This window comes from Halorarius halobius (genome assembly GCF_024298865.1).
GTDB lineage: Archaea > Halobacteriota > Halobacteria > Halobacteriales > Haloarculaceae > Halorarius > Halorarius halobius.
The window spans coordinates 1-57671 of record NZ_CP101162.1 but is presented as its reverse complement, the minus strand read 5'-3'; the positions used below and the strand labels follow the sequence as shown (position 1 = coordinate 57671).

Below are 57671 nucleotides of genomic sequence, written 5' to 3'. Positions count from 1 at the left end.
GAAATACGACCACTGTGTTGCAGTTCTTACAACGCATCGTCAGGGTCGTCGCGCGCGGCCTCGATGACTGTCTCGAACGCGTCTGCCGTCGCCCCTAGCGCACAGAACATAAGGACAGTTGCGTCAGCCGCAACCGTGCGTTCGACGCACTATTACGCGTTACGCATTCTTGAAATAAACAAATGCTCGTGCCACCGACCACTGGAGTGTGATGAAACAACAGTCCATCCTCCGAACAGGCGTCGTACTGGTAACGCCGTTCGGGACCGTGCTCTCGGTGACTCCCGATTTCGATCTGCCGCGTCCCGCCGTGGTTCTCGACGAGAGTGCCAGCTGAAAGCGGTGAGTAGGATGCCTGAAATCGAGATTCAATTCAGAAGCGAGGCGGAGTACCGCCGTCTCCGGTCGATCCGAGACAAGTACGGCGTCCAGTGGCGAGGGATGCTGATCCAGGGCGCCAAGCGTCTCGAGGGGCGAGAACTCAGGTTCGCGCTCACACCAGACGACCCCGAACGTGAACGTCGCCAGTCGGAATCGGACAGTACCGACCCCAGTGAGCAACCCGTTGAGTCACTGACCGACGCCGAGACGCACGAAACACCAGCTCGGTCGGATACGTCGACCACCGATCATCAACTCGATCCGCGCCTATTCGACGCGAACGGCACGCTCCGAACAGTGGAATCCGAGACAAACCGCGGGGACAGCGGCGCTGTCGAATTTGCTGTGGAGAGGGCCGAGCGATGACCTCGACCCGCATCGTCATCAAGGACGACCAGCAGTTCGAGCGGCTTGAGGCCGTTCGGGAACGTCACGGAGTCAACTGGCGCGGGATGCTGATCAAGGGAGCCGAGCAGCTGGAAGCCGGCGGAGTTCTCCCATCCGGAGACGAGTGTCTCGGGGAGGATGGGTAGATGCCCGACCCCGTCCCGGTCGCGAGTAACCTGCTGGAGTCGAAGTTCCTTGGCTTCTCTGTGAAGCGGCTCGCCGAGTCGCTCGCCATCCCACTCGCCCCGTGTGCCGTCCTCTACACCATCGGCTTCCCACTGCTGTTCACCTTCCCGCTATTCGCCCTCGGGATCGGTATCGGCGGGCTGATCTTCCTGAAGACGCCGCCCGGCCAGCGTCCTCTGCGGTATGCGCACGCCGTCTTCCAGTACAAGACCGGGTCGAACGTCTACGTCTGGCGACATCCTGATCCCGAGGACGGAGATCTGGGCGCCGGCGTCACGCAAGACGAGTGGATTACGACGCCCCCGATGAGAACTACCGAGCAGCCAGTAGACCTCGAAGGTGTTGACCTCGCCTACCCCGGTGGCTTCGAACGGACCCGCCCGAACGTCGACGGATCGACGTCGGAGCAGAAACCATGACCTCCATGAACGGGGAGGGGGACGGAGGCTCAACCCTGGATCTCCTCGGCTTCGAAAACGTTCGCGACGGTGGTGTCATCGAGACGCCGACGGCGTACACGATGCTGATCGAAATCGAGCCCCGCGAGTGGCTCACGCTCTCAGAAGAACGCCGGAACAGCCTGTACGTCTCGTACATGACGTTCCTGCGGGGCCTGCAGTTCCCGACGCAGTTCCTGACGCTGACCACTCGCTTCAACGGCGACCAGTATATCGAGAAGTTCGTCGGGGTGGACGCTCCGGGCACACCGACCGGTCAGCCGACGGCGATCGTCGACGATCAAGACGACGCAGAGGAACCGGCCACCGACGGTGGTGCGGCGGTCGGGGCAGACAGCGACCGGGTGACCGATTCACCGCTCCTCGAGTACGGCCGAATCGCCCACGCTGAATGGCTGGATCAGACAATCGCGCTTGCGAACGTTCGCGACCGGCGGTTCTTCGTCGCCGTCGCAGTCAGGAAGGGCGAGGACGATGAGGACGGGCGTTTCGACGCCATCACTGATGCACTTCCCTTTGGTGATCGCACGACGGCTGTCGACGACGAAGAGCCGTATCTCGACGAGGTCTGGGCCCGGGTCCAACGGGTCGCCTCGCAGTTGCCGCGCACGCAGGTCGAGACGACCATCATCGACGACCGCGCCGACGTCCTCGACATTCTCTATCAGGTCTACCGAGGCCAAGAAGCCCCGATTAGATTCGAACACGGCGCCTTCACACGGCCGGATGAGGACACGCTGACTGACCCCGCGACCGGCGAACCGCTCGATCTGGCGACGGCGTTCGAGCAGGCCGACCGGGAGGCTGAACTCGCTGAACCGGAGTCCGATCCCGAGCCTCGCCCCGAGTCGACTGGTGATCTGCCGTACGGCGGGCGCGTTCAGGAGGAGTACATCGACCAGGTCGACAACTCCCGTATCCTCGCCTGGTACGCCCGGACGATCGGCCCAATCGGACGCGGAAAGCACTACCACTCGCCACTGTCGGTGTATGCCGGCGTGACGCTGTTCGCGACAGCGCTCCTGTTCGCGGCCACGGCCCTCAGTGCGTTCCTCGGAAGCGGTCAGGTTGGAGATGTGCCGTACTTGCTCGTGCGAGAGGCGTCGTTCGGGCTCGCAGCCGGAAGCCTTCCGACGTTCCTGCTGAGTCTGGTCATCCTGCTCCCGTCGGGTCAGCGATCGACAGCCATCGGCCTCGCCGGCGTCGGTGTGACGGCCGTCGCTGTGGGGCTGTTCGAGCAGGCGTATCCGACACAGTGGACCAGCACGCCGACCGGGACCACGGCCCTCGTCGTCGAGGTGTACGCCGCGGGGCTGTTTCTGCTGGTCGTCGGCGTCGCACTCGCGCTCCGGGCCCGTCGCAGCGCCCTCAACGTAATCGAGGGTGATGTCGAGCAGCTTGCCGACGCGGTCGTCGACGAGGATCACGGTGGGGCAGATCCACCGGAGGGAACCGATGTTTGAGCGACTTCAGGAGTTGTACCGACAGCCGATCACCCCGACCGCACACGCAGAGACCAAGAGATGATCAAACGAATCACGCAGGCATTCAGTAACGAGACGACGGAGGAGTCGGTCGAGCGCCGCCCGATCGACGAGCTTTCGGGCGACGAAACGCGCCACGCGCTCGACTACCTCGCGCTGCTCGACCGCGAGACCACCACCGAGAACATCGAGTGGGCAGCCTACCAGCTGCAAGCCGAGGACATCGACCTCGCCACCCCGATGGAGACGCTGAAAGAGCGTGGCGAGCTCGACAAGCGGCTCATCGCTCCCCGAGTCGTCCAGGACTACCCGAAGTTCCAGGTCCGTGACGACCGCATCTCGCAGGTTCTCACGGTGACCTCGTTCCCCCGGAAGGTGGGCCTCGGTTGGCTGGTGCCGCTCACCCTAGCGGATGTCGATCTGCGGCTGTCGCTCCACGTCCAGCCGCGGGCCGCAAAAGACGTCCGTCGCCAGCTCCAGAAGCGCTACACGCAGGCCGTCACCTCGCTGTCGGTCAAACAGAAACGCGGCCGTACCGACACCTACCAAGACGAACTCGAACGGCAGGACCTCGAACGGCTCCTGCGGAACACCATCCGCGGGACGACCAAGCTCTACGACGTCGCGATTTACCTCGAACTGGTCGCCGACACGCAGGAGGGTCTCGACGAGATGCTCGACCGGGTGGAGGCCATCCTCGCCGAACAGGACGTCGACCTCAGCCCGGTGAAACACCAGCAACTCGAGGCCATTGGATCGGTCGCGCCGCTCGCGAGCGACACCATCGACAACACGCACCCGATTCAGCTCGAGGCGCTGGGGACGTTCTTCAACCTCGTCGAACCGTCAATCTACGATCCCGAGGGCGTCCTGTTCGGGTTCGACGATACGAAGCGGCCTGTGATCCTCGACCGCTACGCGCTGTCGGGCCACTCGATGGCGATCTCGGGGAAGACGGGGTCGGGAAAAAGCTACTTCCGGAAGCTGGAGATCTACCGACGACTGCTCGCAGACCCGAACGTCCAGTGCATCCTGTTCGACCCGGCGGGTGACGACTACCCGCGGTTCGCACAGTCCCTCGGCGGCGAAGTGATCCGCTTCGGTGGGAACTACACCGTCAATCCGATGGACATCTCGCCGCCGGCAGACGCCGAACAGGAAAACGGCGACGACACGTACGCGCTGACGATTCGGTCGGTCATCGAGATGCTCCACACTCACTTCGACCAGCGTGATGGGATGTCCGCCGGTGAGGAGGGCATTCTCATTCAGGCCGCCCATTACGCCTACATCTCGAAGGGGATCATCCTCGGCGAGTTCGACACCTACGGGCGGGAGTCACCAACGCTCGACGACCTCATCCGCGGTGTCAACGTGATCGCTGCCGGCGGCCTCGAAGCCGCCCACGAGGCGGGCGTCATCGACGGAGTCGAACTCGGACAGTTCCAGTCCTACGGGGTTCCGAACGCCGAAGAGGCGGAGCTCGGCGACGACGCGGGGCCCCTGCACGGAGGCGGTATCTCGATCTCGGATACAATCGTCACGCCGACCGACCATCATCAGGAACTCGCTCGGAGCCTCCAGCCGAAGTTCGAGTCGTTCAAACCGGGAGGTATCAACCACAACCTGAACGGCCAGACGAATCTCGATCTCTCCTCTCGGCTGGTCGTGATGGACATGAGCTCGTTCGCCGACACCGGCGAGATGCCACTCATCCTCCATGCGATGCTCTCGTGGGCCTACCTGGAGGCGAAGCAGTCGCCCTACAAGGTGGACGTCACGTTCGACGAGGCCCACTATCTACTGGGACGACCCGCCGCACGGGACCTGATCAACCTGTACATCCGCCACGCGCGTCACTACGAGGCCGGCCTGACGCTGATGAGTCAGACTGCCCACGAGTTCGTCCGGACGAACGAGCGCCGCGAGGTCTACGAGAACTGTGACGTGAAGTGCCTGTTCTACGCCGAATCGGTCTCGGAGCAGACGGCAGAGTACTACGGCTTCTCGACCGACGAGATTCGATTCATCCAGACGGCAGCCCGCGGACAGGATTCGGACTACTCGGAGTGTTTACTGGCGACCAGCGTCCACGGGCGGCGCCGCCTCGAAATCCGGAGCGGGCCGTTCGAGCATACCGTCCTGGACGACGCGCTCGATCCGTGGGACTGGCTCGCCGGCGTCGAGGGGATCGACCTCGCCGAGGGTGACGGAACACCCAGAGACGCGGCGTTCCACGAGGACCTCGAGATGACCGACCTCCCGCACGTGATGAACCGCGATATGGACCTTCAGATGGCGATGGAGGCCGATCACGAGGATGTCCACGCGGCCGACCTCAACGACGTCGTCGACGCCGACCCGGAGATCGATCCTGACGGGGGGTCGGACGCAGTCACGAACGGCCACACGACGGAGGAACCGTGAAGCAACGGCCGGGCGTCGCGACGGCTCAGTCCCGCCCGGGTAGCGGAACGCTCGCGACCACACTCGAGGGACAGATCGATGGCTGACCTCCTGGACCTCGGCTGGCTGCCCGACGCGATCGTCCGGGCTATCTTCGAGTTCCTCCGCTCGATTCTGGTCAGTGCGATCAACTTCATGTTCAATTTCGGGCTGAAGCCGCTGCTGACCATCGAGCCCTCGATTATGACAAGCGCGCAGGTCACGGGCGCATGGGACGACGTCTTCCGGCTCTCGATCGCGCTGTTGCCCATCCTAATCGCCGGCGGACTGATCGCGATGCCGTTCAGTCAGGACCGCGAGACCTCGCTGTGGAACATGGTTGCCCGCGTGGTCGCAGTAATCTTCTTCATCGCGATCTCCCAGCCGCTGTTCGGGTTCCTCATCGAGGCGTCGAATGCGGTGACCAACGCGCTCGCTCCGCCGACGTTCGTCCTCACGTTCAATGCCGACCTCGGCGGGAGCTGGGGCTCGACACTCGGGCTGGGCGTCGAAGTCATCGCGCTCCTCGTCGCGGTGCCACTGATGTTCATCGCGACGATTATCGCGTCGGTACTGCTGGTCCTCCGGCAGTTCATCGTCGTCACGGTCGCCGTCGGAGCTCCCTTCTTCGCGGTCCTTTGGTACGCGAACTGGGGACCGATGAAATCGATTAGCAACTTCGCTGCGACGTGGCTCCGGATGGGCGTCTACGCCCTGCTTGTCGGTCCGATAATCGCTCTCGTGATGCGCGTATTCAACGTAATTGCGACCGGTGGAATCTCTGCGAGCGGTGACGTCGCTAGCTTCTACGTCTCAGCAGCGCTGGCACTGATCTTCCCAGTCATCCTGTTCGTCGTCATCTGGAAGACGATCGGGTGGGCCGGGCAGCCCCTCGGCGTTGACGCCGCGTTCACGATGACCGTCGCCGCCGCGATCGCCGCCACGGGGGTCGGAGCAGTCGCCGTCGGCGCTGGTGCAGGTTCGGGAGCCGTGAGTAGTGCTTCGAAGTCCAGTTCTGGCGGAACAAGTGGAGGCGGGAGTGGGGGAACGTCAGGCGGATCCTCTGGTAGCACATCTGGCGGCGGCACTGCTGCAGATCCATCTGCGGCTACCGGGAACTCGACTGTTGGCGGGACGATGCGTAGTAGTGTATCGGATGCTCTCGGGACTCGAGAGTCGGCAGTGGAGGACGGTATTGACACTGCACCGGGTATTTTCTCGAAGGACTTGGACTACGCCCGGAACAAGGTGGCTAGCGCGCCGGGAGTCGGAGCAGCACTATCTCATGCTGGGCGGGCTAGTTCTACAGCTAAGAAATTGGGATCCAAAACGAAGAGAGGTAGCGTAGCTGGTGTTCGGCGAGCAATCGGGACAGAAAGCATCGATAGCCATCGGAAAGCGATTAGTCAGAACCTGGACGCTGCGGACGAAGCGGACACGAACCGGGACTTCCTGACCGAGTCATACCAGAACGGGGAATTCGATGTTACCGAGGCCTCCGATCGTGGAATACTATCTGATACCGAAAAACCTGCGGAGGGAACTTCAACTCTATCTCCGGACGCAGAGGGCAAGGTGACCTACGAGACCGCGGGGGGTGAAGAGACGACGATTGATCTCAACGGCAGAGCTCAGGATCTCGGACAACGAGCGGCGACGCTCAGAGAAGATGCATCCAAATCGGCCCGGAGTATCAAGCGGATCAGAGCAGCTCAAACCGTCGCGAAGACCCCCGGACAGGCGGCTATTTCCACCGGCCGTGCTGGCAAGCACGTAGGAAAGACCGGTGTCCAAGCCGGGAAAGCTAGTGGGATCGTCTTCGCTGGAGCGATGACACGGAGTCCCTATGCGGCGTACAATATGGGGCAGCGGGGTGGGAAGCACCTCATCGGACCCGGAGCCAGAGACGAACTCGCCGACTCAGCCGACGAGCCCGATATCGATTGGACGGTCCGACAAGAAGAGGGACCGGGACAGGCTTCGGCTCCGCCGTGGGATGATGACACTGGAGAGGGACAGTCGGAGTCCATGTGAATTCATCCTGTCGATCACCTTTTGTCGAAGTCTGTATCGGCCGTCTGGGGCGAGAAGTTATAGTCGAGTACCGGCATGAAAGAAGCATAGACCACTGTGAACGCGCGTCGATGCCGTTCTCAGTGGCCGTACCGACACGCCGCGGCCCACATGACCCTCGAATCCCAGCGCGCTCCATTCGCGCAGATCGCAACATCCGCCATTCACGGACTGCCTGACACTGGGTATTTGATCCGATGAGTATCCTCAAGACTGTGTTAGCCGTCGTCGCCTTCCTCGGCTTCTTTGCCGTCGTCGAGTACGTGACTTATCGAGTTATGGAGCGAGAACATGAGAAGCGAGGGATTTATCGACTGTTCTTCATGCTCGCTTGGACGATACTGGCGATGGTTCATATGTGGGTGATCACAGCCCTCCTTGATTTTCCACCGTCCGCCGTCGTCGCATTAGGAATTGGAATTCTGATAGTCCACATCGCAGGGGGACTCGGGGTCCCGGTCCTTGATTCAGTCGGCACCATCGGACTCTATCCGTTTGCGTTAGTCTACCAGTTGTTTGTAGTGCTCCTCCTCCTCGCAGAAGGCATGACGATAGTTGCGTCTTCGATTTCACAGCTAAGTTTCCTCACCGTGCTCTTTCCCAGTGACTCACAGGTTCAAGCGGCTCTCGGGCTGGGAATAGCGGCTCTCGCCGTTGCAGTGACGTACTATGATCCACAAGGAGAGAATGGATATTACTACGCCACCGGACGGTATTTCCGTCCCTCTGTGGATAGGGAAAGGATCAGCCAGGCCAGGAGAGCAGATCAGCCCGAAAATAACAGTGCAGAAGATTCAACCGATATAGACGAACTCTCCATTCCCCAGCATAGGACTACAGAGGGGCAACAACGCTCAGAAGCGTCTCGGGCGCGGGTTGAAGTACCCACATCTGAAGAATTCGAATACAACTGGACTCGGTCGAACATCAGCTTTGACGACGTCGCCGGCTACTATGATGTGAAGGAACGACTCGCTGAAGAGGTCCTCCAGCCTGTCCAAGCAGCGGCACGTGGTGACGACCGATACGATCGATTCGGGATCGAACCGTCACGTGGGATTCTCTTCTACGGCCCACCAGGTACCGGCAAGACCCTGTTCGCGAGAGCGCTCGCTGGCGAACTCAATATTCCGTTCCTTGAGCTGGGCCCGGCGGACGTGACCAGCAAGTGGATTAACGAAGGACCTCAGCGAATCCGACAGCTCTTCGAGGAAGCCGAGGCAGTCGGCCCCTGCGTCATCTTCCTCGACGAGGCCGAGCACCTCTTCGGCGGTCGCGACGTCGGCGCTGGTGGGGCACACGCCGAGGACAGAAAGATCACCAGCGAGTTACTCGTTCATCTCACCGCCGACGATCGAACGGCCATCGTCATCGGAGCAACGAATCGACCCGAAGACATCGACCTCGCGATTCTTCGCCCTGGGCGACTCGCGACGCACGTCGAGATCGGACTTCCGGGAGAGGAGAGCCGTCACGCGATATTCCAGTCGAAATTGAGGGGGGTTCCACACGACCTCACCGGGGACCAACTGGCACAGCTCGCGAGCCACACTGCCGGTCTCAGCGGTGCCGACATTGAGGAACTCGTTACAGATGCCAAGCGCCGAGCTGCACGACGGGATGCACAGACAGTCTCCGTCAAGGACTTCCCCACTCCCGAGGAACTCGATACGATGACGAAAGACATCCGCCCCGAATCGACTGCCGACGTCGATCTATCCGACATCGATGGTTCCGCCTCAGAGAATGCGTTCGATGATGACTCTACTGTCGGGTTTCAGTAAGTGTCGGTAGCCGGGGCTCTGAAGCGGTGTGTCTTCGAAGTTACCCCACGGAGTAGAATCATCTGAACAACGTGGGGTAACTCTCCGTGGCATCAACGTCGAATAGATGAATCACTCACCGTTTGGGACGCGGGGCCGACTCGTAGCGCTCGATCTCGGCGGTCTTCTCGACCCGATCGTAGATCTTCCGGAGGGTCTCCTTTGCGCTCCGTAGCTTGTGCTCCTCGAGGAATCGACTCCCCTCCTCGCTGATCCCGTAGAACGTGTACGGCAGATCATTCTGCCGGCGGTTCTCAGGGAGTTCGACTTTCTCGACGATGCCCGCCTCGACGAGGCGCTGTAGATGCGGGCGGATCGTTGTTTGACTACGGCTCGGATTGACGTAGTCCAACTCTTTCAGCGTCGGTAGCCCCGACGGATGCCCGAGGATGTCCTGGACGAGCGAAAATCGCGTCTCCTGGGTGACCACGTTGAGTCGCTCGCGAACAGTGTCGAGATTACCGTTCCGCGAATCTGTTCCATCCATGATAGACGAACTATCCAATTCGGTGGTAAGCGTTTCGTCGAAAACCGAATTACTTGAACTGACTGAGTACCTCTGTATCGAATCTCGATGCTGTAGAAGGTCACTGTCGGTACAGACAGAAGCAAAATTACGATTAACAAAATCGTGATTTAGATAATCGCCAGTATTATTCTCCCGCGCCCAGAAGCGGAGGTATGACACAGCGACGGTTCGTCGACCGAGAGGACGAACTCGAGACACTTCGGACAGCATTCCAGAGCGAGCAAGCCGAACTGCTCGTCATCTACGGACGGCGCCGGCTCGGGAAGAGCGCCCTCGTTCGTGAGGCGACGACCGACCTCGATGATGCCGTCTACTGGCAGGCGACCGAGGAAACCCCCGAGGTACAACTCGCCGATTTCGTAAAGACCGCCAGCGAGACGTTTCCCCTCCTCGAGGACATCCAGCGCGACTGGGAGGCACTCCTGCGTGCGCTGGGACGACAGGACGCGGTCGTCGTCCTCGACGAGTTCCCGTACCTCGTCCAGTCCGACGAGGCACTGCCCTCCAAGATCCAGCGCGTCTGGGACACCCAGCTCGAAGACACCAGCATGACGCTCGTCCTTGTCGGATCCTCGATCAGCGTCATGGAGGAGAAGGTCCTCGGTGGCGGCAGTCCCCTGTACGGGCGACGAACGGGCTCGATCGATCTCCCGCCGCTGTCGATCGAGGATGCGAGACAGTTCTATCCGGGGGACGATCCGGACACGACGATCCAGTCGTGGGGCGTCTTCGGGGGGACGCCGTACTACCTCCGTGCGCTCGATCCGTCTGAGACGCTCGCGAACAACATCCAGGCGCGCATCCTCTCGGAACATGGCGTCCTGCACAACGAGCCGGAGTTCCTGTTGCGGACCGAGTTCGGCATTCGCGAGCCACAGACCTACTACACGATCCTCCGGGCGATCGCTACCGGGAACCGCGAAACCAGCGAGATCGCCAACTTCGCCGGTGTCGACTCGAACAGCCTCGGGTCGTACCTCTCGAAGCTCCGTCGGCTACGGCTCGTCGAGCGGGACATCCCAGTCACGGCGAACCCGAACGCGACGCGCAAGAGTCGGTATCGATTGAAGGAACCGCTCTTCCGATTCTGGTTCCGCTACGTCTATGGACAGACCGGGAAGCTCGTCCAGCTCGGTGACGCGGCCTACGAGGAACTCGTCGAGCCGACGTTCACGGACTACATGGGACCGATGTTCGAGATCGTCTGTCAGAACGCCCTCCCATCGCTACTTCCGAACACCTACCAGGGGATTGGCTACTGGTGGCATCGCGAACACGAACTCGACGTCGTCGGCCTCGGGAGTGACGGGACACTCGTCGCCGGCGAGTGCAAATACACGACACGGCAGATGACCGAAGGCGATCTAGCTGATCTCGAACGAACCGCCCAGGAGGTCCAGTGGTCGCCGGATGGCGGTGAAGAGCTGACGTATCACTACTGCTGTTTCTGTCGCTCCGGGTTCTCCGACGGGCTCCGCAGTACTGCTGCCGAACGAGACGACCTCTCGTTGTTCACGCCGAGTGATCTCGTCGGATAGGTCGCCGATTCGTCCGCGCCGAATTTCTCGCGAGAACGAGACGGTTTAGAACAGATGTGCGTTCAGTTACGAGCGCTGAATATGAGATAGTTACCCCACGATAATGCATTTGTTCCATTCCGTGGGGTAACTGTGAACTTCGAAGCCGCCGCTGACGGTCCCGAAGAGCTCATCGATGTAGTCCCAATCGTGGTCGCTCAATCCCCATGTGCTGCGCAACTGATTCGGTAGTACGTCCCGTCGTGGCGTGCGACGAACGTCTCCGGTGACGCAGGTGCTCGAGCGTTTTGATATGGACAGCGAACGCCGTGCCAGGCCATGAACCGAGCCGCTGCAGCTTCGTGCTCGTAACCACGAAGGTAGAGCCGGCAGACGCGCCGATCGTCGGTACCCGCTTCACAATTGTCGGCTGCGAAGAGGTCGTCCCGAACCTCCGGGACATCGTCGAAGGTGACGGCTGTGGCGTCGTCGACAGCGGACACAGGGACTTCCTGTGCGGTAACGACGTAGCCCCATCCCCACCCGAGCCCGAACCCGACCAGGAGCAGGAGGAGGACGAGAACCGGGATACCGCCGAGGAACGCTGGAACACTTCCCGACCGGATGTCGTACCGATATCGAAGGATCAGGGGAATGCCGAGAAACGCGACGGCCAGAACGAGCAAGGCAGTCAGAAACGCCGCGTATCCAGCGAGCGCGATCGCGAGAAAGACCACAATCAGTCCGACCAGTCCCCCGATCGCCTTCAGGATCTGTTCGCGATGCACCAGCCGATCGCTGAGGTAGTCCCCGAGCAACATCGTGAGGCTGAGACCGAGGACACCAACCGTGACGAAGTGTGTGAGAATCGCGGTCTCGGTCGCTTCACTCGGGCCAACCCAGAGGTGACATCCTCCCCGTCGTGAACGACGGGGCTTCCCGTACCGCAGGTGGGATATTTGTCGGTCTACGACACGACCTGTTCTCGTGGGGCGAACACCCCACTCTCTAAATCGAACAAGTGTGTCGATGGCTGTGCCACACAGCCGTTACTCCTATCCTCACCGTGAGGACTCGGAGTTATCTTCTGTCGCATATTCTCCGCCCCGTTGCAATCTGCGTTTCCGACTAATCCACACGACGAGCAGACGTACAATCCACGATGTTTGCGGTTCGACTTCGTGTCGTCACCACACCGCGAGCAGGTCTTCGAGGTGTTCCACTCGTTCTCTTTCAGCACCTCGACGCCACGCACCTCACCTTTGTATTCGAGGTACTGGTAGATGCGGTCGAACGCCCACGAGTGTAACTTCTTGTTCCCGGTCTTCCCCCAGTCCGAGTCACGCACGTCTTCGGGCCAACTCACTGCGAGCGTTCCCACACCGCGTTCGACACACTCGGTGATGATGGCGTCTGTGAGGACGTGGTAGAAATGGGTTTCGCGGTCTGCGAGTTTTCGACGCGCCCACATCGACTTCTCCGAGGGGCCATTCTCGCCCTCAGTATCGTACTCGGTACGTTTGAAGTAGTGCTTGTCCTGTTTGAGCGAGTTGCCGGGATACAGAACGTATTCATGGGGGAACGCGACCGTGGCGATGTTCTTGATTCCAAGGTCGATACCTGCCACTTCATCACCTGCCGAGTCGTTCGTTTCGAGTTCGACTTTGCAGACGAAGTGCAGTTCCCACTCGTCACCGTTCCAGACGGCGCGAACGTTCTGCACCTTGTTGACTTCCGAAAGATCGACATCGGGGCGGGTCTGGTACTCGCAGAGCAGGAAGTCCGACCAGTATTCCTTGAGGTTCTTCCCCTTGCTGAGTCGGACGCGATTGTTCTCGGGGTCGTGTTTGAACCCGTCTGCTTTGAACGTGACCGTACTACGTGGTCGGTCGTCACCGTGTTTTCGGTAGCCAGGCGGATGTGCCTCGTCGTCGTTGTGTCGCAGGTCGAACCATGACTGGAAAGCGTCGGAAAGTTCTTCGATGACTTTCTGACTGGATTGTGCATTCAAGTCTTTCCAGCACGACTGGTTCTTCATGTACGATTTCAGCACGCTCTCATCGGGGATTTCGCCTGTCTCATCCCAGATGCGGTCGGCTGTCCATCGTGCAACGTTCCAGATTTTCGAGGCGGAGTTTCCGAGCGAGTCGAGGCCATCGTAGACCTGCCGGTGGTTCTGGATGGAACCAACGTAGGTGCGCGTGACCTGAATCGCCACACATAATCGATGTAGGTAATCCTACTTGATGGTGTGGATTAGCGTGGAATATCAGGCCTGCCATCGGCGGTGGATTGTGGAGGCGTTGTCGGATTCTCTCCTCGCAGAAAGATAGACGAGGTCGTAAATAACGGTCTGAATCGGCTGAAATACGTATAGTAATCCGAGGGCGATAGCCCCCGTGCCGACGAGACCCAGCACGAAGTAGCCGACCAGCTGTCCAGCGCGCTTGAGTGTCGTTCGTGAGATATCCATACGATCCTCGTTCCGGACGAGCGTTACCCGTCAGTCGATCCAACAGTCCCGTTCGACGAGGAGTGATGAAGTGTTTTCTGGAGCTATCAGTATCCTGTCCGACGTCGTCGAAGATCGAATATCGGATATTCAGCCGTAACAAGGCGTATCGAGCCGTCTTACACTTCGATGACGGGGGGTGAGCATCGTCAAACCTCAAAGTTACCCCACAGATTGATGTAATATGCCGTTCGTGGGGTAACTATGACCGAGGACGTCCCGGAGAAACCGCCAGCACCAGAGTTGCCGAAGTATCTTCGCGAACCACTCGAGAACCAATCCCCGGAACGGCTGGAAGCAGTCGCGACGTACGCGGCTGATCTGGCGGAATGGAAACGTCGACAGCGACAAGAAGAACTCGAGCGTCGCCGAGCCGAGGAAGAGGTCGATGAGGAGGACCTCGAGGAGCTGGACGAGCGCGAGATCTCGACGGATCCAGACGATTATGAAGACGTCCCGGCGAGTGGTGCGTACATCACGGTGAAGACCACGAAGGAAACAGGCGAGAAATCCTATCGGTACTACTACTGGCAGTGGCGGGAGGGCGATTCCTGGAAGAACGAATACATCGCTCCAGTCAATCCGCGAGAGTAATTTCTACCTGGTTCCCGCTTCCCGGGCACGTCGCGCGAATTCCACGGGAGAACACTCTGTCCAAAGTCCCTCGAAGCGCTGATGGCATCCACTACAAAGAGTGATGAGATTCGATAACTCGTTCATGGCGGTGTAATCGACGTCGTCTCCAGAGACAAATCCCCTCGCAGGATGGATGTGGTGGACGTTCAAATCCTGCGTCGCCATCTCACGAGGGCACCCGCAGATACGACAAGCTGAATCGTCGCGCTCGATCGTTTCCTCACGACGGTTCGACCAGTTGGGGCCGTAGTGGTAGTTCCATGACTCACCGAACGTCTGATTCGGCTCCATCCCGGCAGCCCTGATCGCCTCGTTCCACGACCCGAACTCCGACTGGTATGTACGTGTCGCGAACTGTCCCAACTCGGCCATATGAGACTTGGAGGGGACTCGTCGTAGTTCTCGGTAGAGGCGACCGAGTTCATTCAGCAGATCGACGCGGTCAGCACTGTAGACAAGATTTGGGTCGTACCCAGCGGTCTCAAGGGTACGGTTCCAGCTCCCAAATCGATTGACGTAACTACTGACAGCATACTGTCCCTCCTCGAGCATATCGCTCGCTCTTGGCGTGCGTTTGAGGTCGTCACGGAGTCGATGAAGTTCAGAAATCAGTTCAGCATCCGTGAGGTCACGTCGACGATGAGGATTCAGCCCCGCTGACTGAACAGCTTCGGTCCACCTCGAGAAGTAGTTCTGATACGTCGAAACGCTAAATCTTCCGAGAGCATCCATCTCGCCAGCTGTCGAAGGTCGACCGAGATCGTCGTTCAGCTCACGGATTCCGGCGAGTAGCGCTTCTTGTTTCTCGTCATCAGGATGGTACCGGAAGTGGATACGGGCACCGTGCTTCGTGTCGAAGACCTCATCGCAGCTATCGACAGGACACCGCGTCGAAGTTGTGACCTCACGAGTGTCGGTATGATCGATCCCCATCTGGGTCGGTTAGAGCGGTATGTGATATGAAGCACAAGATGTGGCGGGAGGGCGATTCCTGGAAGAACGAGTATATCGTCCCCGTGAATCCACGAGAGTAGCGAGCGATCACGAAAGGGGCGGACACGATCCCTTGCCGATTACTCGGAACCCTCCCCCCCCGTCATCGATGTGTAAACTCTCGAGGGCGGGAGGGGGGCAGAGACGAGAACAGCCGAAAGAGGCCGGAAGCGCCACGAACAGGACGAAGAGACGCCGAGACAGGAGAATCACCACATATTCCACGACTGTCACTAGTCTGACGAAGTTTTATGTGCCACCCATCAGTACCGTAACCGCAATAGCGCTTACCGCGAAGGTTCGGAGGAGTGGAACTCCGACGTACCGAGCGGGGAACAGCTTCCTCGTCGTGTTTGTTCTAGTGCCTCTTTCCCGTGAGACCGCGGCTCTCGTGACTTCTCTGGCCGATTCGCGTTTTGCTCCTCGTCCTCTGTACCCTCCCTCTGGTGAGGATTTACACTTCGATGGCGGGGGGAGGGGGTTCACGTCCTACCCATGATCGAAGCTCGTCCGTGGATCAACCACTCGAGAACAATCTCGTCCAGTTTGATGGGCCCTGTCGTGATTCGAGCGCTATCGACGTGTAACCCCGGGAAAATAACCGATTACACATCGATGACGGGGAGTGTTGTATCCATAGAAACACCGTCACGACGTTGGAGATGGCTCTTACTTCTCGTGGAATTCGTTCAATTGAGCATTGACAACCGACTGAAGGAGTTCTTCCTGGTCACCGACCGTTTCCAGCCTTGTGTCCTCGACGATCCGATCCATAATCGCTGTTGGATCACCCGTGAACGTGAACTCCATGTACATCCCACCACCACGTCCTCGGCTCTTCCTCGACGTCGAGATCAATCCATACGTGGAGAGCTCTTTCACGTACTTGACGTAGGTTTCTCGAGTCATTTGATCGGCATCGAGTTCGTCCGTGACCCACTGATAGACTTTGAACCCGACTGGACTCGGAACTGAACTTCCCGACCGCCTGGAGTGCCGGGCGACCGCTGCTGTCGCATACAGGGATATCTTCTTCTGGGTCGTTAACCCCTCGACGAGTTTCAGTGATCGGTCCTTGTCGATCTCCTCCTGCGATTCACGGACGTGTTCCTCGCGAACTTCTTCATCCCCGCGTTCGTCAGCGAGATCACCAGCACCGCGGAACAGATCAATGGCCTTCCGAGCATCACCGTGGCTTTGCGCTGCGAATGCCGCCACCAGTGGAATCACGTCGTCTTCGAGTGCATCTGGCCGGAAGGCGTCTCGCCGATTTTTGAGGATCTGGCGCAACTGGTTGGCGTCGTAATCGGGGAAGTAGACGTCTCGAGGATTGAATGAACTCTCTGCACGCCCGTCGATGTTCTCCATGAACTTCGGATCGTTCGTCAACGCCGCAACTGAGACACGCCCCTCGATTTCGTTAGTATTGCTCGCACGGGAGAGCTGGTAGAGAAGTTTCGAGTAGGCCGGCTCGTCATTTGCGCGCCGTCCGACTAGGAGGTCGATCTCGTCGAGGATGAAAATGACCGAGTCATAATTCTCGTTGATGAGTTCGTACAGACGACGATACTTGCGTTTGGTCGACACTCCCGTCTCAGGAACGCCGACCTCTGCGCCCACGTTCTTCGCGACGGTTTGAACGAGTTCGTAGACCGCTTGGTCGAGCGTATTGATCGGTTGGCAATTGATCGAGACGACGCCGAAGCGCTCTCCCTTCGACTTACAGAGTTCGATGATTTGCTCCGTAACAGCTCCGACGATGAGTGATTTTCCCGTGCCTGCTGGACCATACAGCAACATGTTCGGCGGCCGATTCCCCTGCAGGGTGGGTTTTAGGAACGAGACAACGGACTCGAGCTGGTCATCGCGACCAACAATCCGTTCCTCGTCGATGATCGTATCCGGCTCGACGAGATCTCTGTTGTCGAAAACTGATGCACCACCCTCCTCATCGAGCATATCGCGGATAGAACGTTGCGCGTTCTCCGCTGAATCTACTTCATCGCGCGTTGAAGCGGAGTTAGCGGCGGCATCCGCTTCGGCGGCGTCGGTTTCAGTGTCTGCCGCCTGAGAACGTGCTTCTTCTTCTCTAAGGGTAGATTGATCCGTCCCACCCTGATCGCTACCGGCCATACGCTTGCTGCATTCTGAAGGCATAAAAAGATTCACCACCGTCGATGTCTATCCTGCCGATACGAAGAGTCTATTCCTCACATTCAACGTCTCCGGTCTTACCGTCTCTAAACCGACGACGAAGTACTATTCAGCCGCCTCGTCATCCGAGACCCCCCGTCGTCGATGTGTAACCCGTTTTCGCAACTCAGAGAACGAATCGTTTCGATTTGCTCTTGACTTTCACTAACCTGTCAGTACACCCCCCGTCATCGATGTGTAAGCCGTCCGTCTGACGCCCCGTCATCGAAGTGTAAACGGTGTTTGGCTACACCCCCCGTCATCGATGTGTAATACTGCCGTCTTGCCATTAGGTCTTACAATCAGGAGAAATTGAATGATTGGCTACTCTTGTTCGAGCGCTCTAAACATATCTAGGTCTACCTCTCTCGTCCCATCGAGTTTCCGTCTGATGTTTGTACGATTCCAGCCTAGGGGTGAGAGGATGCTCTCGATAGCCCGAACCAGTTGGGTCTCGTAATATGACTGATCGTACGCCTTGATGCTCTCGTGAGCGAGAGCGACACGGTCTCGCGAGGTTTTCTCGTCGTCAACGACCACGTACTCGATATCCTGGCCCGGATGGACTGCCAGATCCTGCTCGCGAGCCCGTTTCAGGGCCGCCACGTTCTGGGTATTCTGTGAGTAGCCTTCCAGTGGCTTGGAGACACGATTCCGCTCGACGAGCCGCTCCACTGCTACGTTGCCCGCTTGCAGTTCGTCGATTGCTCGTTCGAGACGTCCGAGCACCGCGTCCGGTGACTGCGTGGCATCGAGCCGGTCGAGACAGTCCCGCTGGACATCCTCGATGAACGGTGGGGTCGAACGCTGCCGGGCTTCGATCCCTCTGATCTTGAAGTCGTCGTCGCCGGCGACCTTCCCGAAGTACTTCGTCAACGCGCCGGCGTCGCTCTCGCGCTGCGGCACGAACGCCACCCAGTCGTAGTGGGATTCGTGTTCGAGCCGAATCTCGACGCGTTCCGTGATCTCCGTCGCGAGCGTCTTGAGGTCCTCGCGGGTATCGTCGTCGACGTCGGGGTCCGGGGTCACCCAGATGGAGTCGACGATGCCATGAACGACGCGCCAGCCGCCGGCTTCCAGCCGCTGTTTCGCCGTCAGCAGTATCTCGCGAGCGAACACGTTGATCGATTCGTGGCACTCGATTCTCCCATACTTGCTATTCGCAAAGCCCTGATAGCCGAAGCAGGCGACCAAGATCCACTTCAGCGCTCCCGACCGCCCCTCGAGTTCCGCGAGTCGGTCCTCGTCGGGATCGTCCCGCTGGTTCTCGCGACGGATGGCCGCCTTGATCTCGTCGCGAGCGTCGATGATCGGCTGTAGCACGTGGACGAGGTAGCCCCGCTCGTCGCAGATCGAGTATCCGAGCCCGGGGACGTCGTCGCGGTCGCTGTGGCAGTCACACCGGATGACGTCTGGCGAGACGTTCCGGGTACAGATGATGTTCGGATACAACGAGGAGAAGTCGAGTTCGTGGACGTTCTCGTGGAGGCCGATCTCGGGCGCGAAGATGAAGCCGCCGCGGTCGGCGTCGTGGAGCGTCCCCATCGGCTTGTAGAACTCGTGGCGCCAGGAGTTCCACGGGACGAGGACGCCGCGGTCGTGGGCCTCACAGATCTGGATCGCCGTGAGGACGTTCCCGATCGACGCCCACGCAAGCTCCTGGACGGGCTTTTTCGAGCGCGACACGAGGTCGAGGACGCCGTCAAGGTTCGTCTCCCCGTAGAAGAACGTGTTCGACTCGTCGATGATCGCCCGGCCGGGCGCGTTGTACCGCGCCGGGGAGTGACCGACGCGGCCGTAGCTTGAGTACGTCGACCGACTCGCGAGCTGCTGGTAGTCGACGTCCGGCCACCGACTCAGCGAGAAGTCGTCGACGCCGGCGTCCGTTGCCATCTCGTACAGGGTCGGGACGATCTCGCTCGTCGAGCAGACCAGGATATCCGGATCGTGTGCGTCGAGCGCTGCCTGCACGGCGGTCAGGAGATCCGTCGGCGAGCCAGTGACGGTGTCGTCGGCGACGGACAGTTCCCCATAGACGTCGTTGCTCGTTTCGGGCACCGGGACGCTGAGCCGGAGCGTCGACAGCTCGCTCGCCGGCGTCGGATCGACGCCGGTCTCCAGGCAGTACCGGAACTCCCGCGTGAAGTCCACGTTGAAACAGGCGAGATCACCAACCGGATAGTCCGACAGCTGGCGCGCCTGCCGGGCGAGTGGGGTTACCCTGTCGATGTGGGCGACGTCGACGGCGAGGACACCCTCCTCGTCCCGTCGAAAGCCGGGCCGTCGCGCAACCGTCTCGGTCGCGACGACATCCGGGTGCTGGTCGTACACCGACTGGAGCGTCGTGAGGTCGAGGTCGGACGCTGGGTCCCGAGGGGCGACGTAGAATCGCGGTGTGTAGTTATCCCGTTCTGTTGCGACGGCACCGTCGGCGGTTACCTCCCACTCCAGGACGCGGCCGTCGTCAAGGAAGTCGATACTGAACGGCATCGTCACGAGTCCGAGTCCGATGGAGCGGCCTCCTGGTCATCGCTTGTTGCGACCGCGGCTTCGAGCTCCTCGAGGCGTTCCTCGTGGTCGTCGAGTCGGGCCTCCTGTTCGAGATCGATGCTGAACAGCGCCGGCAGCAGCGGATTCTGGTGGTTCAACAGCCCGCTCGCGTCGGCGTGCTCGCGGGCGTACTCGACCAGCCGGTCGAACCGGGGCTGGTCGCGACGCCGCAGTGCTCGGCGGAACTCCGCCCAGCGTTCTTCGATGGCCCGCAGTGCATCACGGTAGGTTGGGTTCGTACGCCCCATCGCTATCGGCCTCCTGTCCCGGTAGCGGTCCACGCATCGAGCAGGGGATCCGCGGTGGCCGCCACCGTCTCACCGTCAGCTGTGACGCCCGTCCCGACGCCCTCCGGGGTCGGCGTCGACGGCGCCGGCGTCGTCGGCTCCACGCCGACCTGCGTGGCGCGTGCCGCGAGCAGCTGCCGCCAGTACGCGAACGTCGTCTGGTAGTACGCGCCGTCGTCGACGGGATAGACCAGCGTCTCGAAGTCCTCGCCGACGACCCGTGGCCCCATCCGGGTTTGCTCGCACTCGAGGTTGTGGTCGGCGACCGTCGCGACTGGCTCGGTGAACTCGTTTCGTTCGTTTCGCGTAACGAGCACCGGGATGTCGTATCCCTCGGCGTAGGTTGCTAACCGGGCAAGAGTGCGGGCCTGGAGGGTTTTCGCGTGGGTCTCGCCAAGGGTATCGTCGGCGCAGTACTGGGCGTCGACGGCCGGGGCGACGATGAGGGCGGGCGTGTGGGACGACGTGTCTTCGTCGGGACTTAGTGCTTGTCGGCCGGCCGCCCCGGCGTCGGCGGTGGACGTCTGGATTACCTTATTCACCGCTGACGGGAGATCACAGACGGCGCCGTAGTGCTGGTAAGCGGTAAATCCGCGTGCGACGTGGATTCGATCGAGTAACCGTTGACTGGGCGCAATCTGGGCGAGTGTCGTCGTCGTCGCGTGGCCGTTTGCGTCGACCCAGAAGGCGGGCCCGTCGTGTAGGAGGAGATGGTCGAGCACGAGCGACTGCAGGATCGGGACGCCGCGGCCTCTCTCGACGTCGAGCAGCGTGATGCCGTCGCCGAGTGACGGCAACAACATCTCGTCCGTAGCCGGATCGGCCTGGTCAGCAAGGGACCGATTGCGGTCAGCGCCCCGTGTCGGCTGGTCCACCGCCAATCGGTTCGACGTTGAGTGTTCTCCCATACTCGACTAATTGTCTACGTTCCCGATAAGCCGCGGCGTGTCGCTTCCGCGTTTCAGGAAACTCGACTTGGTCTCCTCCAATCCCGGTACAGTCCCGAGTAGTCCCTGTTTGTATCCCGTTTCCGAGAATAGTTCCTGAATCAAGCGTTCTCCGTGTTAACCAACTCCCGCCCGTATTGCTGGCGGTGTGTTGGTTAATACTTCACAGCTGAAGTTCATTCATATCCGGCCGGAAGGCCGGGCCGCCTAGTTGTCGGACCTCACCCGGTTGTAGCTCCCGTCGGGGCTGGACCCGCGACCTCGCCTACACTGACTCTGGCCGCCTCTAAGAGGCGTCAACCGTTCGACGGACTTGTCTTCATATCCCGCAGATGCGAGGGCGGTTGATGTAGACGGTCCATCGGCAGGGAGGGCCGCCATACTGGCCGCCAATCCGGAGTCAGGCAGGTTATAGGGGGTCAGAGGACCGGCCATCCTATCTCCCAACCCTAGTTTAAATACATAATCCTCCGGTCGTCGCACAAGCTATAAGACAAATTCCTGGGAAATTGCACTATGGTTGAGGTTACGGGGATCGGCGTTTATAGCTGCGTGAAAACGGAGGGCGACGATAGTCCTGATCCTTCAACTGTAGGCGTCCTCGACGATGAAGATCTCAACGCTGACGCCGGCGCCGAGGCCTCCCGTATCTGTGAAGAACTTATCGATACAGCACTTGACAAGAAATACGGGGATTCGAAGAGCGCCCGAAACCACCGATTCAGCGCCGAGGCCGAGGTGGAACGAACCGATGATGGCGAATCTGTTATCGAAGTGCTCGAGGAGGTCAGGAACGATGGGGATATCGAACGATACAGCGAGTACATCGCCGACTGGTACATCACCGAAATTCAATCTCGCTCCGACCTGATCATCGTCGCACCGTTTGAGGAACACGACCGCGATTTCGTGGCGGTGATCAAGACACCGTTCCTCCCCGATGCACACGAGATCGACACCGACGAAATGTTCGTCGAGCACGAGCGGATCATCCGGGAAGAAACAGACAAGAGCATCATCTACCCCTTCTATGACGAGTTCGAGAATGAACCGGACCCTGAGCAGGCGCACGTCTATCAACGGGACGGCAGCCAACACTACGCGAAATACTGGTGGCGGTTCCTCCGGCTCGAAGAAGAGAAGCACCCGGACGAGCTCGTCGAGGGTTCCATCAGCCAGCGGATGGATGGCGAAGATGGAGAGTTCGACTCGTTAGATGACTTCATCGACTTCGCGGCAGAGGAGTTCGACGACGAGGTCGGGCAGGAGGCGACAGTCTCTATCGAGATCGCGAACACGTCCTTCCAGATACCGCTGAGCGAATTCCAGCAGCAAGAAAACGTCAAACTGGCGAAAGAAGGTAATACGTACTACGTCGTTCTATCAGGGACACAGCCACAGATGACGGTCGGATCCGGTAGGAACAAGCGCAGCGTGTTCGACGAAATCGACGACCTGCCTCGCCCGAACGATCTCTTCTAACTGGGTATGCCTTCTGACGTTACTGAAGTACTGCAGCAGGTCCGGTCTCTCGAGTCCGAGGGCGAGGTAGAAACCACCCTGACCGACATCGGATTCACCGTAACAGCATCGGGTCTTGACAGAGACGAGCTCTTCGGTGTGATTGAGGCTGTCCACACTCACCCGGAGTGGTTTACTGATTTCGAGCTCCGATGCGATAGCCCGACGATTCGGCTCTTCGGAAAAAGTGGGACGGGCGTCGTGACGCACAGTGATGGATTTGAAGAGCTCGCCGAATTAGACCTATCTACCGACCACGACCGGGCCGAGCGAGGATTCAACAACTACAGTGATTCAGATATCGAGCGAGCAGCCGAGTTCGTTCAAACACTCGTCGACGGTCTCCACGCCGATGACGGTCACAGCGTCACGCTCACCGGGATTGTCGATAAATCGACTATTGAGGATGAGTTGATCTCGACGTTCCCGAGTGTCCTTCAGAGCGAGGTTGACGTGTTCCTCTGGCCCGATCTAGAAACACTCGGCCAGTGGGTGGAGAGCGAGTCGATAGCCGATGTAATTGATGCGTTCTTTGCGTTCGAGAAACTGCCTGTACTCGTCTTTGAAAGCCGTGTTACCTCTGTTATCGATGCTTCGGTTGTCACCACATTAGAGGATGTAGACGAGTTGGTGGGTGAGGAACTCGCTGATAGCCGTGACCAGTATCAGGAAGCCATGCAGCGTGCCCGGAAGAGCACCGTTTGGTATGACGACCTGTCCCCGGTTCCTCCTGCTGCTGTCATCCCGGTCCGAGACGTGATTCCTGGCTTCCGGCCCGTGCTGGTGTACAGTATTTACGGGGTGTTCTCATCGGCAGTCGAAGCAAAGAACGGGTCGATAGAGTTCACCATCACCTCGGAGCCGACGACCTTTGCAAAACAGGCGAACCCTCACGATGCGAGCCGCGACTACGATCCAGCTGAAATCGACGGACTCGTACGTGCATATGAGATCTATGCGGAACACGAAGACAAAGCCGCGTTCCGGGATTTTTGGCGACTCGCGATAGCCAACACCTGCGACGATCTGCTCGAGTTACCGGACCACGTTGAGGAGGTGCGGGAGTACTACGAGGATCTGCAGGTCGATGCTATTGAAGAGAACTTCGACGATCTGAGCGACGCAATCCAGCAGATTCACTCCTTCATGACCGGGCTGACGAGTCGTGTCTCCGATGCGGCCACACAGCTCTCCCGACAGATCCAGACGCTGTTGTTCACGCTCATCGGGACCATCGTGGCGAACCTCTTTCTCGTTCTCCGCTGGAACAACGTGACCTATGTACCACCGTTCAGCCTGTTCATCGTCGTTGTTCTGGTCGGGATCTATTTCCCGTTAATCCAGGACCGCATCGAAGACCTGACTGGACTTCGGGAAGAGGTTGAGAAGGACTACGAGATGTACGAGACCGAAATCCGCCGTTTTAGTGAGCAGATATTCGACTTCGAGGAGCTGGAGGGGCGGAAGGACGCCTATCTCTGTATGGCGAAGAAGAAAGAAAAGTGGGCGCAGGAACGACTGGACCTGATATTCCGGTTACTGATGGTTACGTGGGCTGGGCTAGCTATCTGGTCCTTCGTTGGTTACCCGGTTGCCAGTATGCAGACTGCCGTAGGCGCTGCATCCCTGATCGTCTTGATCGGTATCTGGCAGTACCACGGTGAAAAGGAGTATTTCGACTACCGGTACATGATTGGGTGTGTGGCGGCCGGATTCGGTGTGCTGGGGCTACGCCTTCTGGTTGAAGCGTTACTCTGGGCCTTCTAACGAGCTCCAGATAGATGGCGCTGTTGAGACTCGGCTAGTCGAGTTACACCTGTTCGGGGAATCAAAGCCGGAGTTCGTCTTCAGCGTTGTCCGGCTCCGATGCATGCACCAGGTTCTGCAACGCCCGGCCTTCCTAATCAGCGGCCTCATAGGAGTCGTCGCCGAAGTCGCCGCGGATCGTGTCCTCGTCGGCCGACACCGGCTCCGTATCCCCAGCGACGTCGCGCAGCTGTGATGCTGCATTCTCACCAGACACCACCGCCGCGTGTATCTTGCTCTCCGCGATGTAGTCGACCAGCGGCTCGAAGACGTCGCTCCCGCGGTGCTCGTCGTAGTGCTCCTCGACCAGTCCCCGGCTCGGCGTCACCGTCCGCAACTGCTCGACCGACAGCCCCGCTTCCTGACACGGCGGAACACCTCGCTGGTCAGGTCACGCTCCACGGCGTCCGGCTTCACCAGCAGCAGGGCCCATTCGGACATATCAACGGTACGGGCTCCAGAACGTAGAAATTTCCGCTTATCCGGTTGGACAGCACTTCAGAGAGGCAGTTGGACGGATTAGCATCATTCGTGAGGATCCTAGGAGAGGATGATCGGGCTAACCGTACTAGACGGAAGAAAACATCTGCCGCCGCGAGACGCGGCCTTACAACCCTTGACTATGTATCTCTGCGATAGACCGATGGGCCTGGAACAATTCGGAGGACCGGACCGACATAAGCAATTCGCCGACGCCGTCACGGAGCAGTCGGTCGATTACGACGATCTCCGCTCGCGTGCTAACACCTACGCAGTCGGTGACAGTTGCCGGGTGTGGTACCATCATGCCAGCGAAGGGTTCGGGGGTGTGTTGAAGGAGACGCGCTGGGATCTCGTGTCGGCAGACGATCGACGACTCGTGCATCTGTTCGTCCTTGAGACAAGGGACGCGTTCGAGGAGTTCGTCGCCGATCATGAAGACGAGCTGGCGGCGGCGGCCACCCGTATCGATTGGTTCGCGTTGCCGGACGACACTTTAGAACGGTACTCCACGGCCGGGTCGCCGAATAAATTCAACATCAACGCGGGCAACTTCGAGGAGATGGCGCCGTACCGGCACAACGCCCGCAACGTGCTCGGGTGAACAGCTCTCAGTCGGGAGCGCCGTGTCGACGCAGTTCAGTCTGCTGCGAGGAAGTCTGTGACCTGGGCGATGTCGACGAGATCGTCGACGCGGGTCAACAACCCCGACAACGACGATCCCCAGGTCATCGAGCCGCTGGACCACGAGCAATCGGGCCTCGGCGAGTTCAATTCGGGATAGCTGACGGCGTAACCGTCACTGCATCGGCGACGCCGCTGCCGAATCGACGAGCGAGTACTCTCGGTCCCGACTCGTCCCCTCCGCCTCGAGGAGGTTGTACTGCTCCATCTTCGAGAGGTACGTGCGGATTGTCCGCTTCGTCCGTGGGTCATCGACGTTCTCGGTATAGCGCTCGTGGATTTCGCTCGGCCCGACCGGGCCGTGCTCGCGAACGATGTCGTAGACGACGCGCTGGTGCGGTGTGAGCGAGTCGAGGCTCTTCTGCTTGATTTGGGCCCGAGCATCCTCGGCGGCGTCCAGAAGAATGTCGTCGGTGATGCGCTCGTGGTTCTCGCGATCTGCTTTGCCGGCGGCCGTTCGGAGGATGCCGATTGCGAGGCGGGCGTCGCCGGCGGCCGCATCGGCGATCCGGTAGAGCTGGTCGTCGGTGATGACGTCCTCGTCGAGCCCCCACTTTGCCCGAGCACTCAGGATGTCGTACAGCTGCTCGTCGTGGTACTTGTCCATCCGGACGTGTTCACTCGAACGGAGCCGACTCACAAGCCGGTCGTCGACGCGGCTGAACAGCTCCTCTTCCTTGTTCGCGATGCAGATGATCACGAACTGCGGGAGACTGTGAAGGTCGTAGATGACGCTGGGGTCTTCGAGCTGGTCGACCTCGTCGAGGATGACGACGGTTCGCGGGCCGTCATGCTGCTGGAGGCGGTCGACGAGTTCGTCGTGGGGCGTCGACTGCCGGTGGATGTCGATGGTCGCGCCGAGGTCGTCGAGAATTTGGTAGAGCGTGCGGAACCGGGTGTAGTTGCGCCAGCAGTTGACGTAGGTGGCCTCGACGTCGAGGACCTCTTCACGCAGTCGCTCCGTGACGAACTGCGAGATGCACGTCTTCCCAGTCCCGCTGGGTCCGGTGACGATAGCTGTGTCGGCGGGTTCCTCGTTCGTAATCGGTTCGAGGACGCTGGAGAGGTGGTTGACCTCGGCGTCGCGATGCTCAACTTCCCGAGGGACGAACCCGGCGCGGAGAACGCGAGCATCGCGAATCATCTATATCTGGTAGACTGGTTTTCAGGCTAGTAGTAAAAACGTGACCGGGTCGTTTCCGGAAAGCAGTTTCAATGGAGAGAGGACTGGATAGTCTACTCGCTGTATAGCGGTTTGTTTGTGGAAACATACCGTTTCCCGAATTCTCCGAGATACGGACGTCAATCTCGTTGCATAAGAACCTATGTCCGCTTATCAGGACGTAGAGTTGTCATCTTCGTCGATGGGGGGCCGGAGGTCGCGCCATCGAAAATCTGCGGTTTCTCCAGAGGAGAGAGAGACTCGATAGAGGTGGTCGTCCCGTTCATCACCAGTCACCGCTTCAGCATCGTCAGTCAGTACTGTAACAACGTGACCGTGTACTCCATGATACCGCTCGTGATCAGGATCTGTCTCGTCTGGAATATCAACCCGAACACGGTCCCCTTTCGAGAAGCGCTGCATTAAGATTCAGTACGGCATCGACCACAATTAGTCCATATGATTCAGCTCAGGGTCTATCGGGGAGCGGATTGGGCGCTCATCAGCGGCATACCTTTATGACCGTCGTGTGTTGGATTTCGATAATATGGTTGCTACTTCGTCTGAGGATATTGAAGACCTAATCGACCGATACCGTGACAAACACGACTGGGAGCGAGACAAAGCTCACGTTCAGAACTCTTCTAAGGTAATCCGTCAATTGGTACAGGCCATCGTCGAGACGGGATCTGTCGACGAATACGCCATGCGCACAGTGTACAACCTGTGCCAGAACGATGACGCTCTCCAACCAGAGAACAAGAAGGAACGAATTGACAATCTCGACATCGATTCCACCGCGAAGTCCGAGATTAAGGAGCGGATTGATGAAGGGACAGGTATCGTTGGGAAAGGAACATACTCGGTGCCAATTGAAGGCCATGAGGAAGAGGCATTTAACCTCCTTTCAACCGCGATCAGGTCCGATAATCGTGATGAGATTGACCCCGCGATAGAAGAATTCGCCAACCTCGAAATTGAAGGGATACAAAACGGAATTATCTCCCCGATCCTCTACTTCCTCCATCCAACAAAATACCCGATCAGTAACCACCGCTCACGAACGGGTATGCAGAAGTTCTTTGGCTATGAGATGTCCGGCCGACTCACTTCCTATCTAACTGAGGTCGAGAAATTTCACGAAGTTCGTACCGACTATCCGTTCAAAAACGACTTTCGACATCTGGATAGCTTCTTCAATTGGGTTGAGGAACAGGGATCGGTCGTAGGTGAGCAATCTACGAAGCCAGTCGCAGAGATATCTGATGATGCCGATCTCTATTGGGTGAATCAACATAACCAACCAGAAATCGAGGAAGAGTATCTCAGAGCCAAGACTGACGGACTTTGGCATCACAATTTAGATAAGTTATCCATCGGTGACGTGGTCTTCCATAACTTCGATAACGAGCTGATAGGCATTTCGACCGTTATCGAGAATGCCGAGACGTACACATCCCGAGATGAAGAATACTATCGGGTTGAGGTTGATCTACGCTCGTTTGGAGAACCAGTACCTGTTGACGACGACTTGAAAAAGAGGCTCGGACAGGATCAATATCGGACTGAAAAGTACTACCCCATCGATAAGAACGGTAACCTCAATGAAGCCTATCTGGCGAACCTATCCCGATCTGCAGCGGAGTTTCTTCTTAGTCAGGTAGACTCAATTGAGGAGCCCGAAACCCCTGAGGAACCTTCAGCAACTCCAAGAAGAATCTGGCAAATCACCCCTGAGAGGGGCGGCGAATACTGGGATGCGTGGATGCAACATGGAATCGCGTCCATCGGATACGGACTCGATCATAAGGTGACGAACGATGTAGCGGACATCGACGATGTCGATGAGCTGTCTGATGGAGAACTCGTCGAAATCGCCGCGGAGGCCGGCGACAACCATGGTCGTGGTATGGCATACCGCTTCCAGTACGAAATCGACGAGGGCGATGTGATAATCGCCAAACAGGGGCGTACCTCAGAGTCCGATATCATCTATGGGATCGGTATCGTTACGGCTGCCCACCGTGAGAAGAGCTATCCTGAAATCAATCATTCAGACGTCGTCAGCGTTGACTGGAAGGTGACTTTTGGGGAAGGTGGGGTGGACATTGATGTTGGTAGTGATTCCGATTCGATCAAGACGTACACACTAGATACTCTTGATTCAGAGTATTATCGCGACCTCACGTCAGAACTCGCCGACAAAGGAGATATAGATCGCGACGAACTCCTTGCCCTCGTCTTTGAAGAGTCATCTCGGGACGATGATGAGGGTGAAACGACGGACAAAGGCACGAACCATTACTGGATTTCGGCAAATCCTTCGATTTGGAAAGTCGAAAGCATCGAAGACGGTGGAGAGGTTTTCTATACGGCGTATAATCGAAAGGGGAACAAACGTCGAATCTTTGGAGCGTTCGAGGAGGCGTCTCCTGGTGACAAGGTACTGTTCTATGAGTCCCAGCCCGTCCAGGCTATCGTGGCAGAAGGAACAATCCGGGAAGGGCTCCACGAAGATGAACACGAAGAGTACGATGAACCGGTCGACGGAATCACTATTGAGTACAGCCGGGCTATGGAAACAATTTCGTGGGATCAGCTTACCGCGGTCCCGGATCTGGAAGACGCCTCTCCAATCAGAAATCGCGCACAAGGAAGCCTCTTCCCCCTTAGCGAAGACGAGTTCGAAACCATCCTCGCACTAGAGGATCCGATTGAAGACGGTGTCTCACAGGACGCTATTAATCAACTCAAAACAAAACTCACCTCTCCGGAGGTCGACGTCTCGATTCCCAACAGTCTCTACTTCGATGATGCTGACCGACTTCGACGCGAGATCGAAGCCTCACTCCGATCTGGAAAGCACCTCATCTTTACCGGACCACCGGGCACCGGGAAGACAAAACTAGCTAAGGCAATCTGTGAATCCGCGACGACCCACGAGCAAGTCGACGATTACAGGTTCACGACTGCGACCTCTGAGTGGACTGCGTTTGATACGATTGGTGGATATGTTCCTTCTACGGGCGACGGTGGACAGGAACTACTGTTCGAACCCCGGCTTTTCCTCAAGTGCTTCCGGCAAGACCGTGTCGTCAACGAGTGGCTCATCATCGACGAAATCAATCGGTCAGACATCGACAAAGCCTTCGGACAGCTCTTTTCCGTTCTGTCTGGCGATTCAACCGAACTCCCATACGAACGCGACCGAACCGTCGAACTTCGATCACTTTCCAATTCAACAACTGACGAAGAGCTCGCCGACATTATTGGGAACCCAGACGCCTTCCCGGTCACCCCTTCGTGGCGGCTAATTGCTACAATGAACACGTACGACAAAACCTCGCTGTACGAAATGTCGTACGCATTTATGCGCCGTTTCAACTTCGTCCACGTCGGCGTTCCGTCACTCACCACCGATGACGAGGTCCGGACGTCGCTCCTCGACCCAGACGGGACTGACAATTACGCGACTGCGTGGCTCGCCGACGATGAGTCCCTCCGATCAGTTCTCGAAGACGTGTACCCTGTCGTAGCAGTTCTGTGGCAACGGATCAATGAACATCGCGTCATCGGTCCCTCTATCGTGTACGATATCATCCGGTATCTCGGCTCATACGATGACGCCGGCGGATCACGGAAAGATGCGCTCACGTCTGCTGTCGTTTCCCTCGTCTACCCGCAATTGGAGGGTATGAGACCAGAACAGCAGAAACAATTGATTCGGTCACTCACCGATCAGAACGTCGCTACCGAAAACGGACCTGTAACACTTGATCTTGACAAGTCGATACTCCAGCAAAAAGCGGCTGACTTCTTCGGTATCACGTTCGACGATGACGCGTAGTCTCACCGTAGAGGAACTCGTTAACGCCACCAGCGAAGAGCTGGGTACGTACTTGAGAAGCGGCGCGCTGAACACGAACGCACTCCCGCGCTCACTCGATTACGAAGGCCTCAATATTGAGGACTGGGAGCGTATCAAACGCATCCATTTCTGTCTCGCTGACGACGTCCACGACTTCATCAGCGCCCTTCCTGACCGCGTTCGACGCATTAAGACCGAACATCAACGTGAAAATATCCATACGCAAGGGGAAGTCCGTGGGTCGATCAACTGGAGCGCTACACTCCGGACCCGTTCCGAATCCGGCTACGCAGACCGTAGCCGCTTCGTCTGCAACACCCCCTATACAGAATACGATATTGCAGAAAACCGCGTCTTGAAACGTCTCCTGTGGCAAATCCACCGCACAGTTGCAGACGAACTCCAGAGTGTCGAGTACGATTGGCGGCAGGAATTCTGGACCGATGACCAGCTCGCCAGCTTCGACCGGCTGTACAAACAGAACGTCCACCTGAACCGCATCAAAGACGGGCCGGCAATCTCCGTCTCCGGACAGGACATGACCACGGCTCGCCAGTCACGCCTCCCGCTCTACACCGAAGCCTACGACCTCTACGATATGTTCCAACGTCTTCAAGCCGACACGCTCGACGCAGATATCACGGAACTCCTGGCAGACACACTCGTCGTCCCGACAGACACACCGACTCTCTTCGAACTCTTCTGCTGCTTCCGCCTTATACGAACACTCACACGGTTTACTCCCGGATTCGTCCTCAAACCAATCGACGGAGAAAGCGACGCACTCGCGCACCTCGAATCAGACGACACCCGCATCGAAATCCACCACGACAGTACCGGTAGCCTCAGTTTCCACGAACCACTCGATACAACACACCGTCCGGCACACGCACAGTACGCACGATATCACGACGCCCTCATCGACTATAGTGACACTCTCGAATCGCTCACAGGCGACTCACACGACCCAGTTCTATACAGTGGCCGTCCCGACTTCATCATCGAGATCTACGATATCTCATCCGACGAAAGACTCGACTCCGTGGTCCTCGGTGAAATCAAATACTCCGACGCGACTCAGACCTTCAAACAAGGTCTCGAGGAGCTCCTCACCTACCGGCGATTCGCCAACAACAACGGGTACCTCATCGACAATCCAGACATCACCCTCACTAGCCTTCTCATCACCAATGGAGTAACTACACCAGGCACGAGCGACGAAGTCACCCACCTTAACGGAACAAATCTATTCGACACCGGAATACAGCACCACCCTGATTGGATTCCTTCCTCCCTTAGAGGTCCCATCGTTCCAACATGAGTATACGATCACAGCTTGTGCCGCCTGGTATCGATAGAGTCTGCGGATACTGTTAGTTCTGTCACGAACGCGTCGTGGTCCCGGTACGGTTCGCTAATCCGCATCGCTGGCCCCGTATAGAACACCGGCGTCCCATCATTCGCCTCGAACGTATACCCATTCTTGAAATCCCGCTTCTTTGGACGGTGCTCATCCCCGATTAGCACGCAGTCAAACGAGACGCGTGACTGTGCGAGTAACCGATCCAAATCAACATCCGCGTCGTACCGTCGGTACGGCGTCAACCCATCGTGCAGACACAGCACGTTTGGCCCGGCCGATGCTATCCTGAACGCGATATCGGACGGTGTCCACTCCCGCGAGTAGAACTTCCCGACATCGTCGATCCCCACATTCCCCGCGGGAATTCCGTACGCATCAACCGGACCGCCAGCAACCGCTGTCGGGCTAGTCGATAATTCCGTAAGGTGGCCTTCCCTCTCTTGGGATTTGAGCCACGCAATCCCGTCAACAGAATCAGGATGCTGAGGATTCGCCGAATCATGGTCATGCGATCCGATAATGCAGTGCACCGGGATCCCCAAGCCAGACAACGCCGCCAGGAACGTCTCTGTTGTATCAAGCGTCGTTTGGTTCACTTCATGATCGAGAATATCGCCGGTGTGAACGATTGCGTCCACACCACGTTCCATCGCAATCTGCGTAATTCGCTTGAACGTCTCCTCACTGGAGATTTCTCCGACCCAGGACACTGTATTTCCACGTCCAGTTTTCTCACGATTTTCGTATCCAAGATGCGTGTCGCTCACAAACAGGACGGTCGTCTCAGCGTCAATCCCTCCTCGTCCCGTGTTCATTCTTGCCTGGCGAACCCGCTCGGGGTCGAGCAGTACCTCCATACCATCATCGGGCCGATCAGCGGCCGGTTCAGCTGGAAACTCCGCCAGCAGCGAGATCGCCCAATCAACCTCCTCTGACGAAACTTGTACTGGAAGTACTTCTCCCGACTCGGGCGCAACAGGCAACCTCGCACCCGCGGGTACATATCGGCGATCATCCTCTCGCGGCTCTGCCACCGTGATCGCCGAAAACTCTGTAACCCGAACCCCATTCCCATGTCGCCGTGCGTAGTCTTTCCGTTTCCCACGATTCCGCTCATTCTGTTGCTTCCCATAACACGACGCCTCTTCAGCCAACAATTCACCACCGTACAATACTGATTTCAAGGCTAACTTCCACTCAGAGTCCGTTCCAGAAGGGAGTGAACCATAGAGTACAGAGAGACTGTCATAGAGTTCGATAAGCTCAGTCATGGGGTGATATTTTGATTATTGGTATTTTTTAGGACTGCTCCATATTGTTGTTTTGTAAAGAGACTGAAATCTACTTGACAAGTTATGATAGGATGGTCGCGTCCTGAACTCACCAAGTCAATAACGCTACAGGAGGCAACATTTCATGAAGACTAATTCCACCATGGACATACCGGTCATCGTCATCGCTATTTGTTAGAATAGTCCGATGTTTAGCAAAAATGAAATCTTCTTCAGGGAGTCGATATTCTTCGCTTGCGCTATCCATCGCTAAGTGACATCCCTTCGGTTTCTCCCATGGGCCACCACGCGCGTATCTCGTACCCGATTTATATGCGTCGTAGTTGCTTACCCGGCGTTCATCATCTGCTCTAGTCGCTCCGTGATCGCTTATGAGGATGATGGCACCTTGGTCAGATGGGTCTACATTCGGGATTTGCGTAATTTGGTGAGCAATGTTGTCTTTGAAGAACTGGATTGGAATCTGTCGGAAAGATCGGTCCCCCTGAAGCTGCGAGGTTATACTTGACTGGCCGCCAAAGTTGTGAGTCAGCTTATCTGAGAAGTGATAGATGAGCGATTTGAGCCGTGCCTCCGACTTCATGATCCTTTCTGCTTTCCGCCTTTTGCTGGATACGCCAGCCGGGTTCTGATATTTTAGATCGTCTCCGTGTAGGCCGGTCGAATCACGGAACCAGTCCTCCTCATCCGCATTCCCTACATTGTACAGGTATTTCCCGTACTCCTGCTCAAGCTCCCTGGGAGACTTGCCAGTCAATAGAGTGTTGCGGGCGTACGGTGTTGCAGTCGGAAGTATCGAGACGTAGGGATGATCTTCAACTATCGAGAAGGTGTCGTTGAGGGTTTCTCTAATACCTAGCCAATGGTCAAACCGTAGACCGTCAAAGACAATTACATAGACTGTGGGGTATTCTTCAACTGCCTCTAAGATGTATTCGTCCAAGATATCCCAGCTTAGAATGACATTTGAATCGTTGATCCACGAGAGATAGTGGTCATCGACTGCATCACAGAAGCTCTGGTCGGCTCTTTGCCACAGGTCTTCGAACTTCCAAACCAGTTCTTGGCGGTCGATCTCGTCGACGATGTGACCTAGTTCGGAGAGGTCTTGGAAAATGTCCAACCAGCGGTTGGCATCGGAGATCTCACCGTCTATCTCTTCGTTGATGCTGGCGAAGCGGTTGGTGAAGTCGATTGCCTTGGACAGCTTATCGACATCGTGATTTGCTGACTGGAGTTCTTTAAGGACCGTCTCGTGGCTAGTTTCCACTTCCAGTGCTTCTACTATAGAGTCAACAGTTTGAGAGCAAATTGATGAAGCCGCAGTAGACAGAAGAAATCCGGTCACTGCTTCTGAGGTTGTGGAGTTTTCTGCACGTGTCCGAAGGGCTTCTCTATCGATGTCCCTGTCTGCCTGATCGATTTGATCTTGGAAACGGTCTGGGTCCAGTTCTAAGGCAAGGTCGAGGATTTCACTATAGTCTTCATCAGGTGGCGACTCAAGTAGTGCATCGACCCAATCAAGGTCCTGTCCGAGCGAGTCCAAGCACCGGACAGTCCAGACGGCATTAGCAAATTGTCTACGCTCCTCATCAGTCGATAGAACTGGAGCAAATTCCGCTACCTTCGGCAAACGAGATTTTGCTTCAGTCTCAAGAACGTCCTGAACCGGGATTTTAAGGCCTGTATCGTCGAAATCAGATGTTTCAAAGATTCCTTTCTCTGTAGCCAGCTTATATTGATTATTGATGTCAACTGGGTTCCGGAAATCCACCTCTGAGGCGTAGTATAACAGCAGTTCGATGGTCTCTTCTCTATCAAACCGTCCAGTAATCCCGTTCCATTTGCAAAACGAAATAAAGTCCTCTATCTGTTCCGAGAGATAGTTATTAGCAACTGCGTCAAGGATCAGCGGAAACTCTCCTTCACGCAAAAGATCTGTCGGAGTAAGTTCGACAGGTGCAGAGATACCCTGTTCATCAAGGATATCTCCCAGCTCTGCTGTGAGCTGTTCGCTGTCCCATGTGGAGAGAGCGATGACTACTGGTTGCCCCGTTTCCCGTGAGGATTCATATTCCTCTCGAAAATCTAGGTAGCGGTAGCGGTCGTATGTGATTATCCCGTACTCATAGTGCTCAGTTTCAATCTCCTTATGGTCAAGCTCATCCAGCAGACCATACTGATCATCGATGAGGACAACAGGAGAGGCCCTATCAGAGAGAAACCCCGTAACTAACTCCTGAAATGTATCTGTCTTAGCTGAAGCCATGTTCACTGATTCACTTCCTGCTTCACGACCTGTTTCTCAGAATCCTCCCCCTCCAAATGGACTCGTGCAATGATGTTCTCAGCCGACACCGACTGCTTCTTCTTGTCGATCTCCCGTTGGATAGCCTCTTGCAGTTGCTCGATCTTTCCGTCAAGCTCGTCTGGAGCAACTGGCTCATCGAACATCTCTATAGACACGTGGATGTCGATGACCGCGGTATTGAGCTCTTCAATAACCTCGTCAATTTGGCCGACTAGCTCTGACCGATCATGAGAAGACATACTAGCGACCTCTGAGGCATCTGTAGATAGGAAGTCTTCTAGCCACTCTGCCTCGATACTGGGGTCCTCTTCCGCTTCTTCCAACACGTCCTGTAAACTCGACAACGCCCTTTCAAGGTAGCTATCAGGCTCTAAGCTGCTGATATCCGGCTTTTCGAAGGTATCTCCCAGTTCAAATCCGCAGCTACAGGTCAGATTCACGCCCTGGAGCTGCGAACTAACTTCCTTGTTACAGGGCTTTCCTACATCTAACTCTTCTAACTGCTGGCGTAGAGTGGACGCAAGTTCGTTATCCGCAAAGTTGTAGTCGGCTTTGTTCAGGTCTTGTAACGCCTTGAACGAGCCCGAGGATAGCCGGGCTTCAATCTCCGTATTAACCTCTTCTACCTTGTCGTAGAAGTTATGATGGGCTTGGCGGTACCGCTTTGTATACTGATCCTCGAACTCCTCGACAGCAGATTGAAGATTCCCGGCTGCAACCTCATTTCTGATGACATTGGGGAAGTCAAGGTTATCACGAACCTTCTGAACATACGAGTCCAAAGAGTCATCAGGCCAGTCTTGGAGAGCCTGGCTAGCTCGGGTGACAATGGTTTCATAGTCACTGAGGAAGACGGACAGAGAGTCGAAGGTATCTACAGCATCTTCGAAGTCATCGATACTTCCGCATGTATCGATAACCGTGTCGTACACCTTCTCCAAGTTACCGCCAGCACTGGTTGCATTATAGTCGGCGGTGATGACGGTCTTGAGGTCTTCAAGATCGGACGTGAGCGTGGGATCTTCCTCAACTTCCGACATCAGGCGTTCATACCGGTCAATTCGGTCATCGATGTCGTCGGTTAGATCCTCGAAACGGTCTTGGAGAGAGGTCCAAACAGCATTGTAGTTCTCCTGTTTGCGTTCTCGGCTGACATCCTCAAATAGAACGATATCTGCTATATTTACGATATTAGTCCAGTTATCAGGAGCAGTCGGTGTCCTGATAGTCTCTATCTGTTTCCCAAGATCGTTATTCGTGAACTGGGCATCCTCGATATTGGTGCTGGAGACGACACCACCCTCAATGATATTGCCAGTCACGGTTGCTTCTAACTTACTCTCCTTCACCAGTGAGAGGACGTAGATCGCGATGATTCGGGAGCTTAGGCCGATTGGCTGTGTCCGCAGCTTATTGTGGATTCGCTGGATAGGAAGACTGTCATCGTCATCTTCCGTCTCCTCCTTCAGAAGCTCAATGATCTTGTCCGTGTACGGATTGTCTGAGAGATCGAGTTCCTGTGGATTCCTCTGGGTGGTAATCTTGAGGCCCTGGGCAAAGTTGTTCGCTGCGCTCTCATACCGGGAATCCATAGAGGTCGTTATCTTCCCGTATTTGACGATGCCCTCCAAGATTTTGTTCGTCTGCTTGTCTTCCCAGACGTTGTTCGAGGGGAAGGTCAGCTCATTTTCTTTGTAAGTCCGGTTTAGAGGCTCTTGGACGATTTCTTGAACGTTGTTCTCAAGGCTTTGCTGGAAGGTGAAGTCGATGTCCGATAGTTCTGCAGAGAAGGCGTTTCCTTGGCGGAAGCAGTCCTTGATTATGCTTGGAAGCTCTGTCTCAACACCTTCCAGTTGGCTTGCCGCCATCTCGCGTTTTTCGCTGGCATGGGGAGCATCGCTTCGCTCGTAGTCAGTAACTAGCTCGGTTAGTGCTTCGTATTCTTGGAGTTTGTTCACCTGGCGGTCGGTCAGATCACGGGGGAGCCATGCGACGACACGTTCATCGTCGGCGGTGTTGAGGAGATCTTCGACATCGTCTCTAGCATCAGGGTTCGGGCGTTCCTGGACGTAGAGCCAGAACCGTTGGTCCTCGAAGTCATCAGGTGTATTGACGCTTTTCCACCCGCTCAGATCTGCGATTGTAAGCTCCCCATCGACCTTGATATTCGTTTTCGTCCACGTGACGCTGAGGCTCTTGTCTTGGTCGACGTCTTTGAAGAGACCGTACTCATCTAGTACATCTGCGAAAATGTCCCTGGCGTCGCCTTTGTCCTTCTCTCCGATTTTCTGGTTCTTGTCTTCCTGAATTGTGATTTCTTCTTCGACTTGGAACTCGTACGTACCGTTGTTACTGACGATGTACGGGACCTGGGTAAGATCCTCAAGAACCTCTTCGTAGTAGATAACATTTCCTTCAGGATCTTCCACTACTTCTCTCATCAGCGAGTTTGCCACACCATGAGGCGTAATGCCTCGCTTGGAGATCGCATTAAGGAAGAGGACTTTGATTACGGTGTGGGCGAACTCTTGGTCCTCTATGGAGGGCAGATAATCTTCGACAGTTCGCTGGTAGTTCGAGTAGAGCTGAGGATGGTGGGTTTTTAGGGAGTTAGTGGTTGTGTCGCCGTATTCAGCGCCGAACTCATCGAAGAGGTAGTCGGGCGTGATGAGAGTTTGCTCCTTGGCATGATGCTGAACAGCACTGTGAAGTGCTTTGATTCCTGTTCTGTTGGTATTATCGAAGGAGCTTGCTCTGTTGGCCAGTTCAAGGGTTTGCGGTGTGAACGGGAAGATCTCCTTGAAGTCCCCTATCCGGGTATCATCTACCCAGTCAAACCGGTCCGCGAAGTAAGAGTAGTACTCCTCGACGTATCGCTCGTTCTTACACTCTTTTATGACACGGTTGACAGCGATCTCTTGGAACTCACGTTTCGTCCGGGTGAGAGTGAGATTGTGTAGCCGGTCCTCGGCAATCAGCTTCCCACGTTGACTGGTAACCCTCTCATTCTGCTCTAATGACTGCTGGGCAGCCATCACCATGGTAAATGGGTACTCGTCTTTGAGATCAGCTAGCGAGAAGAGAACGTCTTCGTCGTTCTTTGCTTCATCACCCCGTCGATTGAGGAACTCAGATATCTCGTCAACGATATAGAAGATGTGATCGAACTCCTCAAGGATCTCATCTAAGGCCAGTTCGAATGAAGTTCTAAAGTCCTCGTCTATTTCGAGAGATATGCTTTCCTCTCGAAGCCAGGTGCGAATAGCACCCACGAACATCTCCTTATCCGTGTTCTCCCAAGCCTCTTCGTCCCATGAACCGCCAGATTTCTCCTCCAGGTAGTCGAAGAACGCTCGCTTATCCAGAGAAGCATCTTCGAAAGCTTCGATGAGCCGGTCATCTCGGCTTACAGGGAGTTCGTTGCTAGTGGCCTCCAGATATGCATCCTTCGTCTGCTCAATGATGTTTCTGTGCAGGCTTTCTTGTACGTCTCCTCCTCCAGCTAAACTGAACGGGATGACGAGGACATCTTTCTCCGAAATCGGCTTTCCGAGGCTGACAAGCGAGTCCCGTTCAAGATATTCGTAGGCATCTGGGGTGTGTAGCCGGAAGAGACTGTAGAGGCTGGCGAGGACGTGGCTTTTACCGCTTCCGAACTCTCCCTGAAGCCAGAATGTCCCGCCTTGATCGTCGGGAATTCCAGAGAGTATTTTGACGAGATGTTTTTCGAGCTCGTCTGTGACGATGAAGTTTTCCAGAATATCATCTGGGTCTTCTTCGGCGTGTTGAAGGTCGATTGCTCCACGAATCTCGTCGGGGAACGTGATTACCTCGTCAAGTGGTTTAAGTTGTTTTCTGGATGTCATTTTTTAACCTGGATAACGGTTGTGAATGGCGTAGTCTCTAATTCTGCACCATTTACATATATGTGCTGTCCTTCAACCGTGGCGTCGGCCAGCACAACTGCCTTTTTCTCGTTTTGCGCGATTCTCTGAACTGCAGGTATCAAATCGAAGTCGTATCGAAGCGCGACTTCAAACCGTTCTAACATAACGAGAGTGGCAGATTCAAATTGTTCTTGGAGAATAGACTCAGTGGCGTCAGAAATCCTTTGACGGATATGCTTTGGTTCGCCGGTGGTTCGTTCTGCCATCACCAACTGCTCGTAGTCTTCCTGCTCCGTCACCTGCTCACTGACGGACTTATTCAAATTAACGACCGGGAACCCGTGTGCGTCTGCTATCTGCCCTTTGATTGCTTTGTCTAGAAGGTCCCGCTCTCCAACAATCAACCAGACTTCCTTTCCACCGTCGCCTTCAGCGTGGCTCTCCAGAGCATCAGCAAGTTCCGGTAACCGCATCTCGTAATTTGAGAGCTCTGTCATGGTCTACTCACCTGGGAACCCCGTTTTCTACGCCAGACTCAGAGAGCTCAGCTAACTCCGAACTGATATCCTCTGGAGTGTACCGTAATTTCACCTGCTCCATATCACTAATAAATGAATACTCCCACACATCAGCGTTCCACCCATCATAGATGAACTCTTGCAGAGTCTCATCATTGAACAGGCCTGCACGCCTGGTTAGAGAACCCTGAATATCCTCAACGAAGTACATTTGAGGCTCACCCAACTCGTGGTGGAGAGAATACACAAAAGCCGGTAAGGAACGATTCCCTGAGAGAAGATATCTGCCTTCGTCTCCATCCGCCTTCTCGATAAGATCGAACTGAGTGAAGCACCGGAGAATATCCTTCGTAGTTCTCTCCTCATTTCCTATCTCTTTAGTCTCGAAGAAGTCCTCTAAATCTGACTTCGTAATCGAATCGATATCGTTGAGCTTCGGTGCAAAGAAGTCTTCAAGAACCGTGGACAGAACCTTGTTGGATAAGGCATAGTGATAGAAAATTACAGACTTGAGTGAGTCATCCGAGAGATGCTTTGCAGACTCAATTAGGGGAGTTCTGAGGGGGTTTTCGCTTGACTCATCGAAGTATGGATCGTCGACGAACAACCGTTTGGCGAGAATAGCGGCGTACCGCTTTCGAACCTGTTTGCTATTCTGTGGAAGCAAATCTTCCACAACATACTGCTTTAATGCCTCTAGCGAGTCAAACTCAGAAGCTTCTCTAACTACTTGGACCGCTTCGTCGACCAGGACTACACTGATGTCTTTCCCTTCCATGTGTACTACTCTTCGTCGATGTCCTCTAAGGTAGATTGTTCGGGATCGGATTCTGGGTCATTTTCTTCATCATCGTTGTCTACTTTTTTGGCCTTAGCCTCGCTGATCCGGCGGCGACGACGAATATTGCTCTGGACGTCGTCGGGCAGTTCTTCTATGTCGATGTAGTCATAGAGGAGAAGTGCTTCACGATGACGGTCTTCTTCCTGGAGATACCGGATGCCATATTCCAAGACGTGGAGTGGAGGGGCCTCTTCAATGTGCTCGTCGTTTTCAAGTATTGAGACGAACTGGTCAACGATATGTTCTTGATGTCCTTCTTGACGGCGCTCAATCTCTAGTTTCTCGTCTTCCGTTTCCGGTAGTCGCCACTTCTTACGGTTTTTGATGAAGTTCCGTTCAAGCAACTCATCGAAGTTCTCTGGCTGTTGATCCACTTGATTCGTAACTACTTCGTAAAGATCTGAATATGAGGCGGCACCGTTTTCTTCGAGATGCTCCTCTACGGCCCTTTGAGCGACAAGATCTGCAGAGAAATATTCTAAATCTGGATCATATTCTCGGTAATAATCTGTTGGGTGCCATCGGGTACGACCTCGCTGATCAATTTCTTTTTCATAATTCTCTTTCAGAATTGCCTCCCAATCTGGTCTAAGATGGAGAGCGTTGTTCTCGTTCAGCACCGAGATTACTTCGTGGAAAACCTGCTCTGGGAGAACACCTTTCCCCATATATCCACTCCGGACTGTATCATCGATTGCTGCCTCTACGCGGTCTTGAATATCTTCTGGGACCTCCTCTGGGGGGGTGTCAAATTTGACTTCGGATAAGTTCTCGGGGAGTTTGAAATAATTAACTACGGTATCTCTCCGCTGGGCCTTGTCCTCCTTCATTTGCTTCCAAGTTTTCAGTTTCATATCAAGAGACATTGTCCCATTATATGGGGTGAAACCAATGTCTAGAATCGCATTATTGAAGCGCTCCCACATAGCGGGATCACTATTATTGAAGGTTATTGTAAGCCACCGACCTGGTTTTAGAACTCTATAAACCTCCTCGAAGGCAGCGCGGACGTCTTCCTCCCACGCCTCCTCATCCTTTTCTTCCCTTTCTGGGCTATCACTTACAACGATCTCATCTTCGAACGTTTCCTCGTCTTTTAACCATGCCGTCCAGACTTTGTTCACTTCACCGTAAGGAACTGTATCTCCATAGGGTGGATCAATAAATGCATAATCAATAGTATTATCTGGTATCTGAGATAAGTTGCGTGCATCACCAGTATAAACCCTCGAGTCCTCTTTAGGGGAAAATCCACCCGCTTGATTCATAAAGTGCTCTTTCCCTTTTCTGACAAACCTATTATATTTATGTTCAAAGGAGTTCCAAACATTAATCTCCTTATTCATAGGCGGAATATAATATGTGCCCTTCATTATACTCGTCCCTGACCTATCCTGTGCCATCTTCGTTGTATTTGGCAGAATAGCTGTGAACGTGAATAAGAGCAGATTTCGACGGATTTCGTTATCTATAGTTTTCGTAATTGAATCGTGGATCTTTGCCAACGCCGTAAGGTTTCGAGGTGTATATAGATCTGGAATGGTCATTCCCTCGTCAACGTTAATCCGAGAGTTTGTTACGAGGGTCTCAGTTGGGAACCAGACCTCAATATCGGACTTGTTTATAGAATCGATGCGTTCGATGTCTTCTTCTTCCGGTCTTTTTGTTTCATTCCCTCGACCCCCACAAGTGTCGCACTCGTAATGTATTTCTACTGGGACACGGTCCGCAGGTTCCTGCCGCCCAGGGGAAAATTCGTTATCACAATTTGAACATATGTATTTGCTCGTGTGCGGTTTTTTATCGGTGTATTCAAGATTCAGCTCTGTACCGCACCTCTTACATTCGTGAATTTCTGCCCATCTTGTATATGTGATTGTTCCTGTCCGAGAACACTCATTACAAGTAGTCCGATATAGCTTCAATATTTCTTCGCGGACGTCTTCTGCAACAAGATTGAAAGCGTTATCCAGCGCATTTAAATCCACTGGTGCGAGAGTATTCTTCGTTATCCAGGTTGCTGCTGGACTTACGTCATTCAATACGGTTTTTCTGTCGGAGAGTACCGCACCAACACCTGTTGAGCCGCTCCCACACATACTATCTAGCACAACATCGCCAGGCTCCGAAAGTTGTTCAATAAAGCTCTGAATCGCAGTGTGGGGCTTTTTTGTCCAATAGATATGCATATCATAGATTGGGTTACGCCGATCAATTCCTTTCTTCAGTCCAGTAGGCGGCTCTGGATAGGAATCCTGATTTTCATTCAGGACATCAGCTATTTCTCTTTCAAAATCCCCGAAAGAAATTTCCTCAGCATCACCAATATTGAGTGATTCTTGACGGTCAGCCATTGTGCAGAACAGGTATACCGCGACACTTATAACTACTGTACCGAAGGAGGAGTCTCTATAAGATACCTCACATTATCTATGATTAGCTAATTTAAACTATCCCGATTTTCTCACGCATCATTTCCTTTACGCTATTCCGTAGGAGATTGGAGATACGGCTCTCCTCAAAGGAACGTGAACAGGAATTGTCTGTCTAACCGGCCACCGATGTGTTTCTAATCCCGTCCGGGTTCTGATAGATACGCAAGACGCCTCTACATCAATAATGTGTTACGCAAGAGCGTTCCTTTACTACGCCACGCCGCTCTTCAAAGAGAACCTGTATGATGCTGTATTTAGTTATAGTACTTCCAAGCTGTCAGTCGCGCCAAGAGTGAAGTGCGGCCGATATCTTGGTAGGGAGTGTTCGATGGATTCAACGCTTCTCACCGGCCCGAAACACGCCCGATTGGAACAACGGGCATTTCAGCGGGCTGATGACATCGCCACCGATTCGCTGGGGAGTATTCTCTACATAACGCGGAACGACGCTCGCCGGAGTACGGTTGAGGACAGCTGGGCCGCCTCATACGACCCACTCCGGCTCCGTTCCGAGACGCTCGATGCGGTCGTTCGAGAGTGGTACGAGGAACTCCAGGGCCCGGTCCAACCCCTCTCCGGGCAGCTGAACCGCCGGCTCGCGGAGTACGCGCTTGACAGAACAACAGCCGATACAGATGGCGCTCTTGCCGGCGAGCCGGCCTCTGCCGCCCTCGCTGATTCGTTCAGTAGCCGCTTCTCACTCTTCGACGACGCCGGGGTCGGGACCCCCGACGCACTAGCGGCGGAGTTCGAGGGTTCAGCTCTCGATGACCGTATTGCAACAGCTACTGTCGACGCGTACCGACACTACCGAGATCTCCACGCCGACTACGTCGACGAGTGGGTCTGTACTCGGGGAGAAATGTTCGACGCCGTCGCGACGGCGGAGCAGTCATTATCGGAGTTCTCCCCGGAACTGGATGTCGTCATCCTTTCCGGGTATCACGAGTTCCGTCCTGTCGAACGCCGCCTCATCGAACGCCTCGTCGACGAACTTCCAACGATCGCACTGCTGCCACTTCACCAAGATGGTCGGAGCGGAGTCGACGCCGTTGCGGAGGACGCCTTGGAGGTCTACGAAGCACTTGACTTTGAAACAGTAGAACTCGAGCCCGTCGACGAGTCAGGGCGGGCCTTCGGTACGATCACCGAGTCGCTCTACCGCCCGGATCCCGGCACCGTCCCTGCTCCAGACGCGCTCCGGTGGCGTGAACTCCCGACGCCCGAGCGCGAGATTCGCTTCGTCGCTCGCGAGCTCCGGACCGAGTTGGCCAATGGTCGCGACCCCGACGACATGGCCGTCGTCGTCCCGGGGACGGAGGCCTATTCGGGGTACGTCGAGGACACGTTCGATACGTTCGACATCCCGCACGTCACGACTGCCGCTTCACAGCTGAACCGGACGTTCACCGGGAGCGTTGTACACGACCTCCTGAACCTCGCAGAATCGGATCCGCGGGCCGAGGACCTTACGTCCCTGTTAGCGAATCCATTGGTCGACGTCGTCGATAGCGACCAAGCCAACGCCGTCACGGCAGCTGCTCGTCGGCGTGACACCGTTTCTGTGTCACCCCTGCTCGATGACGTCGACGGCGAGGCGGCGGCGCTGATCGAGGATCTACTGTTCACATTGGAAACGGTCCGAACGGGGAACGTTGAAGATGCAACCGAGACGCTCCGCCGGCTGCTGGACGGTCAGTTCGACGTAGAGGCAGCAACAGAGGACTACGCCAGCGGTGCCGAGCAAGCCGTCGAACAGCGAGCCTACGACCTCGTGGACGAGGTCCTCGCCTCGTTCGAGTCGCTGGCGGCGGTCAATAGCGACCTTTCCCCGTTGGCACTGTTCACCCGTGCGTTCGATGGTGTGCCGATCCGGGTTCCACAGCGCGCTGCTGGCGGCCATGTTGAGGTGATGGGGCTGCTCGATGCCCGGATGCGCTCGTTCGATAAGGTGTATCTCGTGGGCCTGACGAGCGAGCACTTCCCGGTGACGCCGGAACGCCCGGCCTTCTTCGAGGAGATGACCGACGCCCACCCACGATTCGACACCGGCGACGAGCGACTCCGTGGCCGCTATCTCTTCGCGACGCTCCTCGCGAACGTCGACGGACTCACGATCACCACACCAGAGACGGGCGACGATGAATCCGCAGTCGTCCGGTCGCCGGTCCTCGATGAACTCCAGCGCGTGACCGGCATCGAACCCGAAGATGGCGTCGACGACCGCGTGGGCTCCTGCGAAGACCTCCAGCGGCACGTCGCCGCAACAACCGACCGGCGTGCGGCAGTCAGCCACGCCGGCGACCGAGGTGACCTCTCTCCCGAGCAGACCAAGCGCACGGATCGGGGACTCCACTGTGCGGGCAACAGGGGAACGGCTGGCCTCTCCGACCACGACGGCGTGTTGGATCCCGAGACAGTCGATGAGGTATACCCTCCGTCGAAGCGGGAACCCTACAGCGCGAGTCGCATCGAGCGATACGTCGAGTGTGGGTTCAAGTTCTACGCTGACGAAGTGCTCGGAATCGAGGATCCCGATGATGTCGAAGTCGTCCCCACGCCCCTCGAAACCGGGTCGTACGTTCACGACGTCCTCGAACGGTTCTTCGCGGATCTGCAGGACGAGACCGAGGATGGTGTCGATCTCACTGAGTTCGACCGGGACGACCTGGCGACGCACCTTCGCGAGATCGCCGTTGAGGAACTCCGGGATGCTGACTTCGAGTACGACGGCCTGTTCTACGAACGGTGGAAGGCGGAGCTGTTCGCGGGCCTGGGTGACGGCGAGAGTGCTCCGTACGAGGCCGGGAGCAAACCCCACGACGCACCGGAACAGGGATTGTTCGCTACCTTCCTCGACAACGAACTCTCGCGGGACGGCGCTGCCCGCCCACACCTGTTCGAAGCCCCGTTCGGCGAGGGGCTTCCTGACTCGGATGCTGGACCGTTCACGGTTGAGCGGCCGGACGGCTCGACTGTCTCGATTCGTGGATACATCGACCGGGTTGACGTGAGTTGGGATAGCGAACAACCGACGCTCACGCTCTATGACTACAAGACTGGTCGAGCACCGTATATGACGAAGACGACCGGCGGCACGAAGTTCCAGCTCCCCATCTATCTGCTTGCTGCCGCCGAGGTCGTCGACGGTGACCTGTTCGCGGAGGGCTCGCTCTCGGCGACGTACTATCAGGTGCGACCGCCAAATGACCTCAAGGTTCCACGCGGCGTCGAATCGAAGTTCGATTCAGAGGTCGAACTCCGCCGGTTCCTGAACGATGTCGTTCCGGAGTGGTTGGGCCAGATCGACGAGGCGATTGGCAACGGACGGTTCCACACGACGCTTCTGTCCGCCCGCGGAGCGAACTGCCGATACTGTGACTACCGTCGGGCGTGCGATGTCCGCCATCACCGCAAGCGGGAGTTCGTCGACGAGGTTCACAAGGACGATGCAGCGTATGTTCCGCTCCGTGTTCGCGACAACGAGGACATCGAGGCGGTGATGAGCGATGACTGAGGACCCCAAGGAGATTCAGCTCACAGATGAACAGGAGGACGCGCTCGTCCAGGGCCGGAACGTCGCGATCACTGCCGGTGCTGGGACGGGGAAGACGACCACGCTCACCGAGCGGTACGTGACGATACTGGCCGACAGCCCGTCGCTCACGCCGGAGAACATCGTCACGATCACCTTCACGCGAAAGGCTGCTGCCGAACTGACCGAGCGCGTTCGGGAGGAGGTGTACGACCGGCTGGAGGCTGTCGATTCACCAGAGGCCTACCACCGCTGGCGAAACGTCCTCGACGATCTGGAGGACGGCTATGTCCACACCATTCACGCGTTCTGTACCCGGCTCCTGCGAGAACGGGCCGTCGAGGCTCCGGTCCCGCTCGGCTTCGACGTACTCGATGAAGACGGCGCTGCGACACTCCAACGCGAAGTCGTGACGGAGTTTCTCGAACGCAACCAGGACGATGATGACGTCGCGCTCCTCGCTCAGCTTTGGGGTCGCGACCAGCTGGTCGATGTACTCACTGGATTACTCGATGAGCGCCCACAGAGCGAGGCGGTCCTCGAGGAGTGGCGTGATGCGGAGGTCGACGACTACGTCGATATCTGCTGGGAGGTCGTTTGTGATCTCGACGTCGCCGACGCCCGACAGACGCTGTATGCGAACGGACTCCTTGAGCAGCTACGCACGGTCGCGAACCGCGTCGACCGCGAGGACACTCTCGCCGACGAGGACGGCCTTCGAGCCTACCGGACCTTCACCGAGGTCGCGACGACACTCTCGGACGACCAGGAGGAAAGCGATCCTCGCGACTGTCAGCGGGCAATCCTCGAGCTCTACGAGGCCTGTGAGAAGAAGAACGGCGGCCTCTACAGCAGTTCGGGGTACGTCGTCGGTGACCGGGACGATTGGGGTGAGTACGGTGACGTCTATGACGACCTGAAGGACGCCATCGACACGGTCATCGATGCCGTCGAACCGCACGCGGATGCGGTCGAGACGACGCCGGGGGAACTGGAAGCGAATAGCGCTCACTACGCATTGGCTCTGATGCGGGTCTTCGACGACGTCCTCGCAACCTACACCGACGAGAAGGAGCGCCGCGATACGCTCGACTTTCCCGACGTGATCGAGACGACCCTTGAGTTCCTGCGAGCCAACGATGCCGTCACGGAGCGGCTTCGAGAGCAGTTTGCGGCCGTGATGGTCGACGAGTTTCAGGATACGGACCCGCGCCAGTGGGAGTTGGTCAAGCTCCTCACGGGCGTTGACGTGCAGGCGGCGTCGAACGTCTTCCTGGTCGGCGACGAGAAACAGAGCATCTACGGATTCCGTGGGGCCGACGTGACGACGTTCGGGGATGCGCGCAGAGAACTCCAGACCGTCAACGAGGCTCGTGGGGTTGACGACGTTCCCGACAGCGATGCCGAGAGTCCGACCGCGCTCGAACTCTCCGGGAATTTCCGGACGCTGGACGAGCCGTTGTCGTTCCTGAACGAGCTCTTCGAGTACCTGTTCCAACCAGAAGGTGACACCCACGAACCCAACGAAGCGCCACCACAGGAGTTGACCACGCAACGCGACCGTGTCGAGGACATCGAGGGACTGACCGGGAGTGTCGAGTATCTCGCTGTCCCCGACGACGCCGATACAGCGGCAGAGCTCTTCGGCGACGACCATCCGGTCGCCGAAGGCGCGCTGGACCACACTATCGAGGCCGAGGCACAAGCGCTCGCTGCTCGACTGACCAACCTGTTCGACGATCCGCCGACAGTCCAAGACCCCGATACAGGTGTCCATCGTGACGCTACCCCGGACGACACGGCAATCCTCCTTCGCCGGCGCACTCATCTGGATCGGTATCAGCGCGCCCTTGAGGAGTACGACATCCCCTACACTGTCGTCGGTGGCGTCGGGTTCTACGATACGCCTGAGGTCCAGGCGCTCACGAACCTGCTTCGAGTACTCGGTGATCCACAGGACGACGTCTCCCTCTACGGGGTGCTTCGGTCGCCGCTGTTCGGATTCGCAGATGATCGTCTCGCCCCGGCTGTCGCAGAAGCTGATTCAGTATGGGACGCGCTCGCCGAGACGGACGACCCGCAGCTGTCGGACGCGTTCGATCTCCTCACGACGTGGCGGACCCTCAGCGGCTGTGCGACGCCGTCCGAAGATGGCGTCCTCCCGTGGAACCGTCTGCTGTCCCGGGTGATCGACGACACAGGGTATCTGGCGAGTGTGAGCGCCGACGAACGCGGTCGACAGGCCGTCGCGAACGTCGAGAAGTTCCGCGACCAGGTCCGTACTTGGAGCGAGAACGGTGTTCACACAGCTGCCGGGTTGCTCCACCGGATCGACCGCCAAGCCGAGATCGACCCTCGTGAGGGGGAGGCAGATATTCCCGGTGACGCCGAGGGCGTCCGGATTATGACGATCCATTCCGCGAAGGGACTCGAGTTCCCGATCGTCACCGTCCCCGATCTCGGGAGTGATCTCAACTTCGGTCGCTCCGTCGACGACCATGGCTACGTTCGACTCGTGGATGGAACTGATAACGCGCCACCGGTGCCGGCGGTCGGCGGGCCGAATCCGGGCGATGCGTTCTCCATCGAGAAGACGGCCGTCCACGAGTACGCCGACCGACGGTCGCGTCCACAGGAGCGGGCGGAGTCGAAACGCCTCCTCTACGTAGCGTGTACACGAACGCGCGATCACCTCCTTCTCTGCGGCACGCACGACATCGACGTCGACGAGTCCGGCACAATCGAACTCGGCGAGCCTGCAGCCTTTGACGACGCAGACCGGTGGCGCGACTGGTTACAGCCAGCCCTCCTCGACGGAGCCCTCGTTGCTGAGGCGGTTCGGGAGGGACAGGCCTGTGGCGAGATGGATGGGGCCAGCTATACCGTTCGCAGGCCGCCGCGCCCAGTAGACTGGCACACCGACGACGACGCTGTTGATTCAGTGCCGGAGATCTCGATTCCTTCACCGCCGTCGCTCGCGCCGGCGAAACGGATCGCGGCAACGACGCTCGTGAATGCGGTGGCGGATGCGTCTACAGCCGGTCACAGTTACTCTCAACGTGAGGAGTCGGCGGGCCTGAGTCCAACGACGTTCGGGACGGTCGTCCACCGGATCAACGAACTCCGTCCACCGAGAGACGAGTGGCCTACCCTGATCCGCCGTCTGAGTCGGATGTCCGGTGAGGAGCCGACAGGACCTGACCTCCGCGAAGCTGTCGATCACGCTGCTGATGCAGTCGAATTTGTGGACCAGATCGAGGCTGATTCCCAGCTCCAAGCGGTTTACGACGAGTATTCTGTTGTCGCCCGAATTGATGAGTCGCGAATTGTCGGTGATATCGACCGGCTGTTCGTCACACCGGACGCCTTCCACATTATCGACTACAAGACCAACGACCTCTCAGCTACGACGTCGGATGAACTCGCAGAACACTATCGACCGCAGATGCTCGCATACGCTCTCGCACTCCTCCAACATGACCGAAATCGTGACGTACGAGCTTCACTCCGGTTTACTGATGCGGGCGTAGAAGAACGGTTCAATTGGGTATCGGATCAGATGGCGGAAATTGAATCTGAACTTCGACCGATGATGGACCTGGTCAAGTACTCACACGGCTATTCGACAATCAGCTGTTCGCAGAATGGTTTGTAGCCACGACTGATTCTCAATCCAACCTATTTACCTGTCCTGTCAGATACTCTTGGAGGGCGGAGACTGTCTCTTCTGAGACAGCTGAGGCCCCGAAGTCACTCCGATACCCGTGCTTGAGTTCGTCGCTCTCCAAGATCTCCAGTCCACGCTCTAGCTGCTCCCGTAGCGCATCGTCGTCCCCTCGCCGCAGGTGGGGCGTGACAGCGTCAAGGTCGATCTCTTCCGCCACTGCCAGGACGTCCCGAAGGTCTGTTTCCCGGCCACTGTGGAGTTTTGCCGCCACGAGGACGGCTCCATCGATGACTCTGGCTGTCGTCGTTACTGTGCCCCCGCTCACCTCCTGCTGGTGGCTATGGTCGTACAGGTAGTCGAACGACCACTGTGCCTCGGTCTGGCGGCAACCGAGGCCATTCACTAGCAGATCGAAGCCGATCGGCTGCTGTGGCGTGAGCCGCTTCTCGTACTCGATCACTTCGGTGTCGTAGAACCACTCCTTGGCGTGGCTGTCCGTTTCCTCGAATCCCCGCTGTTCGAGGAATTCGCCGAACTCGGCCTTGGAGTCTGGTGCGACGACGATATCGAGGTCCGTAGAGAAGCGTGCGTTGAACGCTGAGACAGCGTAGCCGCCGACAAGAACGTACTTGTGTCCCTCCTGAGTGAGGTCCTCGAGCAGTTCGATGAGTGCGTCACTCCGGTTGTGGAAACTCATGGCTGCGCTCGTTCCGTCTCCCGGTACGTGACGCCGAGGTCGATGTCTTCGTACATTCGGTCGAGCATCGCGAGCGCCGACTGGAACTGGGCGTAGTTCTCACGCATATACTCGATCGTCTCGTCTCTCGGGATCACCGGGTACCCCTCGATGTGTTCAATGTCAAGTGAGGCGCGTGGATCGAGGACGATCTGCAGCGCCCCGTCCAGCTCGATTCGTGGCTGCCGCTCGAATGCGGTAGGGAGGCCGAACGACTCGAAAAACGCCTCCCAGGCGTCGACGTCTTGCTCACGAACAGCAAGGAACAGCGGATAGTCGTCGGGCTCGCGACCAACTTGGTAGCCTCCTTGGGTCCACACGTAGACGGCGTCGATCCGTGTGAATGCGAACGGCCAGTCACCGAACTGTGGGATGACGTAGGCTTCCTCGATGGATGGTGGACTGACGCCGGCGCTGGCAGCGACAAGCTCTCGTGCTGCGTCTCTTACGCGCTCGTCGACGACTGAGAGGCCGTCGTCATAGGTGACGTAGCCTGCGTCTTCCAGCCGATTGACGGCCTGTCGTACCGTCTCGTACGGCGTGTGGATGTGCTGGGCGACACGACGGATGGAGTCACCACTTTCGATGGCGAGGATGAGCTGCGCCGCCGTGTCGTCGAGAACCTCGTACATCTGGTAGTTACCAATAATCCGGTAACAGTTAAAAGCCTTACTGGATCCACTATCTTTCAAGCCTGCTCTTGACTCTGTGGCATCCCTGTCGCGTATTGTTCAGCTAAATCGACTACGTCGTAGACGTGAATTCCAGTTTTGAACCACAGCACTCGATCGGCGGCGCTCCCGAACTCCTCGCTCGCACAATCCAGCCGCTCCGAGACAGCCAGCACGAAATTGTCGGCCTCCACCTTTCGAATCTTCTCCAGCTTTGTGTCCAGATACTCGGGTGTCCAGAAGCCGACGATTTCGAGAATCGCACGCCTGCCATCGGGATGTTCGATCGCGAAGTCGGGAATCATCACCTCAGCACCAAGGTCGAAGACGTCGTCTTCCCGCACCAACTCCCAGTCCGTATTCGCTCGCTCCCACTTCCGGGTGAGCGTCCGCTCGACGTCGCTATCGAACTGGTCGCCGGCGCTGTAGTGTGAATCGAGGTCCTCCGTGTGGTCGAGCGCGAACTGTCGGGTCTCACCGGTCGTCTCGTCGACGAGGATCTCGGCAACCATCTCCCAGCGGTCACAGAGGGGCAACGCTGGCAGGAAGTTCGCCATCCGGATTCCATACTTCTGCGACTTCGAGAATAGCGACGCCGGGCCGTCCAGTACGGCCTCGTAGCCGGCGGCTTGGTCCGTGCTCGCGACGCGTTCACCGTCGATGTCGATCGGATAGATGCGGTGCATCAACCCGAACAACTTCACATAGCTGAACACCGTCCCGAAGTGGTCCCACACCCGAATCCGTAGCTCCGTCGCATCGTAGAGCACCGCCTGAGCGAGCGCGAGGTTGTAGCGCGTCAACAGCCAGTCCACGGTGAGATCCGTGTGTTCGTACTCCGTGTCGCTGCTGCCGGTCAGGTTGGTCGTTGAGGTCGACCCATCGCCATCACTGGCGTACTGGTCGGCCGTCCGCGTGCCGATTCGGACGAGTCGCTTGTTGTCTTCGAGATCGGCGTACATCCCTCGATAGCACTCCTCGAGCGACACCCCGAGGTCGTCGGCGACCGCGCTGTACACCTCCAGTTTCTGTGTGTCCTCGCCGAGCGTCGGTTGACGGACGATCGGATAGCGCTCGTTGGCTTTCTCGAAGAGTCGCCGGCGAATCTCGCGCGGGTCGACGGAGGCCACGACCTCGAACTCACACTCGTCTTTGAGGAGCTTCGCGAGTCCTTGGACGATCTTGTAGTCGGTATCCGCGACGGTCAGCTCGTCAATTGCGTCCTCGAGGTCCCCTTTCGGCTCACCAAGGTGGTTCTCGAACAGCTGGATGAGGTCTCGAGCGGTCTGTCGATAGCGCTCCTCGTCGGGATCGATGAACAGCGGCGTAATCGTCTCGCCGGTCGTGCGTGATCGAGCGAGGTCAGCCGTCAGCACTGGCACTCACCCCTTCACGGCGGCGCTGGGAAACGTAGGTTTCCATCGTGTCCTCGGTGATAATCTCGTAGAGGCGGGCCGGCTGGCGGTCGTCCGTGGGGCGCAGGATGCGCCCGAGCCGCTGGGCGTACTGGCGTTTCGAGGCGCTCCCCGAGAGGATGATCCCGACGTTCGCAGCCGGGACATCGATTCCCTCGTCGAGGACCTGCGACGTGACGAGCATCGAGTACTCGCCCGTGCGGAACCGCTCCAGAATCTCGGTGCGTTCGTCCGTCTTCGTCTGGTGGGTGATACAGGGGATGATGAACTCCCGAGAGATGTCGTAGGCGAAGTCGTTGTTGGCGGTGAAAATGATCGCGCGGTCATCGTGATGGCGCTTGATGAGATTGTCGAGTGTGTCAAGTTTCTTCTCGGCGGTGCGGGCGATTCGTTCGGAGCGTTGCTTGGCGATGAGTGCCCGCCGGCCTTGTGGGTCGTAGGACGTGCGCTTGAGAAACTCTGCGTAGCCCTCCTCTTTCCAGAGGTCGAACTCGTGGGTGTCGACGTAGTCGCGATAGATCTGATACTCCTCATCGTACGTCTCGCGCTCGTCAGCCGTGAGGTCAACCGACATGTGGATCGTCTCGTACTCGCTGAGGTATTCGCCGGCGAGCTCGTCGACGTCCTCCCGGTAGACGACCGGGCCGAGGAGGTCCTCGAGGAGTTCGTGCTTGCCGTCGGGCCGCTCATACGTTGCAGTCAACCCGAGGCGATACGGCGCGATCATTATCTCGGGGATCTGCCGGTAGGTCGGTGCTGGCAGGTGGTGTTCCTCGTCGACGACAAGTAGGCCGAACCGATCGCCGTACTCGTTGACGTAGCGGTAGGCGCTGTCGTAGGTGGTGACCGTGATCGCGGTGACGTCGTGGCTCCCACCGCCGAGGACGCCAACCGGCTCCGTGAGTTGGTTGCCGAAGGCGTTGGTGAGCGTGGCGTGCCACTGATTCATGAGGTCGATCGTCGGCGTCACGACGAGCGTGCTCACGCCTGCATCGGCGATAGCCTGCAGCCCGAGGAACGTCTTCCCGCTCCCCGTTGGGAGGACGACGCTCCCCCGTCGGCCGTGGTCGATCCAAGCGTCGAGGGCGGCCTGCTGGTAGTCACGCGGTTCGATGTGGAGCGCCGGCGTGAGATCCAGGTCGGGGTAGGCCCGAGCAGCATCCTCGCAGGACCGACCGAATCCATCGCGGAGCGTGGCCTGGTCGTCGCTGCCCGTCCATGCACCGGCCCATTCGAGGAGAGCCCGATACCGACAGGCCTGCGCTCGGTACTCGTCGACGCGGTCGTCCCACTCCGCATGAGGAACGTCTTCGGGCGCGTCGCGGAGCAGGAGCGTTCCGTCGTCGAATTCGATCCGCATTCGCTATGTAGATGCAGGGGGCCGGTCGGATTCAATCTGTGGGTCTCCCTTGAGTGTTCCTCGTGAGGCGACGGGTGGGCTTCGATGGCTCATACGCGCCCCTCGGAACTAAGTGCGCTACCGTCCGACTTTTGCTGTATCCGATGGTCGAGATCCCGGATTCACTCCGTTCTGTCTTCAGTGCGACCGTCCGTCAGCGTGACGAGAAATACGTTGTGGAGGTTCCGTCGAGAGAGATTGCCCATGATGCTGTCTCTCCTGGGGCAACCTATCGGGTTGCAGTCTTCGAATCCCCTGTGACAACTGAGGACGGGGAACGGAATCCCCGGTCTTCTGATCGCTCTCAACGCACCAGTCACTCTCCAGAGCCACCAGTTGAGGAAGGTGAGATTCGGGACGTGACCATCGAGACGGTCGGTGATCAAGGCGACGGAATCGCGAAAGTGGAGCGTGGCTACGTCGTGATCGTTCCCGACGCCCAGCCCGGCGACGAACCGACGATCGAAATCGAGCAGGTGCAACAGAACGTCGCCTTCGCCAGCATCGTCGATCCCGATCCCCGCACGCTGTAATCCCGTAGCCGACCTCCGACCGTTCAGAAGGGATGACTCAGGTCGGTTTCGGTGAGCCGCGTGGCATGCTCCCGAGTTGCCTGTTCGACTGCAGTTTGATCGGTCAGCAGGAAGCAATTGTACCCGTCGACGCTTCGCTGAATGACTGACTGCTTGAAGATGTTCTCTGGATGGGTGGTGTACTTCTCTACCACGACGACGAACTCGTCAATCGCGTCGACGATGACTAATCCGTATCCGTAGTCGGCGAGGAATGAACGGATATCCTCGAATTCGTCGGGTGGCACCTCGAAGCGGTAGTGCTGATTGTTGTAGTACTGCTTCAGGCGGTCGAATACGTCTTCGCCCTCGAAGTAATGCTTGAACAGATACGTCTCATCAACTTCGAAGACGTTGACCCGCTCGTCCCCCGCCCGGCGGAACTCCGCCATCCTGTGTGGTATTCGATATCATGAATAATTGAGTGTTCGGCCTAGAATCGAGGAACCTCGGTTAACGCCGACGACTGGATAGAGAGAAACAGTCTACGCGCTTTCCGCGCCCCATTCTCTCGCAGCCTCGGCAAGCAATTCGGGCTGATGATATGCCAGGATAAGTGCCAGCTCGCGAAGATCGGTCAGAGGGACATCACCGTCAAGGATCTCGTTGACCTCCTGTGAGCAGGCTGCTTCGAGATCGAGCACGCTCGACTGCAAGAAGAAGGTCTTCTTCTCAGCTCGTCCATCGTTCACTCCGTCGCGCCCGAGCGCCCAAGCATGGGGCTTGTCGTAGGTATCGGGGACGAATTCACGAGCAAGGCGAGCCGCATCGAATTCTGCTGGTGACTCGATATCGAGCATCACCGCCGATCCGGGTTCACCAGGGGCATCCTCTTCCCTCGTTGGTCCAGTACTAGCCTCTGCGGCCTCACTTTCTCCGCTGGCTGCGGCTGCCACGCCCTGCTCCTCGGCTTCAGTCTCGTCAGCTTGCTCCAGTTGGACGTCTGCCTCCTCTGTGACTTCTTTTTCGTCAGCGTCGTCGTCGTTCGCGAACAGGTCGTTTGGGTCGTCGCCAGCACCGGATTCGAAGGAGCCGCCCATCGTCAGTTCACCCCCGCAGTCTGGTCAATCGTGTCGTCAGCGAGATCGGCTTCCGCGAACGGAATCTTGACCTCGCCCCAGAACTCGTCGCCTGTGAAAAGTTCCTTGCCGTCCCACGCGTCCTTTGGTAGCGGATTCCCGAAGGTTGCACAGATGGTCGCGACCAAAGTCCGATACTTCGGCAGGATGTTTTGCTCTGATTTCCGGATTCGACTCCGATGCTCACTGAACAGCCGGAAGATAGAGACGTACTGTTCCTCGGCCGATTCGAAGGCACTCAGTGATTTGAAGTAGACCGGCGCGTCGTACTCAGCGCGCAACTTCTGAGCGTAGTCCTTGTGATCGCCCTTCCGCATGTCGACCATAGTCGGGACGACGGCCGTGCGACCGATGTTGATGTCCTGATTTTCGGCAAACCCTTGAGCGCTGTCGGCGACCCCGTCAATACTCTCGAATCCCGACCTGGTCGGCACGGCGGGGATGACCACGTTCCGGGTAGCGTATAGCGCCATGTAATATACGGTATCGGCTTTCGCGTTCGGGTCGATGATCACGACGTCGTACTCGCTCGGCACGTCGTTCTTCCGGAGGATCTCGAGAAGTCGTTCGTACCGGGGGTACTCCCAGTCGTCGGGTTTGGTCTGCCCGATGTAGTTCTCGTGGGAGTCGAGGAACTCGTCGACGCGATTGAGTCGCTTGTGCGACGGGAGGACGTCGACGTTCTGCTCGGCCGTTCGGATCAGGTCGCTGAACTCCCCTTGACCCTGTTCGACGAGGTGGTAGGTGAGGTCGTCTGCATCGGGATTCCGTTTGTTATCGTCGACGCCGAGGTAATTGCTGAGGCTCCCGTTCTGTGCGTCCATATCGATCAGCAACACGCGCTGCCCGATCTCGGCATGAGCCGCTGCGAGATCGCGAGCGATCGTCGTTTTCCCTTGGCCGCCTGACTGGTTGTAGACGGTATAGGCTTGCATGTCCAAGCATTCAGCACGGTCGCTCATAAAGTTCCGTCAGACAAATCAGTCCTTCTAACTACCCGGGCCTATCACTACGGCTGTATACTAAGA

The 57671-nt window shown here is 57.2% G+C and carries 42 protein-coding genes and 2 pseudogenes (1 of these 44 running past the window's edge); 18 read left to right on the top strand and 26 right to left on the bottom strand.

Going from position 1 to position 57671, the window contains the following annotated elements:
* Positions 1-31, bottom strand: a pseudogene (locus tag NL112_RS19960) (DUF7567 family protein); its annotated part reaches 181 nt to the left of the window's first position; the annotation flags it as partial.
* Positions 32-351: 320 nt separating this feature from the next.
* Between NL112_RS19960 and NL112_RS19955 the strand changes: the two are divergent.
* From NL112_RS19955 to NL112_RS19925, 7 genes are all read left to right on the top strand, one after another.
* Positions 352-747: a hypothetical protein gene (locus tag NL112_RS19955; protein ID WP_255152863.1), complete on the top strand. Its 396-nt coding sequence runs from the start codon at positions 352-354 to the stop codon at positions 745-747.
* Complete coding sequence (locus tag NL112_RS19950) at positions 744-914, top strand: hypothetical protein (RefSeq protein WP_255152862.1); 171 nt, start codon at positions 744-746, stop codon at positions 912-914. Before NL112_RS19955 ends, NL112_RS19950 begins: the two co-directional genes overlap by 4 nt.
* Positions 915-1373, top strand: coding sequence for a hypothetical protein (locus NL112_RS19945; RefSeq protein WP_255152861.1), 459 nt, complete (start codon positions 915-917; stop codon positions 1371-1373).
* Entirely contained in the window at positions 1370-2875 is a 1506-nt protein-coding gene (locus NL112_RS19940) for a cell division protein CdpA domain-containing protein (RefSeq protein ID WP_255152860.1), read from the top strand. The genes NL112_RS19945 and NL112_RS19940 overlap by 4 nt, the downstream gene beginning before the upstream one ends.
* 60 nt (positions 2876-2935) lie before the next feature.
* Positions 2936-5323 carry a VirB4 family type IV secretion system protein gene (locus tag NL112_RS19935; protein ID WP_255152859.1) on the top strand — a complete coding sequence of 796 codons (2388 nt, stop codon included), beginning with the start codon at positions 2936-2938 and terminating at the stop codon, positions 5321-5323.
* Between the two features lie 78 nt (positions 5324-5401).
* Positions 5402-7375, top strand: coding sequence for a TrbL/VirB6 family protein (locus NL112_RS19930; RefSeq protein WP_255152858.1), 1974 nt, complete (start codon positions 5402-5404; stop codon positions 7373-7375).
* Between the two features lie 236 nt (positions 7376-7611).
* Complete coding sequence (locus NL112_RS19925) at positions 7612-9198, top strand: AAA family ATPase (protein WP_255152857.1); 1587 nt, start codon at positions 7612-7614, stop codon at positions 9196-9198.
* Between the two features lie 115 nt (positions 9199-9313).
* Here NL112_RS19925 and NL112_RS19920 read toward each other — a convergent pair whose 3' ends face one another.
* A complete protein-coding gene (locus NL112_RS19920) occupies positions 9314-9724 on the bottom strand; it encodes a helix-turn-helix domain-containing protein (protein WP_255152856.1) in 411 nt (136 codons plus the stop codon).
* Between the two features lie 194 nt (positions 9725-9918).
* Between NL112_RS19920 and NL112_RS19915 the strand changes: the two genes are divergently transcribed.
* Positions 9919-11304: an ATP-binding protein gene (locus NL112_RS19915; protein ID WP_255152855.1), complete on the top strand. Its 1386-nt coding sequence runs from the start codon at positions 9919-9921 to the stop codon at positions 11302-11304.
* Between the two features lie 197 nt (positions 11305-11501).
* On the opposite strand, the gene NL112_RS19910 is transcribed toward NL112_RS19915, so the two are convergent.
* From NL112_RS19910 to NL112_RS19900, 3 genes are all read right to left on the bottom strand, one after another.
* The gene (locus NL112_RS19910; RefSeq protein ID WP_255152854.1) at positions 11502-12104 is read right to left on the bottom strand and encodes a hypothetical protein; all 603 of its coding nucleotides are present in this window, start codon (positions 12102-12104) and stop codon (positions 11502-11504) included.
* A gap of 146 nt (positions 12105-12250) precedes the next feature.
* On the bottom strand, positions 12251-13501 hold the full coding sequence (locus tag NL112_RS19905) for an RNA-guided endonuclease InsQ/TnpB family protein (protein WP_255152853.1): 1251 nt from the start codon (positions 13499-13501) through the stop codon (positions 12251-12253).
* A 51-nt stretch (positions 13502-13552) separates the two neighbouring features.
* Complete coding sequence (locus tag NL112_RS19900) at positions 13553-13756, bottom strand: hypothetical protein (protein ID WP_255152852.1); 204 nt, start codon at positions 13754-13756, stop codon at positions 13553-13555.
* 243 nt (positions 13757-13999) lie between these two features.
* Here NL112_RS19900 and NL112_RS19895 point away from each other — a divergent pair, with 243 nt between their 5' ends.
* Entirely contained in the window at positions 14000-14389 is a 390-nt protein-coding gene (locus NL112_RS19895; RefSeq protein ID WP_255152851.1) for a hypothetical protein, read from the top strand.
* A gap of 3 nt (positions 14390-14392) precedes the next feature.
* On the opposite strand, the gene NL112_RS19890 is transcribed toward NL112_RS19895, so the two are convergent.
* The 5 genes from NL112_RS19890 to NL112_RS19870 all read right to left on the bottom strand — a co-directional run bounded on the left by NL112_RS19890 (position 14393) and on the right by NL112_RS19870 (position 21362).
* Positions 14393-15364, bottom strand: a complete 972-nt coding sequence (locus NL112_RS19890) for a homing endonuclease associated repeat-containing protein (RefSeq protein ID WP_255152850.1) — start codon at positions 15362-15364, stop codon at positions 14393-14395.
* Positions 15365-16093: 729 nt separating this feature from the next.
* Positions 16094-17557, bottom strand: coding sequence for an orc1/cdc6 family replication initiation protein (locus NL112_RS19885; protein ID WP_434084208.1), 1464 nt, complete (start codon positions 17555-17557; stop codon positions 16094-16096).
* A gap of 384 nt (positions 17558-17941) precedes the next feature.
* Positions 17942-20107: a type B DNA-directed DNA polymerase gene (locus tag NL112_RS19880; RefSeq protein WP_255152849.1), complete on the bottom strand. Its 2166-nt coding sequence runs from the start codon at positions 20105-20107 to the stop codon at positions 17942-17944.
* 2 nt (positions 20108-20109) lie between these two features.
* Positions 20110-20415: a DUF8156 family protein gene (locus NL112_RS19875; protein WP_255152848.1), complete on the bottom strand. Its 306-nt coding sequence runs from the start codon at positions 20413-20415 to the stop codon at positions 20110-20112.
* Positions 20416-20417: 2 nt separating this feature from the next.
* Positions 20418-21362: a hypothetical protein gene (locus tag NL112_RS19870; protein ID WP_255152847.1), complete on the bottom strand. Its 945-nt coding sequence runs from the start codon at positions 21360-21362 to the stop codon at positions 20418-20420.
* A gap of 555 nt (positions 21363-21917) precedes the next feature.
* Between NL112_RS19870 and NL112_RS19865 the strand changes: the two genes are divergently transcribed.
* The gene (locus NL112_RS19865) at positions 21918-22883 is read left to right on the top strand and encodes a hypothetical protein (protein ID WP_255152846.1); all 966 of its coding nucleotides are present in this window, start codon (positions 21918-21920) and stop codon (positions 22881-22883) included.
* 6 nt (positions 22884-22889) lie between these two features.
* Positions 22890-24689: a hypothetical protein gene (locus tag NL112_RS19860; protein WP_255152845.1), complete on the top strand. Its 1800-nt coding sequence runs from the start codon at positions 22890-22892 to the stop codon at positions 24687-24689.
* Between the two features lie 133 nt (positions 24690-24822).
* Here the strand turns inward: NL112_RS19860 and NL112_RS19855 are convergent, their stop codons facing one another.
* Positions 24823-25056: a nucleoside-diphosphate kinase gene (locus NL112_RS19855; protein ID WP_255152844.1), complete on the bottom strand. Its 234-nt coding sequence runs from the start codon at positions 25054-25056 to the stop codon at positions 24823-24825.
* Positions 25057-25371: 315 nt separating this feature from the next.
* Here NL112_RS19855 and NL112_RS19850 point away from each other — a divergent pair, with 315 nt between their 5' ends.
* Positions 25372-25812 (top strand): hypothetical protein, encoded by a 441-nt coding sequence (locus tag NL112_RS19850; protein WP_255152843.1) that lies wholly within the window; start codon positions 25372-25374, stop codon positions 25810-25812.
* 84 nt (positions 25813-25896) lie between these two features.
* Positions 25897-25992: pseudogene (locus tag NL112_RS19845) on the top strand (SOS response-associated peptidase); the annotation flags it as partial.
* Between the two features lie 15 nt (positions 25993-26007).
* Here the strand turns inward: NL112_RS19845 and NL112_RS19840 are convergent.
* Together NL112_RS19840 and NL112_RS19835 are read right to left on the bottom strand one after the other, a co-directional pair.
* Complete coding sequence (locus NL112_RS19840; RefSeq protein WP_255152842.1) at positions 26008-27036, bottom strand: Cdc6/Cdc18 family protein; 1029 nt, start codon at positions 27034-27036, stop codon at positions 26008-26010.
* A gap of 192 nt (positions 27037-27228) precedes the next feature.
* Entirely contained in the window at positions 27229-27477 is a 249-nt protein-coding gene (locus NL112_RS19835; protein ID WP_255152841.1) for a DUF8139 family protein, read from the bottom strand.
* Positions 27478-27601: 124 nt separating this feature from the next.
* Between NL112_RS19835 and NL112_RS19830 the strand changes: the two genes are divergently transcribed.
* Both NL112_RS19830 and NL112_RS19825 read left to right on the top strand, forming a co-directional pair.
* Positions 27602-30901, top strand: coding sequence for an AAA family ATPase (locus NL112_RS19830; protein WP_255152840.1), 3300 nt, complete (start codon positions 27602-27604; stop codon positions 30899-30901).
* Positions 30891-32243, top strand: coding sequence for a hypothetical protein (locus NL112_RS19825; RefSeq protein ID WP_255152839.1), 1353 nt, complete (start codon positions 30891-30893; stop codon positions 32241-32243). The genes NL112_RS19830 and NL112_RS19825 overlap by 11 nt, the downstream gene beginning before the upstream one ends.
* A gap of 8 nt (positions 32244-32251) precedes the next feature.
* Here NL112_RS19825 and NL112_RS19820 read toward each other — a convergent pair whose 3' ends face one another.
* From NL112_RS19820 to NL112_RS19795, 6 genes are all read right to left on the bottom strand, one after another.
* A complete protein-coding gene (locus NL112_RS19820) occupies positions 32252-33556 on the bottom strand; it encodes a metallophosphoesterase family protein (protein ID WP_255152838.1) in 1305 nt (434 codons plus the stop codon).
* A gap of 109 nt (positions 33557-33665) precedes the next feature.
* Entirely contained in the window at positions 33666-35846 is a 2181-nt protein-coding gene (locus NL112_RS19815; RefSeq protein ID WP_255152837.1) for a PglZ domain-containing protein, read from the bottom strand.
* A gap of 2 nt (positions 35847-35848) precedes the next feature.
* Entirely contained in the window at positions 35849-39754 is a 3906-nt protein-coding gene (locus NL112_RS19810; RefSeq protein WP_255152836.1) for a DUF6079 family protein, read from the bottom strand.
* Positions 39751-40272, bottom strand: coding sequence for a hypothetical protein (locus NL112_RS19805; RefSeq protein WP_255152835.1), 522 nt, complete (start codon positions 40270-40272; stop codon positions 39751-39753). Before NL112_RS19805 ends, NL112_RS19810 begins: the two co-directional genes overlap by 4 nt.
* Before the next feature lie 7 nt (positions 40273-40279).
* On the bottom strand, positions 40280-41071 hold the full coding sequence (locus NL112_RS19800) for a BrxA family protein (protein WP_255152834.1): 792 nt from the start codon (positions 41069-41071) through the stop codon (positions 40280-40282).
* A 5-nt stretch (positions 41072-41076) separates the two neighbouring features.
* Complete coding sequence (locus NL112_RS19795) at positions 41077-43488, bottom strand: DNA methyltransferase (protein ID WP_255152833.1); 2412 nt, start codon at positions 43486-43488, stop codon at positions 41077-41079.
* A gap of 409 nt (positions 43489-43897) precedes the next feature.
* Here NL112_RS19795 and NL112_RS19790 point away from each other — a divergent pair, with 409 nt between their 5' ends.
* Both NL112_RS19790 and NL112_RS19785 read left to right on the top strand, forming a co-directional pair.
* Positions 43898-47086, top strand: coding sequence for a PD-(D/E)XK nuclease family protein (locus tag NL112_RS19790; RefSeq protein WP_255152945.1), 3189 nt, complete (start codon positions 43898-43900; stop codon positions 47084-47086).
* Entirely contained in the window at positions 47079-50759 is a 3681-nt protein-coding gene (locus NL112_RS19785; protein ID WP_255152832.1) for a UvrD-helicase domain-containing protein, read from the top strand. Before NL112_RS19790 ends, NL112_RS19785 begins: the two co-directional genes overlap by 8 nt.
* A 13-nt stretch (positions 50760-50772) precedes the next feature.
* On the opposite strand, the gene NL112_RS19780 is transcribed toward NL112_RS19785, so the two are convergent.
* The 4 genes from NL112_RS19780 to NL112_RS19765 are packed head-to-tail and all read right to left on the bottom strand — an operon-like array spanning position 50773 to position 54953.
* Positions 50773-51468 (bottom strand): nucleotidyltransferase family protein, encoded by a 696-nt coding sequence (locus tag NL112_RS19780; protein WP_255152831.1) that lies wholly within the window; start codon positions 51466-51468, stop codon positions 50773-50775.
* Positions 51465-52139: an RNA polymerase subunit sigma-70 gene (locus tag NL112_RS19775; RefSeq protein ID WP_255152830.1), complete on the bottom strand. Its 675-nt coding sequence runs from the start codon at positions 52137-52139 to the stop codon at positions 51465-51467. Before NL112_RS19775 ends, NL112_RS19780 begins: the two co-directional genes overlap by 4 nt.
* Before the next feature lie 56 nt (positions 52140-52195).
* A complete protein-coding gene (locus tag NL112_RS19770; RefSeq protein WP_255152944.1) occupies positions 52196-53554 on the bottom strand; it encodes a DUF790 family protein in 1359 nt (452 codons plus the stop codon).
* On the bottom strand, positions 53541-54953 hold the full coding sequence (locus tag NL112_RS19765; protein ID WP_255152829.1) for a DEAD/DEAH box helicase family protein: 1413 nt from the start codon (positions 54951-54953) through the stop codon (positions 53541-53543). The genes NL112_RS19770 and NL112_RS19765 overlap by 14 nt, the downstream gene beginning before the upstream one ends.
* Before the next feature lie 143 nt (positions 54954-55096).
* On the opposite strand from NL112_RS19765, the gene NL112_RS19760 reads away from it, so the two are divergent.
* Positions 55097-55525 (top strand): TRAM domain-containing protein, encoded by a 429-nt coding sequence (locus NL112_RS19760; protein ID WP_255152828.1) that lies wholly within the window; start codon positions 55097-55099, stop codon positions 55523-55525.
* 23 nt (positions 55526-55548) lie between these two features.
* On the opposite strand, the gene NL112_RS19755 is transcribed toward NL112_RS19760, so the two are convergent.
* The 3 genes from NL112_RS19755 to NL112_RS19745 form a co-directional block, all read right to left on the bottom strand.
* Positions 55549-55956 carry a hypothetical protein gene (locus NL112_RS19755; RefSeq protein WP_255152827.1) on the bottom strand — a complete coding sequence of 136 codons (408 nt, stop codon included), beginning with the start codon at positions 55954-55956 and terminating at the stop codon, positions 55549-55551.
* A 93-nt stretch (positions 55957-56049) separates the two neighbouring features.
* Complete coding sequence (locus tag NL112_RS19750; protein WP_255152826.1) at positions 56050-56604, bottom strand: DUF7970 domain-containing protein; 555 nt, start codon at positions 56602-56604, stop codon at positions 56050-56052.
* A gap of 2 nt (positions 56605-56606) precedes the next feature.
* Positions 56607-57578 (bottom strand): ParA family protein, encoded by a 972-nt coding sequence (locus NL112_RS19745; RefSeq protein ID WP_255152825.1) that lies wholly within the window; start codon positions 57576-57578, stop codon positions 56607-56609.
* Between the last annotated feature and the right edge of the window lie 93 nt (positions 57579-57671).

Coding starts and splice junctions, on each gene's coding strand:
- NL112_RS19955 (WP_255152863.1), top strand. CDS start 352: ATGCCTGAAATCGAGATTCAATTCAGAAGCGAGGCGGAGTACCGCCGT.
- NL112_RS19950 (WP_255152862.1), top strand. CDS start 744: ATGACCTCGACCCGCATCGTCATCAAGGACGACCAGCAGTTCGAGCGG.
- NL112_RS19945 (WP_255152861.1), top strand. CDS start 915: ATGCCCGACCCCGTCCCGGTCGCGAGTAACCTGCTGGAGTCGAAGTTC.
- NL112_RS19940 (WP_255152860.1), top strand. CDS start 1,370: ATGACCTCCATGAACGGGGAGGGGGACGGAGGCTCAACCCTGGATCTC.
- NL112_RS19935 (WP_255152859.1), top strand. CDS start 2,936: ATGATCAAACGAATCACGCAGGCATTCAGTAACGAGACGACGGAGGAG.
- NL112_RS19930 (WP_255152858.1), top strand. CDS start 5,402: ATGGCTGACCTCCTGGACCTCGGCTGGCTGCCCGACGCGATCGTCCGG.
- NL112_RS19925 (WP_255152857.1), top strand. CDS start 7,612: ATGAGTATCCTCAAGACTGTGTTAGCCGTCGTCGCCTTCCTCGGCTTC.
- NL112_RS19920 (WP_255152856.1), bottom strand. CDS start 9,724: ATGGATGGAACAGATTCGCGGAACGGTAATCTCGACACTGTTCGCGAG.
- NL112_RS19915 (WP_255152855.1), top strand. CDS start 9,919: ATGACACAGCGACGGTTCGTCGACCGAGAGGACGAACTCGAGACACTT.
- NL112_RS19910 (WP_255152854.1), bottom strand. CDS start 12,104: ATGTTGCTCGGGGACTACCTCAGCGATCGGCTGGTGCATCGCGAACAG.
- NL112_RS19900 (WP_255152852.1), bottom strand. CDS start 13,756: ATGGATATCTCACGAACGACACTCAAGCGCGCTGGACAGCTGGTCGGC.
- NL112_RS19895 (WP_255152851.1), top strand. CDS start 14,000: ATGACCGAGGACGTCCCGGAGAAACCGCCAGCACCAGAGTTGCCGAAG.
- NL112_RS19890 (WP_255152850.1), bottom strand. CDS start 15,364: ATGGGGATCGATCATACCGACACTCGTGAGGTCACAACTTCGACGCGG.
- NL112_RS19885 (WP_434084208.1), bottom strand. CDS start 17,557: ATGGCCGGTAGCGATCAGGGTGGGACGGATCAATCTACCCTTAGAGAA.
- NL112_RS19880 (WP_255152849.1), bottom strand. CDS start 20,107: ATGCCGTTCAGTATCGACTTCCTTGACGACGGCCGCGTCCTGGAGTGG.
- NL112_RS19875 (WP_255152848.1), bottom strand. CDS start 20,415: ATGGGGCGTACGAACCCAACCTACCGTGATGCACTGCGGGCCATCGAA.
- NL112_RS19870 (WP_255152847.1), bottom strand. CDS start 21,362: ATGGGAGAACACTCAACGTCGAACCGATTGGCGGTGGACCAGCCGACA.
- NL112_RS19865 (WP_255152846.1), top strand. CDS start 21,918: ATGGTTGAGGTTACGGGGATCGGCGTTTATAGCTGCGTGAAAACGGAG.
- NL112_RS19860 (WP_255152845.1), top strand. CDS start 22,890: ATGCCTTCTGACGTTACTGAAGTACTGCAGCAGGTCCGGTCTCTCGAG.
- NL112_RS19850 (WP_255152843.1), top strand. CDS start 25,372: ATGGGCCTGGAACAATTCGGAGGACCGGACCGACATAAGCAATTCGCC.
- NL112_RS19840 (WP_255152842.1), bottom strand. CDS start 27,036: ATGATTCGCGATGCTCGCGTTCTCCGCGCCGGGTTCGTCCCTCGGGAA.
- NL112_RS19835 (WP_255152841.1), bottom strand. CDS start 27,477: ATGCAGCGCTTCTCGAAAGGGGACCGTGTTCGGGTTGATATTCCAGAC.
- NL112_RS19830 (WP_255152840.1), top strand. CDS start 27,602: ATGGTTGCTACTTCGTCTGAGGATATTGAAGACCTAATCGACCGATAC.
- NL112_RS19825 (WP_255152839.1), top strand. CDS start 30,891: ATGACGCGTAGTCTCACCGTAGAGGAACTCGTTAACGCCACCAGCGAA.
- NL112_RS19820 (WP_255152838.1), bottom strand. CDS start 33,556: ATGACTGAGCTTATCGAACTCTATGACAGTCTCTCTGTACTCTATGGT.
- NL112_RS19815 (WP_255152837.1), bottom strand. CDS start 35,846: ATGGCTTCAGCTAAGACAGATACATTTCAGGAGTTAGTTACGGGGTTT.
- NL112_RS19810 (WP_255152836.1), bottom strand. CDS start 39,754: ATGACATCCAGAAAACAACTTAAACCACTTGACGAGGTAATCACGTTC.
- NL112_RS19805 (WP_255152835.1), bottom strand. CDS start 40,272: ATGACAGAGCTCTCAAATTACGAGATGCGGTTACCGGAACTTGCTGAT.
- NL112_RS19800 (WP_255152834.1), bottom strand. CDS start 41,071: ATGGAAGGGAAAGACATCAGTGTAGTCCTGGTCGACGAAGCGGTCCAA.
- NL112_RS19795 (WP_255152833.1), bottom strand. CDS start 43,488: ATGGCTGACCGTCAAGAATCACTCAATATTGGTGATGCTGAGGAAATT.
- NL112_RS19790 (WP_255152945.1), top strand. CDS start 43,898: ATGGATTCAACGCTTCTCACCGGCCCGAAACACGCCCGATTGGAACAA.
- NL112_RS19785 (WP_255152832.1), top strand. CDS start 47,079: ATGACTGAGGACCCCAAGGAGATTCAGCTCACAGATGAACAGGAGGAC.
- NL112_RS19780 (WP_255152831.1), bottom strand. CDS start 51,468: ATGAGTTTCCACAACCGGAGTGACGCACTCATCGAACTGCTCGAGGAC.
- NL112_RS19775 (WP_255152830.1), bottom strand. CDS start 52,139: ATGTACGAGGTTCTCGACGACACGGCGGCGCAGCTCATCCTCGCCATC.
- NL112_RS19765 (WP_255152829.1), bottom strand. CDS start 54,953: ATGCGGATCGAATTCGACGACGGAACGCTCCTGCTCCGCGACGCGCCC.
- NL112_RS19760 (WP_255152828.1), top strand. CDS start 55,097: ATGGTCGAGATCCCGGATTCACTCCGTTCTGTCTTCAGTGCGACCGTC.
- NL112_RS19755 (WP_255152827.1), bottom strand. CDS start 55,956: ATGGCGGAGTTCCGCCGGGCGGGGGACGAGCGGGTCAACGTCTTCGAA.
- NL112_RS19750 (WP_255152826.1), bottom strand. CDS start 56,604: ATGGGCGGCTCCTTCGAATCCGGTGCTGGCGACGACCCAAACGACCTG.
- NL112_RS19745 (WP_255152825.1), bottom strand. CDS start 57,578: ATGCAAGCCTATACCGTCTACAACCAGTCAGGCGGCCAAGGGAAAACG.